This is a genomic window from Pseudomonas sp. Con_6, from assembly GCF_059379395.1.
In genome coordinates, this window is sequence record NZ_CM182011.1 from 5,605,908 (window position 1) to 5,662,628 (window position 56,721).

51 protein-coding genes (2 of these 51 running past the window's edge) are annotated in these 56,721 nt (G+C 63.1%); 17 read left to right on the forward strand and 34 right to left on the reverse strand.

Annotation, left to right across the window (positions count from 1 at the left end; translation table 11 throughout):
* From AC5QPF_RS25250 to AC5QPF_RS25280, 7 genes are all read right to left on the reverse strand, one after another.
* Positions 1-68, reverse strand: the 5' portion of a protein-coding gene (locus AC5QPF_RS25250; protein WP_494960395.1) for a peptidoglycan DD-metalloendopeptidase family protein. 793 nt of this gene lie to the left of the window's left edge; 68 of the gene's 861 nt are visible here — the first part of the coding sequence; its start codon is at positions 66-68; its stop codon lies beyond the left edge, outside the window.
* A gap of 187 nt (positions 69-255) precedes the next feature.
* Entirely contained in the window at positions 256-894 is a 639-nt protein-coding gene (locus tag AC5QPF_RS25255) for a protein-L-isoaspartate(D-aspartate) O-methyltransferase (RefSeq protein ID WP_330076260.1), read from the reverse strand.
* Positions 895-932: 38 nt separating this feature from the next.
* Complete coding sequence (gene surE / locus AC5QPF_RS25260; protein WP_494960396.1) at positions 933-1,682, reverse strand: 5'/3'-nucleotidase SurE; 750 nt, start codon at positions 1,680-1,682, stop codon at positions 933-935.
* On the reverse strand, positions 1,670-2,728 hold the full coding sequence (gene truD, locus AC5QPF_RS25265) for a tRNA pseudouridine(13) synthase TruD (RefSeq protein ID WP_494960397.1): 1,059 nt from the start codon (positions 2,726-2,728) through the stop codon (positions 1,670-1,672). Before truD ends, surE begins: the two co-directional genes overlap by 13 nt.
* The gene (ispF, locus tag AC5QPF_RS25270; protein ID WP_494960398.1) at positions 2,725-3,198 is read right to left on the reverse strand and encodes a 2-C-methyl-D-erythritol 2,4-cyclodiphosphate synthase; all 474 of its coding nucleotides are present in this window, start codon (positions 3,196-3,198) and stop codon (positions 2,725-2,727) included. Before ispF ends, truD begins: the two co-directional genes overlap by 4 nt.
* Before the next feature lie 71 nt (positions 3,199-3,269).
* Complete coding sequence (fghA, locus tag AC5QPF_RS25275) at positions 3,270-4,124, reverse strand: S-formylglutathione hydrolase (protein WP_494960399.1); 855 nt, start codon at positions 4,122-4,124, stop codon at positions 3,270-3,272.
* 8 nt (positions 4,125-4,132) lie between these two features.
* Entirely contained in the window at positions 4,133-5,245 is a 1,113-nt protein-coding gene (locus tag AC5QPF_RS25280; RefSeq protein ID WP_494960400.1) for an S-(hydroxymethyl)glutathione dehydrogenase/class III alcohol dehydrogenase, read from the reverse strand.
* Positions 5,246-5,351: 106 nt separating this feature from the next.
* Between AC5QPF_RS25280 and AC5QPF_RS25285 the strand changes: the two genes are divergently transcribed.
* Positions 5,352-6,248, forward strand: a complete 897-nt coding sequence (locus AC5QPF_RS25285; RefSeq protein ID WP_494960401.1) for a LysR substrate-binding domain-containing protein — start codon at positions 5,352-5,354, stop codon at positions 6,246-6,248.
* Between the two features lie 101 nt (positions 6,249-6,349).
* Here AC5QPF_RS25285 and ispD read toward each other — a convergent pair whose 3' ends face one another.
* From ispD to rpsB, 23 genes are all read right to left on the reverse strand, one after another.
* Entirely contained in the window at positions 6,350-7,054 is a 705-nt protein-coding gene (ispD, locus tag AC5QPF_RS25290) for a 2-C-methyl-D-erythritol 4-phosphate cytidylyltransferase (RefSeq protein ID WP_494960402.1), read from the reverse strand.
* Positions 7,051-7,329 (reverse strand): cell division protein FtsB, encoded by a 279-nt coding sequence (gene ftsB / locus AC5QPF_RS25295; protein ID WP_458978662.1) that lies wholly within the window; start codon positions 7,327-7,329, stop codon positions 7,051-7,053. Before ftsB ends, ispD begins: the two co-directional genes overlap by 4 nt.
* Positions 7,330-7,485: 156 nt before the next feature.
* Complete coding sequence (gene eno / locus AC5QPF_RS25300) at positions 7,486-8,775, reverse strand: phosphopyruvate hydratase (protein ID WP_494960403.1); 1,290 nt, start codon at positions 8,773-8,775, stop codon at positions 7,486-7,488.
* A 153-nt stretch (positions 8,776-8,928) separates the two neighbouring features.
* The gene (kdsA, locus tag AC5QPF_RS25305) at positions 8,929-9,774 is read right to left on the reverse strand and encodes a 3-deoxy-8-phosphooctulonate synthase (protein ID WP_458978664.1); all 846 of its coding nucleotides are present in this window, start codon (positions 9,772-9,774) and stop codon (positions 8,929-8,931) included.
* A 3-nt stretch (positions 9,775-9,777) separates the two neighbouring features.
* A complete protein-coding gene (pyrG, locus tag AC5QPF_RS25310) occupies positions 9,778-11,406 on the reverse strand; it encodes a CTP synthase (protein WP_494960404.1) in 1,629 nt (542 codons plus the stop codon).
* A gap of 272 nt (positions 11,407-11,678) precedes the next feature.
* On the reverse strand, positions 11,679-12,977 hold the full coding sequence (gene tilS / locus AC5QPF_RS25315; protein WP_494960405.1) for a tRNA lysidine(34) synthetase TilS: 1,299 nt from the start codon (positions 12,975-12,977) through the stop codon (positions 11,679-11,681).
* Positions 12,978-13,132: 155 nt separating this feature from the next.
* A complete protein-coding gene (accA, locus tag AC5QPF_RS25320) occupies positions 13,133-14,080 on the reverse strand; it encodes an acetyl-CoA carboxylase carboxyl transferase subunit alpha (RefSeq protein WP_494960406.1) in 948 nt (315 codons plus the stop codon).
* 98 nt (positions 14,081-14,178) lie between these two features.
* The gene (gene dnaE, locus AC5QPF_RS25325; protein ID WP_494960407.1) at positions 14,179-17,703 is read right to left on the reverse strand and encodes a DNA polymerase III subunit alpha; all 3,525 of its coding nucleotides are present in this window, start codon (positions 17,701-17,703) and stop codon (positions 14,179-14,181) included.
* 105 nt (positions 17,704-17,808) lie between these two features.
* On the reverse strand, positions 17,809-18,438 hold the full coding sequence (gene rnhB / locus AC5QPF_RS25330; protein WP_494960408.1) for a ribonuclease HII: 630 nt from the start codon (positions 18,436-18,438) through the stop codon (positions 17,809-17,811).
* Positions 18,439-19,566 carry a lipid-A-disaccharide synthase gene (gene lpxB / locus AC5QPF_RS25335; RefSeq protein ID WP_494960409.1) on the reverse strand — a complete coding sequence of 376 codons (1,128 nt, stop codon included), beginning with the start codon at positions 19,564-19,566 and terminating at the stop codon, positions 18,439-18,441.
* A 1-nt stretch (position 19,567) separates the two neighbouring features.
* Positions 19,568-20,344 (reverse strand): acyl-ACP--UDP-N-acetylglucosamine O-acyltransferase, encoded by a 777-nt coding sequence (gene lpxA, locus AC5QPF_RS25340; RefSeq protein ID WP_458978670.1) that lies wholly within the window; start codon positions 20,342-20,344, stop codon positions 19,568-19,570.
* The gene (gene fabZ / locus AC5QPF_RS25345; RefSeq protein WP_009395253.1) at positions 20,341-20,781 is read right to left on the reverse strand and encodes a 3-hydroxyacyl-ACP dehydratase FabZ; all 441 of its coding nucleotides are present in this window, start codon (positions 20,779-20,781) and stop codon (positions 20,341-20,343) included. The genes lpxA and fabZ overlap by 4 nt, the downstream gene beginning before the upstream one ends.
* A 112-nt stretch (positions 20,782-20,893) precedes the next feature.
* A complete protein-coding gene (gene lpxD / locus AC5QPF_RS25350) occupies positions 20,894-21,949 on the reverse strand; it encodes a UDP-3-O-(3-hydroxymyristoyl)glucosamine N-acyltransferase (protein WP_494960410.1) in 1,056 nt (351 codons plus the stop codon).
* A gap of 1 nt (position 21,950) precedes the next feature.
* On the reverse strand, positions 21,951-22,454 hold the full coding sequence (locus tag AC5QPF_RS25355) for an OmpH family outer membrane protein (protein ID WP_009395255.1): 504 nt from the start codon (positions 22,452-22,454) through the stop codon (positions 21,951-21,953).
* Between the two features lie 45 nt (positions 22,455-22,499).
* Positions 22,500-24,851 (reverse strand): outer membrane protein assembly factor BamA, encoded by a 2,352-nt coding sequence (bamA, locus tag AC5QPF_RS25360; RefSeq protein ID WP_494960411.1) that lies wholly within the window; start codon positions 24,849-24,851, stop codon positions 22,500-22,502.
* A gap of 75 nt (positions 24,852-24,926) precedes the next feature.
* On the reverse strand, positions 24,927-26,279 hold the full coding sequence (gene rseP, locus AC5QPF_RS25365) for a sigma E protease regulator RseP (protein ID WP_494960412.1): 1,353 nt from the start codon (positions 26,277-26,279) through the stop codon (positions 24,927-24,929).
* Between the two features lie 34 nt (positions 26,280-26,313).
* Entirely contained in the window at positions 26,314-27,504 is a 1,191-nt protein-coding gene (gene ispC / locus AC5QPF_RS25370; RefSeq protein WP_494960413.1) for a 1-deoxy-D-xylulose-5-phosphate reductoisomerase, read from the reverse strand.
* On the reverse strand, positions 27,501-28,319 hold the full coding sequence (locus AC5QPF_RS25375) for a phosphatidate cytidylyltransferase (RefSeq protein ID WP_494960414.1): 819 nt from the start codon (positions 28,317-28,319) through the stop codon (positions 27,501-27,503). Before AC5QPF_RS25375 ends, ispC begins: the two co-directional genes overlap by 4 nt.
* Positions 28,319-29,074 carry a polyprenyl diphosphate synthase gene (gene uppS / locus AC5QPF_RS25380; protein ID WP_494960415.1) on the reverse strand — a complete coding sequence of 252 codons (756 nt, stop codon included), beginning with the start codon at positions 29,072-29,074 and terminating at the stop codon, positions 28,319-28,321. Before uppS ends, AC5QPF_RS25375 begins: the two co-directional genes overlap by 1 nt.
* A 16-nt stretch (positions 29,075-29,090) precedes the next feature.
* Positions 29,091-29,654 (reverse strand): ribosome recycling factor, encoded by a 564-nt coding sequence (gene frr, locus AC5QPF_RS25385; RefSeq protein WP_494960416.1) that lies wholly within the window; start codon positions 29,652-29,654, stop codon positions 29,091-29,093.
* Entirely contained in the window at positions 29,651-30,394 is a 744-nt protein-coding gene (gene pyrH, locus AC5QPF_RS25390) for a UMP kinase (RefSeq protein ID WP_330076239.1), read from the reverse strand. The genes frr and pyrH overlap by 4 nt, the downstream gene beginning before the upstream one ends.
* A gap of 194 nt (positions 30,395-30,588) precedes the next feature.
* Positions 30,589-31,455: a translation elongation factor Ts gene (tsf, locus tag AC5QPF_RS25395; protein WP_494960417.1), complete on the reverse strand. Its 867-nt coding sequence runs from the start codon at positions 31,453-31,455 to the stop codon at positions 30,589-30,591.
* 188 nt (positions 31,456-31,643) lie between these two features.
* The gene (gene rpsB / locus AC5QPF_RS25400; RefSeq protein ID WP_494960418.1) at positions 31,644-32,375 is read right to left on the reverse strand and encodes a 30S ribosomal protein S2; all 732 of its coding nucleotides are present in this window, start codon (positions 32,373-32,375) and stop codon (positions 31,644-31,646) included.
* 358 nt (positions 32,376-32,733) lie between these two features.
* Here rpsB and map point away from each other — a divergent pair, with 358 nt between their 5' ends.
* The 4 genes from map (at position 32,734) to AC5QPF_RS25420 (ending at position 38,287) form a co-directional block, all read left to right on the forward strand.
* Entirely contained in the window at positions 32,734-33,516 is a 783-nt protein-coding gene (gene map, locus AC5QPF_RS25405; protein ID WP_494960419.1) for a type I methionyl aminopeptidase, read from the forward strand.
* A 17-nt stretch (positions 33,517-33,533) separates the two neighbouring features.
* Complete coding sequence (locus AC5QPF_RS25410; protein WP_494960420.1) at positions 33,534-36,236, forward strand: [protein-PII] uridylyltransferase; 2,703 nt, start codon at positions 33,534-33,536, stop codon at positions 36,234-36,236.
* 23 nt (positions 36,237-36,259) lie between these two features.
* On the forward strand, positions 36,260-37,456 hold the full coding sequence (dapC, locus tag AC5QPF_RS25415) for a succinyldiaminopimelate transaminase (RefSeq protein ID WP_494960421.1): 1,197 nt from the start codon (positions 36,260-36,262) through the stop codon (positions 37,454-37,456).
* A gap of 177 nt (positions 37,457-37,633) precedes the next feature.
* A complete protein-coding gene (locus AC5QPF_RS25420; protein ID WP_494960422.1) occupies positions 37,634-38,287 on the forward strand; it encodes an EF-hand domain-containing protein in 654 nt (217 codons plus the stop codon).
* A 57-nt stretch (positions 38,288-38,344) separates the two neighbouring features.
* Here AC5QPF_RS25420 and AC5QPF_RS25425 read toward each other — a convergent pair whose 3' ends face one another.
* The gene (locus AC5QPF_RS25425; RefSeq protein ID WP_494960423.1) at positions 38,345-39,991 is read right to left on the reverse strand and encodes a Na+/H+ antiporter; all 1,647 of its coding nucleotides are present in this window, start codon (positions 39,989-39,991) and stop codon (positions 38,345-38,347) included.
* Positions 39,992-40,213: 222 nt separating this feature from the next.
* Between AC5QPF_RS25425 and pncA the strand changes: the two genes are divergently transcribed.
* From pncA to AC5QPF_RS25450, 5 genes are all read left to right on the forward strand, one after another.
* Entirely contained in the window at positions 40,214-40,864 is a 651-nt protein-coding gene (gene pncA / locus AC5QPF_RS25430; RefSeq protein WP_494960424.1) for a bifunctional nicotinamidase/pyrazinamidase, read from the forward strand.
* 130 nt (positions 40,865-40,994) lie between these two features.
* On the forward strand, positions 40,995-41,342 hold the full coding sequence (locus tag AC5QPF_RS25435; RefSeq protein ID WP_330076248.1) for an ArsC family reductase: 348 nt from the start codon (positions 40,995-40,997) through the stop codon (positions 41,340-41,342).
* A 39-nt stretch (positions 41,343-41,381) separates the two neighbouring features.
* Positions 41,382-42,416, forward strand: coding sequence for a 2,3,4,5-tetrahydropyridine-2,6-dicarboxylate N-succinyltransferase (dapD, locus tag AC5QPF_RS25440; RefSeq protein WP_494960425.1), 1,035 nt, complete (start codon positions 41,382-41,384; stop codon positions 42,414-42,416).
* Between the two features lie 55 nt (positions 42,417-42,471).
* On the forward strand, positions 42,472-43,677 hold the full coding sequence (locus AC5QPF_RS25445; RefSeq protein WP_494960426.1) for an aminotransferase class V-fold PLP-dependent enzyme: 1,206 nt from the start codon (positions 42,472-42,474) through the stop codon (positions 43,675-43,677).
* Positions 43,674-44,084, forward strand: coding sequence for a SufE family protein (locus AC5QPF_RS25450; RefSeq protein ID WP_494960427.1), 411 nt, complete (start codon positions 43,674-43,676; stop codon positions 44,082-44,084). Before AC5QPF_RS25445 ends, AC5QPF_RS25450 begins: the two co-directional genes overlap by 4 nt.
* Here the strand turns inward: AC5QPF_RS25450 and tcdA are convergent.
* Positions 44,063-44,887 (reverse strand): tRNA cyclic N6-threonylcarbamoyladenosine(37) synthase TcdA, encoded by an 825-nt coding sequence (tcdA, locus tag AC5QPF_RS25455; protein WP_494960428.1) that lies wholly within the window; start codon positions 44,885-44,887, stop codon positions 44,063-44,065. The two genes, AC5QPF_RS25450 and tcdA, sit on opposite strands and share 22 nt — an antisense overlap.
* Positions 44,888-45,191: 304 nt before the next feature.
* On the opposite strand from tcdA, the gene AC5QPF_RS25460 reads away from it, so the two are divergent.
* The 4 genes from AC5QPF_RS25460 to AC5QPF_RS25475 all read left to right on the forward strand — a co-directional run bounded on the left by AC5QPF_RS25460 (position 45,192) and on the right by AC5QPF_RS25475 (position 50,370).
* A complete protein-coding gene (locus AC5QPF_RS25460) occupies positions 45,192-47,783 on the forward strand; it encodes a glycosyltransferase (RefSeq protein WP_494960429.1) in 2,592 nt (863 codons plus the stop codon).
* A 226-nt stretch (positions 47,784-48,009) separates the two neighbouring features.
* Positions 48,010-49,161 (forward strand): succinyl-diaminopimelate desuccinylase, encoded by a 1,152-nt coding sequence (gene dapE, locus AC5QPF_RS25465; RefSeq protein ID WP_494960430.1) that lies wholly within the window; start codon positions 48,010-48,012, stop codon positions 49,159-49,161.
* The gene (locus AC5QPF_RS25470; RefSeq protein WP_494960431.1) at positions 49,161-49,973 is read left to right on the forward strand and encodes a putative RNA methyltransferase; all 813 of its coding nucleotides are present in this window, start codon (positions 49,161-49,163) and stop codon (positions 49,971-49,973) included. The genes dapE and AC5QPF_RS25470 overlap by 1 nt, the downstream gene beginning before the upstream one ends.
* Before the next feature lie 19 nt (positions 49,974-49,992).
* On the forward strand, positions 49,993-50,370 hold the full coding sequence (locus AC5QPF_RS25475) for a hypothetical protein (protein ID WP_458978692.1): 378 nt from the start codon (positions 49,993-49,995) through the stop codon (positions 50,368-50,370).
* A 75-nt stretch (positions 50,371-50,445) separates the two neighbouring features.
* Here AC5QPF_RS25475 and AC5QPF_RS25480 read toward each other — a convergent pair whose 3' ends face one another.
* Entirely contained in the window at positions 50,446-50,655 is a 210-nt protein-coding gene (locus AC5QPF_RS25480; RefSeq protein ID WP_009395290.1) for a cold-shock protein, read from the reverse strand.
* Between the two features lie 218 nt (positions 50,656-50,873).
* Between AC5QPF_RS25480 and plsB the strand changes: the two genes are divergently transcribed.
* From plsB to AC5QPF_RS25495, 3 genes are all read left to right on the forward strand, one after another.
* The gene (gene plsB, locus AC5QPF_RS25485) at positions 50,874-53,354 is read left to right on the forward strand and encodes a glycerol-3-phosphate 1-O-acyltransferase PlsB (RefSeq protein ID WP_494960432.1); all 2,481 of its coding nucleotides are present in this window, start codon (positions 50,874-50,876) and stop codon (positions 53,352-53,354) included.
* A gap of 89 nt (positions 53,355-53,443) precedes the next feature.
* Positions 53,444-53,842, forward strand: coding sequence for a YbaY family lipoprotein (locus AC5QPF_RS25490; protein ID WP_494960433.1), 399 nt, complete (start codon positions 53,444-53,446; stop codon positions 53,840-53,842).
* A gap of 30 nt (positions 53,843-53,872) precedes the next feature.
* Positions 53,873-54,562, forward strand: coding sequence for a DUF4197 family protein (locus AC5QPF_RS25495; RefSeq protein ID WP_494960434.1), 690 nt, complete (start codon positions 53,873-53,875; stop codon positions 54,560-54,562).
* Between the two features lie 85 nt (positions 54,563-54,647).
* On the opposite strand, the gene AC5QPF_RS25500 is transcribed toward AC5QPF_RS25495, so the two are convergent.
* On the reverse strand, positions 54,648-56,721 hold the 3' portion of the coding sequence (locus tag AC5QPF_RS25500) for an efflux RND transporter permease subunit (protein ID WP_494960435.1). 998 nt of this gene lie beyond the right edge of the window; 2,074 of the gene's 3,072 nt are visible here — the last part of the coding sequence; its start codon lies off the right edge, out of view; the stop codon is at positions 54,648-54,650.

A 56,721-nucleotide genomic window follows, 5' to 3' on the forward strand; every position in this document is an offset into this window, starting at 1 on the left:
GCAAGTGCAACCACCAGGAGCCTGATGCTTGATAGACCCATACGCTGCCGAATGACTGTTTGACTCACCCGCCGCTCCCTTGAAAGTTCTTGAATATTGAAAATGCAATAACGTTGCAATTATAACCAGGGGTCGCCAACTTGCGCTCGTCGAAGACATGCAAAACGTGAACGGTTGCCGACCCGGGTATGAAACGCCCGCCAGATAGACCCGGCGGGGCACCGAGAATTCGCTGCTGTCAAAAATAAACAGCGATCAGGACAAAGTCCCGTTGAGCAGTGGAACGAAGCGTACCGCACCCAGCACCCGACGAGAAAAACCATGCTCCTCGCGAACGATCAACAGCAACTGTTGGGTTTCACCGACAGCGCCCACCGGGATCACCATGCGCCCGCCCGGAGCCAGTTGGTCTAGCAAGGCCTGGGGCACTTCCGGGGCGACTGCGGTAACGATGATGCCGTTGTAGGGTGCCAGTGCCGGCCAGCCTTCACTGCCATCGCCCCAGCGGAAAACCACGTTGCGCAGGTTCAGCTCGGTCAGGCGCTCCTTGGCCCGGTCCTGCAGGACCTTTATTCGCTCCACGGAGAACACACGTTCCACCAGTTGCGCCAGCACGGCGGTCTGGTAGCCGGAACCGGTGCCAATCTCCATGACCTTGTCCAGCGGACCGGCCTCCAGCAGCACTTCGCTCATGTGAGCCACCATGAACGGCTGGGAGATGGTCTGGTTGTGACCAATCGGCAGTGCGGTGTCCTCGTAGGCCCGGTGCGCCAGCGCTTCGTCGACGAACAGATGCCGCGGCGTGCGACGAAGTACCTCCAGTACTCGCGGATTGGTCACCCCTTCCTCGCACAGGCGCTGGATCAGGCGCTCCCGCGTGCGCTGGGAAGTCATGCCGATACCACGACGCATCATATCGTCCTGATCACGCATCAGAGCACACCCTCCAGCCAGCCACCCAAGTGTTCGAAGGCATCGTTGAAGGTGCGGTCCAGTTGCAGCGGAGTGACGGACACATAGCCTTGCATGACCGCATGGAAGTCGGTACCCGGGCCGCCGTCCTCGACGTCACCGGCCACGGCGATCCAGTAGCCTTCCTTGCCACGCGGGTTGACGTCCTTGACCGGCGCAGCAGCCCGGGCCCGATGGCCGAGTCGGGTGAGCTGGATACCGCGGATGTGGTCCAGCGGCAGGTTCGGGATATTCACGTTGAGCACGGTACGCGGTGGCAGTTCCAGCCGCGTGTGAGCCTCGACCAGCTTGCGTGCGATATGGGCGGCCGTCGGCAGGTTGTCGGGCAGGCGCGAGAGCAACGAGAAGGCAAACGAGGTGTTGCCGAGGAAACGCCCTTCCAGCGCGGCAGCGACCGTGCCGGAATACAGCACGTCGTCTCCCAAGTTGGCACCGAGGTTGATCCCCGAGACCACCATGTCAGGCGTCTGTTTCAACAGGCCGTTGAGCCCGAGGTGAACGCAATCGGTGGGCGTGCCGTTGATGCTGATATAGCCATTGGGCAAGGTTTGCGGATGCAGTGGACGATCGAGCGTCAGCGAACTGCTGGCACCGCTCTTGTCCTGGTCCGGGGCGATCACCACACACTCGGCATAGTCCGCCAGCGCACCATGGAGCGCGGCGAGTCCGGGCGCAATAACGCCATCGTCATTGGAAATCAGAATACGCATGGGCTGTCCGTCTGCCCTGCCGGGACCAGATCGACGAGTTCGCGCACCACAACGGTGGCGAAGCATCCGGCCGGAAGGACGAATTCCAGTTGCAGGATATCAGGCTCGGGATAATGCCACGTCAGCCGGCCAATGGGCAGTCGCAGAATACGTCGCTCCTGCTTCATGGCAGCATGGCCAAGCCACTCGCAGAGTGCCATCTCCTCGCGGCCGACACGCTGTTCAAGCACGCTTGCCACGCCCTGAGTAGCTGGGAAGCCTTCGCCCCACAATGGGCCTGTAGGATGCAGGTCGAGAATGGCCAGACGCGGATCGCTGCATTCCGACTCACCTGCCGGAAAGAAGCTACGGCTGTCCGTGAAGGCCAGCAGGTCACCCACCTGGGCGTGCTGCCAACTCCCGTCGTTGACACGCTCGGCCAGAACCCGATTGAACAGGTAGCTACGTGCACTGGACAGCAGACGCGAACGCAGGTTGCGCTGCTCCGGCAGAGCCTTGCGCCCGGCCCAATGGCGCGCTTCCTCGACATTGCCGCCGGCATGACCGAAACGCTGGGTGCCGAAGTAGTTCGGTACGCCTTGCTCGCGCAGGTGTTCGAGGCGGGAATCGAGCGCCGCGTGATCGGCCTGGAGCCGGGTCAGGCGCAAGGTGAAGCCGTTGGCCGAATGGGCGCCGCGTTGCAACTTGCGCGAATGACGGGTCCGCTGACAGATACGCAGGTTTTCGTTTTCTGCAGCGGACAGGTCAGGGTCGGCCTTGCCCGGCAGATGCAGGCTGAACCACTGCCGGGTCAACGCCTGGCGGTCCTTGAGTCCGGCGTAGCTGACGGTCTTCAGCGGTACGCCAGCGGCACGGGCCAGGCGACGAGCCGCTTCTTCGGTGTTCAGGTCGCGTTTCTCGACCCACAGCCACAGGTGCTCGCCCTGTCCCGACAGCGGGATATCGAGCACCTCGTCGACCTGGAAGTCCTCCGCGACCGCCTTCAACACTGCACTGCCCAAGGCCGGCCCGCTGGCGCGCGGGCCAAGAAGCTCAAGTTCGGTCATGCTGGCAGCAACAAGGCGACGGCGTGCACAGCGATACCTTCCTCACGCCCGGTGAAGCCGAGCTTCTCGGTGGTGGTGGCCTTGACGTTGACCTGATCGAGTTCGACCAGCAGGTCTTGGGCAATCAGCGCGCGCATGGTTTCGATATGCGGAGCCATCTTCGGCGCCTGGGCGACGATGGTGGCGTCGACATTGCCGACCTTCCAGCCCTTGGCCTGAACGATGCCGACGACATGACGTAGCAGCACACGGCTGTCGGCGCCCTTGAACTGCGGGTCGGTGTCGGGAAAATGGCGACCGATGTCACCCAGCGCGGCAGCGCCGAGCAGGGCATCGCTCAGGGCGTGCAGCAGCACGTCGCCGTCGGAGTGGGCCAGCAGCCCGTATTTGTGCGGGATACGCACGCCACCCAAGGTGATGAAATCGCCTTCGGCGAAGCGGTGCACATCGTAGCCGTGGCCAATACGCATAGAAAAACGCCCTGATTGAGTCAGGGCGTGATTCTACCCGCTTTACCGGGGCTTGGGCTCGAATTGTCGCCTCAGCCGAGGTCGATCCCGAGGGCCGCGGCATGATGCCGCAAGTGGTCATCGATGAAGCTGGCGATGAAGTAATAGCTATGGTCGTAACCCGGCTGCAGGCGCAGTTGCAACGGATAGCCCGCGGCTTGCGCCGCCTGTTGCAGCACTTGCGGCTTGAGCTGGTTTTCCAGGAAATCGTCGCGATCGCCCTGGTCCACCAACAGTGGCAAGCGCTCCTCGGCCTGGGCGATCAGCACACTGGCATCCCACTCGCGCCAGCGCGAACGGTCCTCGCCCAGGTAACGGCCGAGCGCCTTCTGCCCCCACGGGCAATCCATCGGGTTGCTGATCGGCGCGAACGCCGATACCGACTGATAGCGTCCCGGGTTGCGCAAGGCACACACCAGCGCACCGTGGCCGCCCATGGAATGACCGCTGATGGCGCGCTGCTGCGAAGCCGGGAAATGCGCTTCGATCAGTGTCGGCAGTTCGCTCACCACATAGTCATACATGCGGTAGTTGGCAGCCCACGGCTGCTGGGTCGCGTTGACGTAGAAGCCGGCACCCAGGCCGAAATCCCACGCGCCGTCCGGATCGCCCGGGACCTGGGCGCCACGCGGACTGGTGTCCGGTGCGACGATGATCAGCCCCAGTTCGGCGGCAAGCTTGTGCGCGCCGGCCTTCTGCATGAAGTTCTCGTCGGTGCAGGTCAGCCCGCTCAGCCAGTACAGCACCGGCAGCGTGCCGCCCTGCTCGGCCTGCGGTGGCAGGTACACGGCGAAGACCATGTCACAACCGAGCACCTCGGAGCGGTGACGGTAGCGCTTGTGCCAGCCACCGAAGCTCTTCTGGCAGGAAATGTTTTCCAGGCTCATGGGCAACCTCAGAAGTGGATGACGCTACGGATGCTCTTGCCTTCGTGCATCAGGTCGAAGGCCTTGTTGATGTCCTCCAGGCCCATGGTGTGAGTGATGAAGGTATCCAGCGGGATCTCGCCCTTTTCCGCCATATCGACATAGCTCGGCAGCTCGCTGCGACCACGCACGCCACCGAAGGCGGAACCGCGCCAGACGCGTCCGGTGACCAGCTGGAACGGACGGGTAGCGATTTCCTGGCCAGCGCCGGCGACACCGATGATCACCGATTCGCCCCAGCCCTTGTGGCAGCACTCCAGCGCCGCACGCATCAGTTGCACGTTGCCTACGCACTCGAAGGAGAAGTCCACGCCGCCGTCGGTGAGGTCGACGATCACATCCTGGATCGGACGGTCGTAGTCCTTTGGATTGACGCAATCGGTAGCGCCGAGCTGACGGGCGATCTCGAACTTGCCCGGGTTGATGTCCACGGCAATGATGCGCGAGGCTTTCGCTTTGACCGCACCGATGATCGCCGACAGGCCGATACCGCCGAGGCCGAAGATGGCCACGGTGTCACCGGGTTTGACCTTGGCAGTGTTCAACACCGCGCCGATACCGGTAGTCACGCCGCAACCGAGCAGACAGACCTTCTCCAGCGGCGCTTCCTTCTGGATCTTGGCCACGGAGATTTCTGGCAGCACGGTGTACTCGGAGAAGGTCGAAGTGCCCATGTAGTGGAACAGCTGCTGGCCCTTGTAGGAGAAACGGGTGGTGCCGTCCGGCATCAGGCCCTTGCCCTGGGTGGCGCGGATGGCCTGACAGAGGTTGGTCTTGCCCGAGCGGCAGAATTTGCACTGGCCGCATTCCGGGGTGTACAGCGGGATCACATGGTCGCCCACTGCCACCGAGGTCACGCCCTCGCCCACCGCTTCGACGATCGCCCCGCCCTCGTGCCCGAGGATAGACGGGAAGATGCCTTCCGGATCGGCGCCGGAAAGGGTGTAGGCGTCGGTGTGGCAAACACCGCTGGCGACCACGCGCAGCAACACTTCACCGGCTTTCGGCATCGCCACGTCGACTTCGACGATTTCCAGCGGTTTCTTGGCCTCGAAGGCAACGGCGGCACGGGACTTGATCATCAATCTTCTCCAACGAAGGGACAGTTCAGACTCGCAGTGTAATTCAAGCCTTTTTGATGAATAATCCGGCCAAAGACAAAACATTATTGCTGTACAGGGATAATCAATGAGCAGTCGCTGGGAAGGGATCGACGAGTTCGTCGCCGTGGCCGAATCCGGTCAGTTCACCGCTGCCGCCGACCGTTTGGGTGTGTCTTCCTCGCATATCAGCCGCCAGGTGGCGCGCCTGGAGGAACGCCTGCAGACCCGCCTGCTGTATCGCAGCACCCGCCGCGTTACCCTCAGCGAAGCAGGGCAGACCTTTCTCCAGCATTGCCAGCGCCTGCAGGACGGCCGCGAGGAAGCCCTGCGCGCCATGGGCGACCTGACGAGCGAGCCCAAGGGCCTGTTGCGCATGACCTGCGCAGTCGCGTACGGCGAGCGCTTCATTGCGCCGCTGGTCGCCAGCTTCATGAGCCAGTATCCGCAACTGCGGGTGGATATCGAGCTGACCAACAACACCCTGGACCTGGTTCACGAAGGCATGGACCTGGCGATCCGTCTGGGCCGCCTGCAGGAATCGCGTTTGGTGGCTGCACGTCTGGCGCCACGGCGCATGTACCTGTGTGCTTCGCCGGACTACCTCAGCCGTTATGGCCGTCCCCACAGCCTGTCGGAACTGGCGCGGCACAACTGCCTGGTCGGCAGCTCGGATATCTGGGCGCTGCAACAGGACGGCCGCGAGATAGCCCAGCGCGTACAGGGCAACTGGCGCTGCAACAGCGGCCAGGCGGTGCTCGATGCGGCGTTGCAGGGCATGGGGTTATGCCAGTTGCCGGACTACTACGTGCTGGAGCACCTGGGGAGCGGCGCGCTGGTGTCGCTGCTGGAAACCCACCAACCGCCCAATACTGCGGTGTGGGCGCTGTATCCGCAGCAGCGGCATCTGTCGCCGAAGGTGCGCAAGCTGGTGGATCACCTGCGCGAAGGGTTGGCGCTAAGGCCGGAGTACCAGGTCGGCTAGCCCTTTGGGGCTGCTTCGCAGCCCTTCGCGAGCAAACTCGCTCCCACAGGATTGCGCAGATCTTGCTCGCGAAGGGGCGCAAAGCGCCCCCAACAGGATTATCAGCGCAGGGACCAGCGCTGGCGCAGCCATTCCAGGTCCTCGGGGCGGGTGACCTTGATGTTGTCGCTGCGCCCTTCGATCAAGCGCGGCGCATGGCCGGCCCATTCCAGGGCCGAGGCTTCATCGGTGATCGCCACGCCCGCTACCAGGCTGTCGGCCAGGGCCTGGTGCAACGCACCCAGACGGAACATCTGCGGGGTATAGGCCTGCCAGATAGTGCTGCGGTCGACCGTGGCAGCGACCCGGCCATTAGCATCGGCGCGCTTGAGGGTATCCCGGGCCGGCACGGCGAGCAGGCCACCCACTGGGTCATCGGCCAGTTCAGCGAGCAGATGATCGAGGTCGGAGCGAGCCAGGTTTGGCCGCGCCGCATCGTGCACCAGCACCCAGTCGCTGTCCGCCGCACCCTGGGCATGCAGCAAGAGCAAGGCATTGAGTACCGAATCGGCACGTTCGCGACCACCAGCGGCACGCTGGATACGCAGGTCGCTGGCACTGGCGAGGCCCGGCCAGTAGGGATCGTCAGCGGCAAGGCTGACCACCACCCCTTTCAACGAGGGATGGTCGAGAAAACAGTTGAGGCTGTGTTCGAGAATCGTGCGTCCGCCCAGTTGCAGGTACTGCTTGGGCCGGTCGGCGGCCATGCGCGCACCCACGCCGGCGGCGGGGATCACTGCCCAGAAGGCAGGCAGCGAGGTATTCATTGGGCCAATTGGTAGAGGGTTTCCCCCTCCTTCACCATTCCCAGTTCATGGCGGGCCCGCTCTTCGACGGTTTCCATACCTTTCTTCAATTCCAGCACCTCGGCATCGAGGACACGGTTGCGCTCCAGCAGACGCTCGTTCTCGGCGTGCTGGTCGGCAATCTGCTGCTTGAGTTCGGCCACCTGGGCCAGGCTGCCATTACCCACCCACAAGCGGTACTGCAAGGCACCGAGCAGTGCGAGAAGGACGAGGAACAACCAATAAGGACTACGCATCAGGGCATCCACAGGCAAAAGACCGCAACCGCGAAGGGCTGATGGCACGAAGCCTGACCGAAGCCAGGCTTTGTGAGTGCAGCGCTCGCAGCGCCCGCGCCAGCCAAGTCATATAACCATGGCACAACGCGGTGCTGTCTTTTTACCACCTATCGCTTAGCCGCGAAACTCGGCGCGACCACGGTAAACCGCCTTGGCGCCCAGTTGCTCTTCGATGCGCAGCAGCTGGTTGTACTTGGAAACGCGGTCGGAACGGCACAGCGAGCCAGTCTTGATCTGGCCGGCAGCAGTACCCACGGCCAGGTCGGCGATGGTGGAGTCTTCGGTTTCGCCCGAACGGTGCGAGATCACCGCGGTGTAGCCGGCGGCCTTGGCCATCTGGATGGCCTCCAGGGTCTCGGTCAGCGAGCCGATCTGGTTGAACTTGATCAGGATGGAGTTGGCGATCTTCTTGTCGATGCCTTCCTTCAGGATCTTGGTGTTGGTCACGAACAGGTCGTCGCCGACCAGTTGCACCTTCTCACCGATCTTGTCGGTGAGGATCTTCCAGCCAGCCCAGTCGGACTCGTCCAGGCCGTCTTCGATCGAGATGATCGGGAAGCGCTCGGTCAGGCCTTTCAGGTAGTCGGCGAAACCTTCGGCGTCGAATGACTTGCCTTCGCCGGACAGGTTGTACTTGCCGTCTTCGAAGAATTCGCTGGCCGCACAGTCCAGAGCCAGGGTCACGTCGGTACCCAGCTTGTAGCCAGCGTTGGCCACGGCTTCGGCGATGGCGCCCAGGGCGTCTTCGTTGGAGGACAGGTTAGGAGCGAAACCACCTTCGTCACCGACCGCAGTGTTCAGGCCACGGGCCTTCAGCACGGCTTTGAGGTGGTGGAAGATCTCGGTGCCCATGCGCAGGCCGTCGGAGAAGGTCTTGGCGCCAACCGGCTGGACCATGAACTCCTGGATGTCGACGTTGTTATCGGCGTGCTCGCCACCGTTGATGATGTTCATCATCGGAACCGGCATGGAGTACTGGCCTGGGGTGCCATTGAGGTTGGCGATGTGCGCATACAGCGGCAGGTCCTGGTCCTGGGCGGCAGCCTTGGCAGCAGCCAGGGACACGGCGAGGATGGCGTTGGCGCCCAGCTTGGCCTTGTTCTCGGTACCGTCCAGTTCGATCATGGCGCGGTCCAGGGCTTTCTGGTCCAGCGGATCCTTGCCCAGCAGCAGGTCGCGGATCGGGCCGTTGATGTTGGCGACGGCCTTCAGCACGCCCTTGCCCAGGTAACGGCTCTTGTCGCCATCACGCAGTTCCAGTGCCTCGCGGGAACCGGTGGAAGCACCCGACGGCGCACAAGCGCTGCCGATGATGCCGTTGTCGAGCAGTACGTCCGCTTCCACAGTAGGGTTGCCCCGGGAATCGAGAACTTCACGACCTTTGATGTCGACGATTTTTGCCATTGTTGTAAGCACTCCAGAATTGACGAAAACAACGCAGCTTGAAGAATTCCGCTCGATTCCAGGCACGGGGCACGGGCAGGCCTGGGGCGGAGAAAACCCCTGACCTTGCGGTCAGGGGTTGAACGGGGGGTTACTTTACCGGAGAAACGCGACTTATGCGGTTTCTACTGTCGGAAAACTCTTCACCAGATCATCCAGTTGCTTGAGCTGGGCCAGGAACGGCTCCAGCTTGTCCAGGCGCAGGGCGCAAGGACCGTCGCACTTGGCGTTGTCCGGATCAGGGTGGGCTTCCAGGAACAGACCGGCCAGCCCCTGGCTGAGGCCGGCGCGAGCCAGCTCGGTGACCTGGGCACGGCGACCGCCGGCAGAGTCGGCGCGACCGCCCGGCATCTGCAGGGCGTGGGTCACGTCGAAGAACACCGGGTACTGGAACTGCTTCATGATGCCGAAGCCGAGCATATCCACCACCAGGTTGTTGTAGCCGAAGCTGGAACCGCGCTCGCAGAGGATCAACTGGTCGTTGCCCGCTTCCTCGCACTTGGTCAGGATGTGTTTCATTTCCTGGGGCGCGAGGAACTGGGCTTTCTTGATGTTGATCACCGCGCCGGTCTTGGCCATCGCCACGACCAGGTCGGTCTGGCGCGACAGGAAGGCCGGCAGTTGGATGATGTCGCAGACCTTGGCCACGGCCTCGGCCTGGAACGGCTCGTGGACGTCGGTGATGACCGGGACGCCGAAGGTCTTCTTCACTTCCTCGAAGATGCGCAGGCCTTCCTCCAGGCCAGGACCGCGGTACGAGTTGATCGACGAGCGGTTGGCCTTGTCGAAGCTGGCTTTGAATACGTAGGGGATACCGAGCTTCTCGGTAACCCGCACGTACTCTTCGCAGACCTTCAGGGCCAGGTCACGGGACTCCAGGACGTTCATGCCGCCGAACAGGACGAACGGCTTGTCGTTGGCGATCTCGATGTTGCCGACGCGAATGATCTTCTGGGTCATGGATCAGGCCTTGTTCTTCTGCACCAGGGCCGCCTTGACAAAGCCACTGAACAGCGGGTGGCCGTCACGCGGGGTCGAGGTGAACTCTGGGTGGAACTGGCAGGCGACGAACCATGGGTGGTCCTTGGACTCGACCACTTCCACCAACGCGCCGTCGCCGGAACGACCGGAAACCTTGAGGCCGGCCTCGATCAGTTGCGGCAGCAGGTTGTTGTTCACTTCGTAGCGGTGACGGTGACGCTCGACGATCACATCCTTGGCATAGCAGTCGTGAACCTTGGAGCCGCTCTCCAGCTGACATTCCTGAGCACCCAGGCGCATGGTGCCGCCCAGGTCCGAAGCTTCGGTACGGGTCTCGACCGCGCCGGTGGCATCGGCCCACTCGGTGATCAGGCCGACCACCGGGTGACCGCTGCTGCGGTCGAACTCGGTGGAGTTGGCGTCCTTCCAGCCCATGACGTTACGGGCGAACTCGATGACCGCCACCTGCATGCCGAGGCAGATGCCCAGGTACGGGACCTTGTTCTCGCGAGCGTACTGGACCGCGGTGATCTTGCCTTCCACGCCGCGCAGACCGAAACCGCCCGGAACCAGAATGGCGTCGACGCCTTCCAGCAGGCCGGTGCCCTGATTCTCGATGTCTTCGGAATCGATGTAGCGCAGGTTGACCTTGGTGCGGTTCTGGATGCCGGCGTGGCTCATCGCTTCGATCAGCGACTTGTACGCGTCCAGCAGTTCCATGTACTTGCCGACCATGGCGATGGTGACTTCGTGCTCAGGATTGAGCTTGGCATCGACGACCTTTTCCCACTCGGACAGGTCGGCGCCGTTGCATTGCAGGCCGAAGCGCTCGACGACGAAGTCGTCCAGGCCCTGGGCGTGCAGCACGGCCGGGATCTTGTAGATGGTGTCGACGTCTTCCAGCGAGATGACCGCGCGCTCTTCGACGTTGGTGAACAGGGCGATCTTGCGACGGGACGAGACGTCGACCGGATGGTCGGAACGGCAGATCAGCACGTCAGGCTGCAGGCCGATGGAGCGCAGCTCCTTGACCGAATGCTGGGTCGGCTTGGTCTTGGTCTCGCCGGCGGTGGCGATGTACGGGACCAGGGTCAGGTGCATCAGCATCGCGCGCTTGGAACCGACTTCGACGCGCAGTTGGCGGATGGCCTCGAGGAACGGTTGCGACTCGATGTCGCCCACGGTACCGCCGATTTCCACCAGCGCCACGTCGGCATCGCCGGCACCCTTGATGATGCGACGCTTGATCTCGTCGGTGATGTGCGGGATGACCTGGATGGTCGCACCCAGGTAGTCACCACGACGCTCCTTGCGCAGCACGTGCTCGTAGATGCGGCCGGTGGTGAAGTTGTTGTTCTGGGTCATGGTCGTGCGGATGAACCGCTCGTAGTGGCCCAGGTCCAGGTCGGTCTCGGCGCCGTCGTGGGTGACGAACACTTCACCGTGCTGGAACGGGCTCATGGTGCCCGGGTCGACGTTGATGTACGGGTCCAGCTTGAGCATGGTGACCTTGAGCCCCCGCGCCTCCAGGATGGCCGCCAATGAAGCCGAGGCAATGCCTTTCCCCAATGAAGAAACAACACCGCCCGTGACGAATATGTAGCGCGTCATGAAAAACCCTAGAAGTCTGCGTTAAAGCGGTCTGCGCCGCCGGGGAAAGCGAAGGAAGGCCGAAGCCCCCGATCACCTGCGTCTATCACAGTGCATCCGAAAATACTGCCGCGTCTGTACAGACCGGGGGTTGAAATCCCGGTACGGAGCTCGCTACACATTTTGAGAATCGCCCAGCAAAAAACTGCTTGGTAATCGGCAACTGCCGTGGCTCGAAAGGAGCTCACAGAAGCTGTATCAAGAAGGGAGCGTAGTCTACCCGAAGATGCCCATCACCTCAAACCTTGCTCACTCGTCGGTACATTCCACACGAGTTGCAAATCGCCATCAGTGAGGTCCGGAAGGTTGGCCACGGCGACCAATCGCTCGCCGGCGAACAGCAATGGCAGGCGGCCGCGGACGAAGGACGGAACCTGACGCTCGTTGAGCAGGCGCTTGAGGTCGCGGCGACCACGACAGGGAAGCGTCATGCTTTCACCGCCCTGGCGGTAGGCGATTCGCAGCGCCTCCCCGGACAGCGTGCCGCTAAGCGTGACGCAACCATTACCGGGCAATTCCAGCGTTTGCCGGGGATCGTGCCAGCACGGTACCTCGCCGGAAGAACGCAGCCAGTCGCCACCCAGCCAGTAGACCCGCTCACCGCCCCGGTGCAGCTCGCCATCGGTGAGTCGCCAGATCGGCGCGGCGTCGGTGCGGGCATCCCGCAGATCATTCCAGCCTGCCCAATGATCGGTGTCCGGCAAGCGGGTGAACTGGCTCAGCCAGAACTGCAACGCGTTGCGCTGCCGTGCCGGAGACAGGCGGGTCAGCCCCGGTAAATGCAGGGAGGGCAACCCGAGCCAGGGAAAGTCTCCCGGCACCTGGGCCTGCGCCAGATCCTCCCGCGCCAACTCGTCCAACAACTCGCCCGCCTCGGCCAGATGGCCGGCGGTGCGCGCCAGACTGCGACTCGCCTGAGGCCAGTGCAAAGTGAGTGCGGGGATCACCTGATGGCGAAGGTAGTTGCGACTGAAGCGAGTGTCCTCGTTCGAGGGATCGTCGATCCAGCTCAGACCATGTTCCCGCGCATATGCCAGCAGCTCGGCACGGGAAACATCGAGCAACGATCGAACCAGCAGGCCAGCGCCCAATGATCGCTGTTGCCGCATCGCCGCCAGACCGCGCAGGCCGGAACCCCGCAACAGACGCAACAGCAGGGTCTCGGACTGGTCTTCACGATGCTGGCCAGTCAGAAGGATCTCGCCCGCCTGCAGGATTTCAGCGAATGCATCGTAGCGGGCAGTCCGTGCCGCCTGCTCCAGACTGGCGCCCTGCCCCACCTGTACGTGTCGTACCAGCAGGTCGACGCCGAGTGATTCGCAGAAGCGCCGACAGTGTTCGGGCCAGGTATCCGCAGCGGATTGCAGACCGTGATGGATGTGGACGGCGCGCAAGGCGGGGCGGTGTTTCAGGGTCGCGAGCAGATGCAGCAACACACTGGAATCCAGCCCGCCCGACAGTGCAATACACCAGCCCGGCGCGTCTTGCCAGGAAGTCAGCTTGCCCTGCAAACGAGCGGCGAGATCAGTCATGGTCAGGGTTCCTGGCTTAAAAACAATTGGGGCCGCTTTGGGCCCTTCGCGAGCAAGCTCGCTCCCACAATGCCAATGTAATCCTGCCTGTGGGAGCGAGCTTGCTCGCGAAGGGCTGCAAAGCAGCCCCAATTAGCTTACCGAATGGCTTCAGGTCAGAGACCGTAGCTCATCAGGCGATCGTAACGGCGCTTTAGCAGCGCGTCATTGTCGAACTTCTTCAGCATGTCCAACTGCTGCACCAGTTCCTCGCGAACCGAGGCCGACATCACGGCCGGGTCACGGTGGGCGCCGCCCAGCGGCTCCTGGATGACCTTGTCGACGATGCCCAAGCCTTTCAGGCGCTCGGCGGTGATGCCCATGGCCTCGGCGGCGTCGGCCGCCTTCTCGGCGGTCTTCCACAGGATCGAGGCGCAACCTTCCGGCGAGATTACCGAGTAGGTGGAGTATTGCAGCATGTTCAACTGGTCGCAGACGCCAATGGCCAGCGCACCGCCGGAACCACCTTCACCGATGACGGTGGCGATGATCGGGGTCTTCAGGCGGGCCATGACACGCAGGTTCCAGGCGATCGCCTCGCTCTGGTTGCGCTCTTCGGCATCGATGCCCGGGTAGGCGCCCGGAGTGTCGATGAAGGTCAGGATCGGCATCTTGAAGCGTTCGGCCATTTCCATCAGGCGGCAGGCCTTGCGATAGCCTTCCGGACGCGGCATGCCGAAGTTGCGGCGAACCTTCTCGCGTACTTCACGGCCCTTCTGGTGGCCGATGACCATCACCGGACGGTCCTCCAGACGGGCGATGCCGCCCACGATGGCAGCGTCGTCGGCGAAGTGACGGTCGCCGTGGAGTTCGTCGAACTCGGTGAAGATGTGCTCGATGTAGTCCAGGGTGTACGGCCGGCGCGGGTGGCGCGCCAGGCGAGCGATCTGCCAGCTGGTCAGGTTGCTGAAGATGCTCTTGGTCAGCTCGCTGCTCTTGTCTTGCAGCCGACCGATCTCGTCGCCGATGTTCAGCGAGTTGTCATTGCCCACCAGGCGCAGCTCTTCGATCTTGGCTTGCAGGTCAGCGATCGGCTGTTCGAAATCCAGAAAATTCGGGTTCATAGGCTTCCGTCTTGGGTCGACGGCCAGGCGGCCGGCCGGTTGATCCGTTTGGCGCCCTACCTTAAGGGATCAGGCGCATTCAGGTCGAGATTAAAAATTCATCGATAGTGCAAAAAGACGTTCTCTCGGCCGAACTGGTCACGCAGGGCCTGAATCAGGCCATCGGCCGGGTCGATCCGCCAGTCTTCGCCGAACTGCAGCTGGGCCTTGGCGTCGCTGCCGGTGTATTCCATGCTCACCGGGCAGGCGCCGCGGTGACGCTTGAGCAGGTCGCCGAGCCAGGCCAGGCGGTCACCCTTGAGGGCGTCGGCGTGGATCTTCAGGCGCAGGCTGTCGGCCAGGTTGGTGCGCGCATCCTCCATGCTCATCACCCGTTTGACCCGCAGGCGCAGGCCGCCGGAGAAGTCGTCGTTGCTGACTTCTCCCTCGATCACCACCATGGCGTCGGTCTGCAGCAACGACTGCGCGGCCATGAAGGCATCGGCGAACAGCGAGGCCTCGATGCGTCCGGAACGGTCGTCGAGGGTGACGAAGCCCATCTTGTCGCCCTTCTTGTTCTTCATTACCCGCAGGGCAATGATCATCCCGGCCACGGTCTGGGTGTCGCGGGCCGGCTTCAGGTCGATGATGCGCTGGCGGGCGAAGCGGCGGATCTCGCCTTCGTATTCATCGATCGGGTGGCCGGTCAGGTACAGGCCGAGGGTATCCTTCTCGCCGCGCAGGCGTTCCTTGAGGGTCAGCTCACGCGCAGTGCGGTGCTTGGCATAGACATCGGCATCGGCATCGTCGAACAAGCCGCCGAACAGATCGGCATGACCACTGTCATGGGTGCGTGCAGTCTGCTCGGCGGACTTGATCGCCTCTTCCATGGCCGACAGCAGCACCGCGCGGTTCTGGTCCACGTTGGCCTGGTAGGCCTTGATCTCGTCATGGAAGAACGGCCCGAGACGGTCCAGCGCACCGCTGCGCACCAAAGCGTCGAGGGTGCGCTTGTTGATGCGCTTGAGATCGACGCGGGCACAGAAGTCGAACAGGTCCTTGAACGGACCGCCTTCGGCCCGGGCCTCCATGATCGCTTCCACCGGGCCTTCGCCGACGCCCTTGATCGCGCCGAGGCCGTAGACGATGCGACCGTCGTCGTTGACGGTGAACTTGAAGTCGGAGAAGTTCACATCCGGCGCATCGAGGCGCAGCTTCATGCTGCGCACTTCCTCGATGAGGATCACCACCTTGTCGGTGTTGTGCATATCCGCCGACAGCACCGCGGCCATGAACGGCGCCGGGTGGTGGGTTTTCAGCCAGGCGGTCTGGTAGGACACCAGGCCATAGGCCGCGGAGTGGGATTTGTTGAAGCCGTAACCGGCGAATTTTTCCACCAGGTCGAAGATGTTGCCCGCGAGGTCGCCATCGATGCCGTTATTGGCGCAACCCTCGATGAAGCCACCGCGTTGCTTGGCCATCTCCTCGGGCTTCTTCTTACCCATGGCCCGACGCAGCATGTCCGCGCCACCCAGGGTATAGCCGGCCATGACCTGGGCGATCTGCATCACCTGTTCCTGGTACAGGATGATGCCGTAGGTCGGTGCCAGCACCGGCTGCAGGCCGTCGTACTGGTAGTCCGGGTGCGGATAGGCCAGCTCGGCGCGGCCGTGCTTGCGGTTGATGAAGTCGTCCACCATGCCTGATTGCAACGGGCCCGGACGGAACAGCGCCACCAGTGCGATCAGGTCTTCCAGGCAGTCGGGCTTGAGCTTCTTGATCAGTTCCTTCATGCCGCGGGATTCGAGCTGGAAGACTGCGGTGGTCTCGGCCCGCTGCAGCAGGTCGTAGGTGCGCTTGTCATCCAGCGGAATGAAGTCGATGTTGAGGTCCGGCAGGCCGGCCTTCGCCTGCTCGCGGTTGATGATCTCCATGGCCCACTTGATGATGGTCAGGGTCCGCAGGCCGAGGAAGTCGAACTTCACCAGGCCCGCTGCCTCGACGTCATCCTTGTCGAACTGGGTGATCAGGCCGCCACCCTCTTCGTCACAGGCGATAGGCGAGAAATCGGTGAGCTTGGTCGGCGCGATCACCACGCCACCGGCGTGCTTGCCGGTACCCCGGGTGACCCCCTCCAACTTGAGGGCCATGTCCCAGATTTCCTTGGCGTCCTCGTCAGTCTTGAGGAAGTCGCGGAGCATCTCTTCCTGCTCGAAGGCCTTGTCCAGGGTCATGCCGACCTCGAACGGGATCATCTTCGACAGGCGGTCCGCCAGGCCGTAGGACTTGCCTTGCACCCGCGCCACGTCGCGCACCACCGCCTTGGCCGCCATGGTGCCGAAGGTGATGATCTGGCTCACTGCGTTGCGGCCGTAGGCCTCGGCCACGTACTCGATCACCCGGTCGCGGCCGTCCATGCAGAAGTCGACGTCGAAGTCGGGCATGGAAATCCGTTCCGGGTTGAGGAAACGTTCGAACAGCAGGTCATAGGCCAGCGGGTCGAGGTCGGTGATCTTCAGCACGTAGGCGACCAGCGAGCCGGCACCCGAACCCCGGCCCGGACCAACCGGCACGCCGTTGTTCTTGGCCCACTTGATGAAGTCCATAACGATCAGGAAGTAACCGGGGAAGCCCATCTGGATGATGATATCCAGCTCGAACTTCAGGCGGTCCAGGTAAACCTGACGCTTCTCTTCGTAATTCGGCGTGGTTTCCTTCGGCCAGAGCACCGCCAGGCGCTCTTCCAGGCCTTCGTGGGAAACGTGGCGCAGGTAGTCGTCGATGCCCATGCCATTGGGCGTAGGGAAGTCTGGCAGGAAATACTTGCCCAACTGCACGGTGATGTTGCAGCGCTTGGCGATCTCGACAGTGTTTTCGAGGGCCTCGGGCAGGTCGCTGAACAGCTCGGCCATTTCCTCCGGGCTCTTCAGGTACTGCTGGTCGCTGTAGTTGCGCGAACGGCGCGGGTCGTCCAGAGCGCGGCCTTCGCCGATGCACACGCGGGTCTCGTGGGCGTCGAAGTCGGACTGCTTGATGAAGCGCACGTCGTTGGTCGCCACCAGCGGCGCGCCAAGACGGTCAGCCAGGGCCACGGCCGCGTGCAGATACTCTTCGTCGCCGGCGCGGTTGGTGCGTTGCACTTCGACATAGAAACGATCGGGGAACATGCCCATCCAGTCGCGCAGCAGGGCCTCGGCCTCGACTTCGTTGCCGGACAGCAGAGCCATGCCAATATCGCCTTCCTTGGCCGCGGACAGGGCAATCAGGCCCTCGGCGGCTTCTGCGATCCACTCACGCTGAATGATCACCAGGCCATTGCGCTGGCCCTCGACCCAACCACGGGAAATCAACTCGGTGAGGTTGCGGTAGCCCTTGGCGTCCATCGCCAGGAAGCAGATACGCGCCAGGGGCGCATCCGGATCGTCGCTGGCCAGCCACAGGTCGGCACCACAGATCGGCTTGATCCCGGCGCCCATGGCGGTCTTGTAGAACTTGACCAGCGAGCACATGTTGCTCTGGTCGGTCACCGCCACGGCCGGCATGTTCATCCCGGTCAGGGCCTTGGCGAGCGGCTTGATCCGCACCAGTCCGTCGACCAGCGAGAATTCGGTATGCAGGCGAAGATGAACGAAGGAAGCCGACATGATGATCCTATAGCAACGCAAAACGACAAGGCCCGGATTGTACCGGGCCCCGATCAAAACAACAGCCGGACCATGACGATCCGGACTGAAGGTGAATGCCTGGGGTCAGACCAGGCTCGACTGACTGCCCAGCAACTCCCGGGCCTCGTAGGCCGCCCGCACCGGCGCGAAGGAGCGCCGGTGGATGGGGGTCGGCCCCAGGCGGGCCAGCGCTTCGAGATGGACGGGCGTCGGGTAGCCTTTGTGGCCGCCGATACCGTAGCCCGGATAGATCAGCTCGAAAGCGGACATTTCCCGATCCCGCGTGACCTTGGCCAGGATCGACGCCGCCGCAATCGCCGGTACCTGGCTATCGCCCTTCACCACGGGCGAAGCCGGCACCTGGAGCTTCGGGCAGCGGTTGCCGTCGATCAGCGCCAGTTTCGGAGTGATGTGCAGTCCCTCGACCGCGCGCTGCATAGCCAGCATGGTGGCGTGGAGGATGTTCAGCTCGTCGATCTCCTCGACTTCGGCCCGGGCGATGCAGAAGCTCAGGGCTTTTTCGCAAATCTCGTCGAAGAGCTTCTCGCGGCGAGCCTCGGTGAGCTTCTTCGAGTCGTTGAGGCCGAGGATCGGCCGGGCCGGATCGAGAATCACCGCGGCAGTCACCACCGCGCCACACAGCGGGCCGCGGCCGACTTCATCGACGCCGGCGACCAGGTCTTCGACCAGGTTGAAGTCCAGTCCCATTTGCATTTATCGATCTTCCAGCAGGGCCAGCACCGCCTCGGCCGCCTGATTGGAGGCGTCGCGACGCAGGGTACGGTGAATCTGGTCGAAGCCTTCGGTCTGTTGCGAACCATCCCGGACCAGCGGGGCCAGGGTCTGCGCCAGGGCCTCACTGGTGGCGGCCGCCTGCAGCAGCTCCGGGACCAGTAGGCGCTGGGCCAGCAGGTTAGGCAAGGACACGTAGGGGCTTTTCACCAGACGCTTGAGAATCCAGTAGCTCAGCGGAGCCAGGCGGTAGGCCACCACCATTGGGCGCTTGAACAGCAGGGCTTCGAGGGTCGCGGTGCCTGAGGCGATCAACACCGCATCGCAGGCGGCCAGGGCCTTGTGGGACTGGCCGTCGAGCAAGGTCAGCGGCAGGTCACGACCTGCGAGCATCTGCTCCAGCTGCACGCGGCGCGTGGGATTGGCGCACGGCGAGACGAAGCGCACCCCGGGCACCAACTCCCGCAGGCGCTGCGCAGTATCGAGGAACAGCGCACCAAGACGCCCCACCTCGCCACCGCGACTGCCAGGCATCAGCGCCACCAGCGGCCCCTCGGGCAGGCCGAGGGCCTGGCGCGCGGCCTGGCGATCGGCGTCGAGGGGGATGGTATCGGCCAGCGGATGACCGACAAAACGCACCGGCACGCCCTGCTCTTCGTAGAATTTCGCCTCGAAGGGGAACAGGGTAAGCATCAGGTCGCAGCCTTCGCGGATCTTCAGCACCCGCTTCTGCCGCCAGGCCCAGACCGACGGGCTGACGTAATGCACGGTCTTGATCCCGGCCTGACGCAGCTTCAGTTCGATATTGAGGGTGAAATCAGGGGCGTCGATGCCGATGAAGACATCCGGCTTTTCCGCGATCAGCGCCTGGATCAACAGCTTGCGCCGCTTGAGCAGCTCGGGCAGACGACCGAGCACCTCGACCAGCCCCATGACCGCCAGGCGCTCCATCGGGAAGTAGGAGTCCAGGCCCTCGGCCTCCATCAGGGGGCCACCGACGCCGATGAAACGAATCTCAGGGTGGCGGACCTTGAGAGCACGCATCAGGCCGGAACCGAGAATGTCGCCACTGGCCTCACCGGCCACCAGCGCTATGCATAGAGCCGGCATATCAGCGGGTGATGCCGCGAGCGGAGTTCTGGATGGTTTGACGGAACAGTTCGACTTCCGGGAACTGCTTCGCGGCCTCTTCCAGCTCGGCAATCGCCTGCTCGACGGTCAGCCCCTGGCGGTAGACCACCTTGTAGGCACGGCGCAGGGCATGGATTGCATCCTCGCTGAAACCGCGGCGACGCATGCCCTCGAAGTTCATGCTGCGAGCTTCGGCTGGGTTGCCGAACACGGTGACAAACGCTGGGACGTCCTTGCCGATGGCCGTGCCCATACCGGAAAAGCTGTGGGCGCCGATATGGCAGAACTGATGAACCAGCGTGAAGCCGGAGAGGATCGCCCAGTCATCGACGTGCACATGACCGGCCAGTGCGGTGTTGTTGACCAGGATGCAGTGATTGCCGATGACGCTGTCATGACCGATATGGGCATAAGCCATGATCAGGTTGTGATCGCCGATGGTGGTTTCAGAGCGGTCCTGGACGGTACCGCGATGGATGGTCACACCTTCGCGAATGACATTGTTGTCACCGATCACCAGGCGAGTGGGCTCGCCCTTGTACTTCAGGTCCGGGGTGTCTTCGCCGACCGAGGAAAACTGGTAGATGCGATTGTTACGGCCGATACGGGTCGGCCCCTTGAGCACCACATGCGGACCGATGACGGTCCCTTCCCCGATCTCGACATCCGGGCCGACGATCGACCAAGGACCGACCTCGACGCCGTCGGCCAACCTGGCCGAGGGATCGATGATTGCCCGAGGGTCAATCAAACTCATAGTTTGCGTTCCGCGCAGATGATCTCGGCCGAGCAGACAGGCTTGCCGTCGACCGAGGCCTGGCAGTCGAACTTCCAGATCTGGCGCTTGCAACTGATGAACTTGGCTTCCAGGATCAGTTGGTCACCCGGCAACACCGGCTGGCGGAAGCGCAGCTTGTCGGAACCGACGAAGTAGTAGAGGGTGCCGTCCGTCGGCTTGGCATCGAGCATCTTGAAACCGAGGATGCCGGCCGCCTGGGCCATGGCCTCGATGATCAGTACGCCAGGCATGATCGGATGCGCCGGGAAGTGACCATTGAAGAAGGGCTCGTTGATGCTGACATTCTTGTAAGCACGAATGCGCTGGCCCTCGACGTCCAGTTCCACTACCCGGTCCACGAGCAGGAACGGGTAACGGTGGGGCAGGTATTCGCGAATCTCGTTGATGTCCATCATTTCTGGGGGAAGCCTGTAGTAAAGATAGGGAGCATGCGCCGTGCGCCATGCGCCTTTTGCAAATCAAGAAAGCCAACCGGCAATCGCGCTGCTGCCTTGATCAGGAAAGGTATCAGCCATCAGATGATGGCTGGTCGCCTGAGGTCACGGTTTCGACACGCTTTTCCAGTTGTTGCAGGCGCTTGGCCATGTCATCCAGCTGGCGAATCCGCGCAGCGCTCTTGCGCCAGTCGCCCAGAGTCTGCATCGCCGTTCCGGAGGAATACCCACCAGGTTCGGTAATGGAACGCGTGACCATGGTCATGCCGGACACGAAAACGTTGTCGCAGACATCGATGTGACCCACCATGCCGACACCGCCAGCGATGGTGCAATGCTTGCCGATCCTGGTGCTTCCCGAGATGCCGACACAGGCCGCCATGGCCGTGTGGTCACCGACCTGCACGTTATGGGCGATCTGGATCTGGTTGTCGAGTTTCACACCATCACCGATACGAGTATCAGCCAGCGCGCCGCGGTCGATCGCGGTGTTCACGCCAATCTCTACGTCATCGCCGATGCTGACGCCCCCGATCTGGGCGATTTTCTGCCAGACGCCCTTCTCGTTGGCGAAGCCGAATCCTTCACCGCCCAACACCGCGCCGGACTGGATGACCACGCGCTTGCCGATGCGTACGTCGTGGTACAGAGTCACCCGCGGGGCCAGCCAGCCACCTTCGCCGATCACGCTACGCGCGCCGACGAAGCAGTGGGCACCCACGGTCACGTTGGCCGCGATCACCGCGCCGCTTTCGATCACAGCGAACGGACCAATGCTGGCGCTCGCATCGACCTGCGCATCCACCGCCACCACGGCGCTGGGATGAATTCCCGCAACAGCCTTGGGTTTGGGGTCGAACAGGTGGGAGATGCGAGCGTAGGCCAGGTACGGGTCCGGCACGATCAGGGCGTTGCCGGCGAAACCTTCGGCGTCTGAAGTGCGCAGCAACACCGCAGCCGCCTGGGTGTCGACCAGGTATTTGCGGTATTGGGGATTGGCGAGGAAGCTCAACTGGCCGGAGCCAGCTTCCTGCAAGGTTGCGAGACCAGTGATTTCGAGTTCTTCAGGGCCCTGCAAGGTTGCCCCGAGGAACTCGGCCAACTGGCCGAGTTTCATGATCGCCGTCATATCAACGGGACTGGTTCATGCGCTCGATGACCTGGCGGGTGATGTCATACTGAGGCTTGACATCGATGACCGCACCACGCTCGAGAACCAGGTCAAAACCGCCTTTCTTGATGACTTCCTCAACGGCGCCATCCAGTTTCGGCTTGAGCTGCTTGAGCATGTCACGGTCGGCCACGGCTTTGGCTTCATTCAGTTCCTTCGACTGGAACTGGAAGTCACGGGCTTTCTGCTTGAATTCCAGCTCCAGACGCTCACGCTCGCCCTGAGGCATTTTATCGCCGCCCTTGACCAGACGATCCTGGATGCCCTTGGCGCTGCTTTCCAGGTTCTTCAGCTTGGTCAGTTGCGGACCGAACTTCTTCTCCGCGTCGACCGCGTAAGCCTTGGCCGCGTCAGATTCCAGCAGGGCCATCTGATAGTTCAGAACGGCAACTTTCATTTCGGCAAACGCCGGGGTGGCGACCAGGGCCGCGGCCAGTACTGCCAGTTGAGTCAACTTACGCACGATGCACTCCTACAGAATCCGTTGTCGTTTACGTGAACCAGACCCTTAGAAGGTCTGGCCCAGAGAGAATTGGAACACCTGGGTATCGGCATCGTCCGGTTTCTTCACCGGCATCGCCAGGCTGAAGCTCAACGGACCCAGTGCGGTAATCCAGGTCACGCCCAGGCCGACAGAGCTGGCCAGGCCGGACAGGCCGACTTTCTCGCAGTCAGGCTTGGAGCCGCAGTTGGTGTCGAACACGTTACCCACATCCCAGAAGACCGAGGTCCGCAGGGAGCGCTGATCCTTGACGAATGGCAGCGGGAACAGCAGTTCAACACCACCCTGGACCAGGACGTTGCCGCCGAACGGCAGTGGATCCTGGTCCGGATCCGCGATGGTTCCTGGATTGGTACCCTTGCTCGGGGTACTGCGTGGGCCAAGGCTGCTGTCCTTGAAGCCACGCACCGAGTTGAAACCACCAGCGTAGTAGTTTTCATAGAACGGCAGGCCCGAGGTGGAACCGTAGCCGTCGCCATAACCCAGCTCGGTGTGCAGACGCAGGGTGTAGTCGTTGGTGATCGGCTTGAACAGCTGGCCACGGTAGTCGAGCTTGAAGAACGACAGGTCGCTGCCCGGCGTGGTCGCTTCCAGGGTCAGGCTTTGCGAGTGACCACGGGTCGCCAGCACACCCTTGTTCAGGGTCGACTCGGACCAGCCGGCCGAGGCCTTGAAGTTCAGGAAATTGTCCTGGCCTTCCTTCTGCAGGAAGTTGAAGATTTCGTCGACGGTGTAGCGGCCGGTCTTGATCTTGTCCTGCTGTACGGTCAGGCCGAAGGTCAGACGCGAGGTTTCGCTGATCGGGTAGCCGACGTTGACACCGGCACCCAGGCTATCCACCGCATAGCTCGCCACGTCGACGTCGAGGTCATCGTAGTTGGTGCTGCGGTAGAAGGCGTTGTAGCCGAGGCTGACGCCGTCCGCGGTCCAGTAGGGGTCCACGTAGCCGAAGTTGTAGCGGCTCTGGTATTCGGAACGGGTCAGGCCGATGGAGACCTTGTTACCGGTGCCCAGGAAGTTGTTCTGGCTAATCGAGCCACCGAGGATCAGACCGGCGCTCTGGGCGAAACCAACGCTCGCGGTGATAGAACCGGAGGCCTGCTCTTCCACGGTGTAGTTGACGTCGACCTGGTCGTCGGTACCCGGAACGGCCGGGGTCTCGACGTTGGCTTCCTTGAAGAAGCCCAGGCGCTCCAGACGGGTCTTGGACTGGTCGATCAGGTAGGTCGAAGCCCAGCCACCTTCCATCTGACGCATTTCACGACGCAGCACTTCGTCCTCGGACTTGGTGTTGCCACGGAAGTTGATGCGGTTGACGTAGGCACGCTTGCCCGGATCGACGACGAAGGTGATGTCGACGGTGTGGTCTTCGTCGTGCGGCTGTGGCACGCCGTTGACGTTGGCGAAGGTATAGCCTTCGTTACCCAGACGACGGGTGATCAACTCGGAGGTGGTGGTCATCACCTTGCGCGAGAACACCTGGCCAGGCTGGGCCAGCAGCAGCGCACGGACCTGGTCTTCCGGCACCTTGAGGTCGCCGGAGAGCTTCACGTCGCGAACGGTGTACTTCTCGCCTTCGTTGATGTTGACGGTGATGTAGACGTGTTTCTTGTCCGGGGTGATCGACACCTGGGTGGACGCGATGTCCATGTTGATGTAGCCGCGGTCCAGGTAGTAGGAGCGCAGGCGCTCGAGGTCACCGGAGAGTTTTTCGCGGGCGTACTTGTCGTCGTTCTTGAAGAACGACAGCCAGTTGGTGGTCTTCAGTTCGAACAGGCCCTGCAGATCCTCGTCGGAGAACACAGTGTTGCCCACGACGTTGATGTGCTGGATCGCAGCGACCGTGCCTTCGTTGATCTTGATCTTCAGGCCCACCCGGTTGCGCGGCTGCGGCACAACCTCAGCGTCCACCTCGGCCGAGTAGCGGCCCTGGGCGACGTACTGGCGTTGAAGTTCGTTACGCACGCCTTCGAGGGTCGCGCGCTGGAAGATCTCACCTTCGGCCAGGCCAGACTGTTTCAGGCCCTTCATCAGGTCTTCGGTGCTGATCGCCTTGTTACCCTCGATCTCGATGCTGGAGACCGAAGGACGCTCGACGACGTTGATGATCAGGACGTTGCCATCGCGGCTCAGGTTGATGTCCTGGAAGAACCCGGTCTTGAACAGGGAACGGGTCGACTCCACCAGACGACTGTCATCCGCCTGGTCACCGACGTTCAATGGCAGGGCACCGAAAACGCTGCCCGCGGAAACCCGCTGCAGACCGTTTACACGAATATCGGAGATGGTGAAGGACTCGGCGTGAACTTCAGCGATCATCAGTGCGGCGAGAGCCGCAGTTAGCAGCAGACGTTTCATGAAGTCCTTTTTTATTCCAACTGGCAATAAACGGCCCGCCGCAAGGACGCGGCAAGCTCGCAATTGAGCGAAGCGTTACAGTCGACCCAAATCGTTGATCAGGGCGAGCAACATCACCCCGACTACCAAACTGATACCGATCTGGACCCCCCAACCTTGCACCCGATCCGACAGCGGACGACCACGCACCCACTCGACCAGGTAAAACAGCAAATGCCCCCCGTCCAGAACCGGAATGGGCAGCAAATTGAGAACCCCGAGGCTAATGCTCAGATAGGCAAGGAAATTCAGGAAATCCCCAAGGCCGGACTGGGCTGAAGCGCCCGCCACTTTAGCAATGGTTATCGGTCCACTCAAGTTTTTTACCGAGAGCTCGCCGAAGAGCATTTTCTTCAGCGAATCAAGGGTCAGGACACTCATGTTCCAGGTCCGGGAAAGGCCCTCGCCCACTGCTTCCAGCGGCCCGTAGCTGACTTCGCGGAGCATTTCCTTCGGCCATTCCACCGCGGCCACGCCAGCACCGAGATAACCGCTGGCGGCCTTGCCTTCGCCACGAGTGGCGAGGGTCACCGGCACCTCGATCCGCGCGCCGTCACGTTGCACACCCAGCACGACCTTCGCGCCGGCATGGCCACGAACGGTGTCGACCACCTGCTGCCAGTCGCTCAGCGCCTGGCCATCCAGGGTCAGCAGGCGATCACCGGTCTTCAGCCCGGCGGCCTGGGCCGGGCCCTTCGGATCAAGCTCAGCAAGCACCGGAGCCAAGGCCGGGCGCCACGGACGGATACCCAGCGAACTGATCGGATCCGGCTCGTCGGCCCCCTTGAGCCAGCTGTCCAGGGCCAAACTGTGGCTTTCTACGGCGCTGGCGCCTTCGCCACGTACCTCGATACGCAACGATCCACTCTCACCCAGGCGACGCACCAGTTGCAAATTGACCGCCCCCCAACCGCTGGTCGGTTTGCCGTCGATCGCGACGATTTCCTGGCCGGCACCCAGCCCGGCGACCGCTGCAAGGCTGCCAGGCTCGACATTGCCGATAACCGGGCGCACCTGCTGGCTGCCGAGCATGGCGAGCAGCCAGAAGAACAGGATGGCGAGGAGGAAGTTGGCGATCGGGCCTGCCGCCGTAATAGCGATACGCTGGCCAACGGTCTTGCGATTGAAGGATTGTTCACGCTGCGCCGGATCGACATCGCCTTCGCGCTCGTCGAGCATCTTCACGTAGCCGCCCAGCGGAATGGCAGCCACGACGAACTCCGTACCCTGCCGGTCGTGCCAGCGCAGCAGCGGCGTGCCGAAGCCTACGGAAAAGCGCAAGACCTTGACGCCACAGCGCCGGGCCACCCAGAAGTGGCCGAATTCGTGAAAGGTAACCAGAACACCCAGGGCGACCAGGGTGCCGATAATCATGTAGAGCGCACTCATGTCTTTCTCCGAATAACGTTCAAGCGGGCAGGACCTAGCGCCCGTGGCGCGTCAACCACTCTCCCGCCAGCTCCCGGGCCCGCTGGTCGGCGGCGAACACCGCATCGAGCGAGTCCACGGCAACCACCGGCTCTCGCTCCAGCACCTGTTCGATCATACTCGCGATCTCCGGGAAGCGGATGCGCCGCTGGAGAAACGCTTCCACGGCGATCTCGTTGGCGGCGTTGAGCACGGCCGGAGCACTGTTGCCCGCCTCCGCCGCCTCGCGCGCAAGGCGCAGGCAAGGGAAACGCGTCTCGTCCGGTGCCTCGAAGTCCAGGCGGGCGATGGCGAACAGGTCCAGTGGCGCCACGCCAGAATCGATGCGCTCCGGCCAGGCCAGGGCATTGGCGATCGGGGTACGCATGTCCGGGTTGCCCAACTGGGCCAGTACCGAACCGTCGATATAATCGACGAGGGAGTGAATCACACTTTGCGGATGCACGACCACCTCGACCCGGGATGCTGGCGCATCGAACAGCCAGCAGGCCTCGATCAGCTCTAGCCCCTTGTTCATCATGCTCGCGGAGTCAACGGAAATTTTCCGCCCCATGGACCAGTTCGGATGGGCGCAGGCCTGCTCCGGAGTGACCCGTGCCAGCTCACTGACGGGAGTCTGACGGAATGGGCCGCCCGACGCCGTCAGCAGAATGCGACGAACCCCCACCTGACCCAGGCCGCGTGCGTAGTCGACAGGCAGGCACTGGAAGATCGCGTTGTGCTCACTGTCGATGGGTAGCAACACGGCGTTGTGGCGCCGCACCGCGTCCATGAACAAGGCACCGGACATCACCAGCGCTTCCTTGTTGGCCAACAGGACCTTCTTGCCCGCCTCCACCGCCGCCAGGGTCGGGCGCAGGCCCGCCGCACCAACGATGGCCGCCATTACCGCATCGACCTGCGGGTCCGCGGCAACCGCGCACAAGCCACGTTCCCCCACCAGCACTTCGGTGCGAGAACCCGCCGCGTCAAGACCGGCACGCAGCGTCGCAGCCGAAGCTTCATCCGGGACCACCGCAAACACCGGCACATGCCTCAGGCACAACGCCAGCAACTCGTCCAGCCGGGAATAGCCGGTCAGGGCGAAGGCTTCATAGCGCTCAGGGTGACGGGCAATGACGTCAAGCGTGCTCAGGCCAATGGAACCGGTGGCACCGAGCACGGTAATGCGTTGCGGACGGTTCACAGCATGCTGCCCCAGTCAGCGGCCCAGAGCAGAACGGCGAACAACGGGATCGCCGCCGTAAGGCTGTCGATGCGGTCGAGAACACCACCATGACCCGGCAACAGGTTGCTGCTGTCCTTGATCCCGGAGCGGCGCTTGAACATGCTTTCGGTCAGGTCGCCGACCACCGAACCCATGACGATCACCGCCGCACCGAGCAGGCCAAGCAATAGCTCACCGACGCTCCAGTGCCGGGTCAGACCGACGCCAAGGGTGATGACCAGGCTCAGGGCCAGGCCACCATAGACGCCTTCCCAGCTCTTGCCTGGACTGACCTGCGGCGCCAGCTTGCGCTTGCCGAAGGCCCGGCCGGAGAAATAGGCGCCGATATCCGCCCCCCAGACCAGCACCATGACCGCGAGAATCAACCAGTTGCCCATGGCCCAGTGCTTGAGCAGCACCAGCCCCTGCCAGGCAGGCAGCAGGATCAGCGCGCCAATCAGCAGGCGACAGGCTGCACTGGCCCACAACTCACTGCTGCGCGGGTAGGTCATCACCAGCCAGGTTGCGACGCCCCACCACAGGACCGAGGCCCCCAGCACCCATGGTGCCAGGTCCGGCATCAGGTGCAGCAACATCAGCAAGCCTGCGATGACCGCGGCATAAGCCACGCGCAGCGCTTGCCCCATCAGGCCGGCCAGGCGGGCCCACTCCCAGGCACCCAAGGTGACCACCAGTCCGATGAACAGGGCAAAATCCGCCCCATCGAGCAGGAAGAAGCCGCCCAGGGCGATCGGCAGCAGGATCAGCGCGGTAATGATGCGTTGCTTGAGCATTAAGCACGGGCTCCAGCTTCGACCTGCTCGCTGGTTTTACCGAAGCGGCGCTGGCGCGAAGCGAAATCGGCCAGCGCGCTGCGCATGGCCTCGTGTTTGAAGTCCGGCCAATAGAGGTCGGAGAAGTACAGCTCGGCGTAGGCCAGTTGCCACAGCAGGAAGTTGCTGATTCGATGCTCGCCCCCGGTACGGATGCACAGGTCAGGCAACGGCAGGTCGCCAGTGGCCAGGCAGGTCTGCAGCAGGTCGGGAGTGATGTCTTCCGGCCGCAGGTGACCGGCCTGGACTTCGCGGGCCAGGCGCTGGGCGGCCTGGGCGATATCCCACTGACCGCCGTAGTTGGCGGCGATCTGCAGGATGAAGCGATTGTTGCCAGCGGTCAGCGCCTCAGCCTCGCGCATGGCGGCCTGCAACTCCGGGTGAAAGCGCGAGCGATCCCCGATGATACGCAGACTGATGTTGTTCTCGTTGAGGCGCTTGGCCTCCCGGCGCAATGCCGAGAAGAACAGCTCCATCAACGCCCCGACCTCGTCGGCCGGGCGCTGCCAGTTCTCGCTGGAGAAGGCGAACAGGGTCAGCACCTCGACCTTGGCCTCGGCACAGACCTCGATAACAGCCCGCACCGCGTCCACACCTGCCTTGTGCCCGGCAACGCCGGGCAACAGGCGCTTCTTCGCCCAGCGATTATTTCCGTCCATGATGATCGCGACGTGGCGCGGCACCGAGGACGGCATACCCTGCTTGCTCTTTTCCATTGAAAAAACCCCGACCTTAAACGGCCATCAGGTCCTTTTCTTTTGCTTCCAGAGCCTTGTCGACTTCAGCGATGAACTTGTCGGTGAGCTTCTGCAGCTCATCCGCAGCGCGGCGCTCGGCATCTTCGCTGATACCACTGTCCTTGTCCTTGGCCAGTTTCTTCAGATCGGCAAGGGCATCACGGCGCACGTTACGAACGGCGACCTTGGCTTCTTCGGCAACGCCACGAGCCTGCTTGGTGTAACCCTTGCGGGTTTCCTCGGTCAGGGCTGGCATCGGTACGCGGATGGTGGTGCCGGCACTGCTCGGGTTCAGGCCCAGGTCAGAGGTCAGGATGGCCTTCTCGATGGCGGCGCTCAGGTTCTTGTCGTGCGCTACAATCTTCAGGGTCCGGGCGTCTTCGACGGAAATCGCCGCGACCTGGTTCAGCGGCATCTCGCTACCCCAGGCGGTGACCTTGACGCTATCGAGGATGCTCGGGTGAGCACGACCCGTGCGGATCGCAGCCAGGTTGCGACCCAGGGCCTCGATGGACTTGCTCATGCGGTCCTGAGCGTCTTTCTTGATTTCGTTGATCATTCTTCGCCTTCCTCGATCAGAGTTCCTTCAGCGCCGCCCACTACGATGTTCAGCAAGGCGCCAGGCTTGTTCATGTTGAATACCCGCAACGGCATCTTGTGGTCACGACACAGGCAGATTGCGGTCAGATCCATGACGCCGAGCTTGCGGTCGAGCACTTCGTCGTACGTCAGACGGTCGAATTTCTCGGCATGCGGATCCTTGAATGGATCGGCAGTGTACACGCCATCGACCTTGGTTGCCTTCAACACGACATCGGCATCGATTTCGATCGCGCGCAGGCAGGCGGCCGAGTCGGTGGTGAAGAACGGGTTGCCGGTACCGGCGGAGAAGATCACCACGTCGCCGGAGTTGAGGTGGCGGATACCCTTGCGGCGGTCATAGTGGTCGGTGACGCCGACCATGGAAATCGCCGACATGACGATGGCGGGAATGTTCGAGCGCTCCAGCGCGTCGCGCATGGCCAGAGCGTTCATCACGGTCGCCAGCATGCCCATGTGGTCACCGGTGACACGATCCATGCCGGCCGCGCTCAGGGCCGCACCACGGAACAGGTTGCCGCCACCGATCACCAGGCCGACCTGGACGCCGATGCCGACCAGTTGACCGACTTCCAGGGCCATGCGATCCAGCACCTTCGGGTCGATCCCGAAGTCTTCCGAGCCCATCAGGGCCTCGCCGCTAAGTTTGAGCAAAATGCGTTTATAGCGAGGTTGACGACCACTCACCTGCTGAGCCATTGCGAATCTCTCCTGCGGCGTTTGTATAAATTCCGGGCGGACTGTTTTCAGTCTGCGCCAACTGTAGCTTGGCACCCGAGAGGTGCCAGCGCGCAAACGCATCCGGCTTTTGGCACGAAAAGCGCCTGCGCTTTGACAAAGAGGCTGCGCGCGTGAGCGGGCAGCCTCTTTGGGGCGACAGATGTGAATCCGTCTTATTGCTTCTGGGCAGCAGCCACTTGAGCGGCAACTTCGTCAGCGAAGTTGTCGACTGGCTTCTCGATACCCTCACCGACCGCGAAGCGGGTGAAGGAAACGATTTCAGCGCCGGCTTTCTTGGCCAGGGCACCTACAGTGACGTCCGGATCCTTGACGAAGGCTTGTTCGACCAGGCTGGCTTCAGCCAGGAACTTGGTGATACGGCCGCTGATCATCTTCTCGACGATTTCAGCAGGCTTGCCTTTCATCTTGTCTTCGTTCAGCGACAGGAAGACGCCTTTTTCGCGCTCGATGGCCTCGGCCGAAACTTCCGACGGCAGCAGGAACTCAGGGTTGCTGGCCGCTACGTGCATGGCGATGTCTTTCGCCAGCTCGACGGTGCCGCCCTTCAGGGAGACCACGACGCCGATCTTGTTGCCGTGCAGGTAGGCACCCAGAACATCACCCTCAACACGCGCCAGACGGCGGATGTTGACGTTTTCGCCGGTCTTGGCAACCAGGGCCAGACGGGCTTCTTCCTGAGCTTCGATCAGCGGAGCGACGTCGGTCAGCTTGTCGTTGAAGGCTTTTTCGACGCTGGCAGCGACGAAGGCTTTGAAGTCTTCCTGCAGAGCCAGGAAGTCGGTCTGCGAGTTGACTTCGATCAGAACGGCGCTCTTGCCGTCTTCCTTGATGGCGATGGCGCCTTCGGCGGCAATGTTGCCAGCCTTCTTGGCAGCCTTGATGGCGCCCGAAGCGCGCATATCGTCGATGGCCTTCTCGATGTCACCGCCGGCTTTGGTGAGGGCTTTCTTGCAGTCCATCATGCCTTCGCCAGTGCGCTCACGCAGTTCCTTGACCAACGCTGCAGTAATTTCTGCCATTTCAAAATCCTCTTGGATAGGTTTTCAACCATTCCACCCGCTGTTCACGGGGGTTCAATTCTGGAAATCAACAGCCTGTCTCATAGGCGGCGCGTCGATAATGCGGACACTTGGCGACAGGAGGATTTCAAGGTGGCAAAAAGGGGGCCGAGCCCCCTTTTTGCGTGCCAGATCGACGCTAACGTCGATTACTCGGCAGCTGGCGCTTCTTCAGCGTAAACTTCGGTGCCGCCGGCAACGTTGTTGCGACCACGGATGACGGCGTCAGCCATCGAACCCATGTACAGCTGGATGGCGCGGATGGCGTCATCGTTGCCTGGGATGATGTAGTCAACACCTTCAGGGCTGCTGTTGGTATCGACAACGCCGATGACCGGAATGCCCAGTTTGTTGGCTTCGGTGATGGCGATGCGCTCGTGGTCGACGTCGATCACGAACAGGGCATCAGGCAGGCCGCCCATGTCCTTGATACCGCCCAGGCTGCGATCCAGTTTTTCCAGATCACGGGAGCGCATCAGGGCTTCTTTCTTGGTCAGCTTGGCGAAGGTACCGTCTTCAGCCTGGGTTTCCAGCTCGCGCAGACGCTTGATCGAAGCGCGGATGGTCTTGTAGTTGGTCAGCATGCCGCCCAACCAGCGGTGGTCGACGTACGGCGAGCCGCAACGTGCTGCTTCTTCAGCAACGATCTTGCCAGCGGAACGCTTGGTGCCGACGAACAGGATCTTGTTCTTGCCCTGGGCCAGACGCTCGACGAAGGTCAGAGCCTCGTTGAACATTGGCAGGGTTTTTTCCAGGTTGATGATGTGAATCTTGTTGCGCGCGCCGAAAATGAACTTGCCCATTTTCGGGTTCCAGTAACGGGTCTGGTGGCCGAAGTGCACACCGGCCTTCAGCATATCGCGCATGTTGACTTGGGACATGATAGTTCCTTGATAAGTCGGGTTGGGCCTCCACGCATCCCAATGACCAACCCGCGAATCCAGTGGATCGGGGCACCCAGGTCACCGTGTCGATACGTGTGTGGGTTTGAGCTTTGGGGGCCATCCCCGCAAAGCGGCGCACTTTATACCACACTCGGATGACCAACGAAACCGGAATTGCCAATCAGCTTCCGGCCTTTGCCACGCGGGCGCAATCACACCAGAATGCCATCATCTATATGGATAGCTGCCATATGAACAGCCGCGCGCCGCGTGACGCCCAGAACCCCCGCGTGCTCTGTTAGAATCGCTCCTTTCCTGTTCGCCCGCGCCGCCAAGGCGCCGTAGAGAGCCTGCAATGACCGTTACCATCAAAACCGCCGAAGACATCGAGAAGATGCGCATCGCCGGCCGCCTTGCCGCCGAAGTCCTGGAAATGATCGAGGAGCACGTCAAGCCCGGCGTGACCACCGAAGAACTGGACCGCCTGTGCCACGACTACATCGTCAACGTCCAGCAGGCCATCCCGGCGCCACTCAACTACAAGGGCTTCCCCAAGTCGATCTGCACCTCGATCAACCATGTGGTGTGCCACGGCATCCCCAACGAGAAGCCGCTCAAGGCCGGTGACACCCTGAACATCGACGTCACCGTGATCAAGGACGGCTACCACGGCGACACCAGCCGCATGTTCCACGTCGGCGCCGTGCCGGTCTGGGCCGAGCGCCTGTCCCAGGTCACCCAGGAATGCCTGTACAAGGCGATCGAACTGGTCAAGCCGGGCTGCCGCCTGGGCGACATCGGCGAAGTGATCCAGAAACACGCGGAAAAGAACGGTTTCTCGGTAGTCCGTGAATTCTGCGGCCATGGCATCGGCAAGGTGTTCCATGAAGAGCCGCAGATCCTCCACTACGGCCGCGCAGGAACCGGCATGGAACTGAAGGAAGGCATGACCTTCACCATCGAGCCGATGATCAACCAGGGCAAGGCCGACACCAAGGTCCTGGGCGATGGCTGGACCGCCATCACCAAGGACCGCAAGCTGTCCGCCCAGTGGGAACACACCCTGGTGGTGACCGCTACCGGCTATGAGATCTTCACCCTGCGCAAAGACGACACCATCCCCCGTACTTCAGCCTGACCAGACAGGACGATTCGATGCCCCAGGTGGATCCCGAGCTGTTCGATCGCGGCCAGTTCCAGGCGGAACTGGCCCTCAAGTCAAGCCCCATCGCGGCGTTCAAGAAGGCCATCCGCCTTGCCGGCGAGGTGCTTGACCAGCGTTTCCGCGAAGGCCGCGACATCCGTCGGCTTATCGAGGATCGCGCCTGGTTCGTCGACAATGTCCTGCAACAGGCCTGGAAGCAGTTCGACTGGAGCGACGAGGCCGATATCGCCCTGGTCGCAGTGGGCGGCTACGGGCGCGGCGAGTTGCACCCCTACTCGGACATCGACCTGCTGATCCTGCTGGACAGCGCCGACCACGAAGTCTTCCGCGATTCGATCGAGCGTTTTCTCACCCTGCTGTGGGACATCGGCCTGGAAGTGGGTCAGAGCGTGCGCTCGGTAGACGAGTGCGCGGAACAGGCCCGTGCCGACCTGACGGTGATCACCAACCTGATGGAAAGCCGCACCATTGCCGGCCCCGAGCGCCTGCGCCAGCGCATGCTGGACGTCACCAGCACCGAGTACATGTGGCCAAGCAAGGAGTTCTTCCTGGCCAAGCGTGCCGAGCAGAAGGCCCGCCACCACAAGTACAACGACACCGAATACAACCTCGAGCCCAACGTCAAGGGATCGCCCGGCGGCCTGCGTGACATCCAGACAGTGCTCTGGGTGGCCCGCCGCCAGTACGGCACCCTGAACCTTCACGCCCTGGCGGGTGAAGGTTTCCTGCTGGAAGACGAGAACAAACTGCTCGCCGCTTCCCAGGAGTTCCTGTGGAAGGTCCGCTACGCCCTGCACATGCTCGCCGGGCGCGCCGAGGACCGCCTGCTGTTCGACCATCAGCGCAGCATCGCCGCCCTGCTCGGCTTCAGCGATGACAACCCCAAGCGCGCCATCGAGCAGTTCATGCAGCAGTACTACCGGGTCGTGCTGAGCATCGCCGAGCTGAGCGACCTGATCGTCCAGCACTTCGAGGAAGTCATCCTTACCGATGACAGCAGCACCACCACCCAGCCGTTGAACGCCCGCTTCCAGCTGCACGACGGCTATATCGAAGCGGTGCGCCCGAACGTGTTCAAACGCACCCCGTTCGCCATGCTGGAAATCTTCGTGCTGATGGCTCAGCACCCCGAAATCAAAGGCGTGCGCGCCGACACCATCCGCCTGCTGCGCGAATACCGCCACCTGATCGATGACGATTTCCGTAACGATATCCGTAACACCAGCTTGTTCATCGAGCTGTTCAAGTGCGAGATCGGCATCCACCGCAACCTGCGCCGGATGAACCGCTACGGCATCCTCGGCCGCTACCTGCCGGAGTTCGGCCTGATCGTCGGGCAGATGCAGCACGACCTGTTCCACATCTACACGGTAGACGCGCACACCCTGAACCTGATCAAGCACCTGCGCAAACTGCAGTACACGCCGGTGTCGGAGAAGTTTCCGCTGGCCAGCAAGCTCATGGGCCGTCTACCCAAGCCCGAACTCATCTACCTCGCCGGGCTCTATCACGACATCGGCAAGGGCCGCCAGGGCGACCATTCGGAGATCGGCGCGGTCGACGCCGAAGCCTTCTGCGCACGCCATCAGCTCCCGGCCTGGGACAGCCGCCTGATCGTCTGGCTGGTGCAGAACCACCTGGTGATGTCCACCACTGCGCAACGCAAGGACCTGTCCGACCCACAGGTGATCCACGACTTCGCCCAACTGGTCGGCGATCAAGTACACCTGGACTACCTCTACGTGCTGACCGTGGCCGACATCAACGCCACCAACCCCAGCCTGTGGAACTCCTGGCGCGCCAGCCTGCTGCGCCAGCTCTACACCGAAACCAAGCGCGCCATCCGCCGCGGCCTGGAAAACCCGCTGGACCGCGAGGAGCAGATCCGCCAGACACAGAGCGCGGCCCTGGACATCCTGGTCCGCGAAGGCAACGACCAGGACGATGTCGAACAGCTCTGGTCGCAACTGGGCGACGACTATTTCCTGCGCCACACCGCCGCGGACGTTGCCTGGCATTCCGACGCCATCCTGCAACAGCCGGCCAACAGCGGCCCGCTGGTACTGATCAAGGAAACCACCCAGCGCGAATTCGAGGGCGGCACGCAGATCTTCATCTACGCTCCCGACCAGCACGACTTCTTCGCCGTGACCGTGGCGGCCATGGACCAGCTCAACCTGAACATCCATGACGCGCGGATCATCACCTCCAGCAGCCAGTTCACCCTCGACACCTATATCGTGCTGGACAACGACGGTGGCGCCATCGGCGACAACCCGCAGCGGGTCAAGCAGATCCGCGAAGGCCTGACCGAGGCGCTGCGCAACCCGGACGATTACCCGAACATCATCCACCGTCGGGTACCGCGACAACTGAAGCACTTCAACTTCGCGCCACAGGTGACCATCCTCAACGACGCCCAGCGCCCGGTGACCATCCTCGAAATCATCGCCCCCGACCGCCCCGGCCTGCTGGCGCGGATCGGCAAGATCTTCCTGGACTTCGACCTGTCGCTGCAGAACGCCAAGATCGCCACCCTCGGCGAGCGTGTGGAGGACGTGTTCTTCATCACCGACGCCGACAACCAGCCACTTTCCGACCCCCAACTGTGCAGCCGCCTGCAGGACGCGATCGTCGAGCAGTTGCGGGTCGACCAGGCCAGCGGAACCGGATCCTTTCGCCTGACCATTTAATGCATTGACGAGACCTTGCGCCGATGAACAACGCTTTGAACCAGCTTCAGCCCTACCCGTTCGAGAAACTCCGTGCCCTCCTCGGCGGCGTCACGCCGGCGGCGGACAAGCGCGCGATCGCGCTGTCGATCGGTGAGCCGAAGCACACCTCGCCGGCTTTCGTGGCCAAGGCACTGGCCGACAACCTCGACCAGATGGCGGTGTACCCGACCACCCTGGGTCTGCCGGCCCTGCGCGAATCGATTGCCCACTGGTGCGAGCGCCGCTTCGGCGTGCCGGCCGGCTGGCTCGATGCCGCCCGACACGTGCTGCCGGTCAACGGCACCCGCGAAGCGCTGTTCTCCTTCACCCAGGCGGTGGTCAATCGCAGCGACGACGGCCTGATCGTCAGCCCCAACCCGTTCTACCAGATCTACGAGGGCGCGGCCCTGCTGGCCGGGGCCAAGCCGCATTACCTGGCGTGCCTGGACAGCAACGGCTTCAACCCGGACTTCGACGCGGTTCCGGTGGACGTCTGGCAGCGTTGCCAGATCCTCTTCCTGTGCTCGCCGGGCAATCCCACTGGCGCCCTGGTACCGCTGGAAACCCTGAAGAAACTGATCTCCCTGGCCGACCAGTACGATTTCGTCATTGCCGCCGACGAGTGCTACAGCGAGCTGTACTTCGACGAGCAAAGCCCGCCGCCGGGCCTGCTGAGCGCCTGCGCCGAGCTCGGCCGCAGCGATTTCAAGCGCTGCGTGGTATTCCACAGCCTGTCCAAGCGTTCCAACCTGCCGGGCCTGCGTTCCGGCTTCGTCGCCGGTGATGCCGAGATCCTCAAGGCCTTCCTGCTTTATCGCACCTACCACGGCTGCGCCATGCCGGTTCAGACTCAACTGGCCAGCATCGCCGCGTGGAACGACGAAGCCCATGTACGCGACAACCGCGACCTGTACCGCGAGAAGTTCGACGCCGTGCTGGACATCCTCGCCCCGGTCCTCGACGTGCAGAAGCCGGACGGTGGCTTCTATCTCTGGGCCAAGGTCCCGGGCAATGATGACGCGGCGTTCTGCCGAAATCTGTTCGAGCAGCAGCACGTGACCGTGGTGCCAGGCTCATACCTGTCCCGCGATGTCGACGGCGTCAACCCAGGTGCCGGCCGCGTACGCATGGCGCTGGTCGCGCCGCTGGCCGAGTGCGTTGAAGCGGCGAAACGGATTCGGGCCTTCATCGAAGGCTGACGAGCATCGGATTGCCGCGGCATCTGCGCCGCGGCGACCGCCTTCCAGAGTTCGCGCTAGCCCAACCCTCACTCTCTCGCAACTGATATTTCTGTCAGTTGCGCGCTTGGTATTCCCGCCGAAAACTGTCTTCGCGACAGCCTTTCCCGAGGCTGGCATAACTTCGAAGGTGGAGATATGGAAGCAACCCTGCAGGCCGTCATGGAAATCATGGGTGCGGACACCAAAAACCCGTTGCTGGGTGGCGTAGAGAAACTGAGCACCTACATGCTGAACAACATGCTGGTTTCAAAAGGCTACAGCGAAAGTTCCGTCAGCCAGTTGCTCTACGCAATGGACAAAAACAACAACAGCTTCATCGAGCGCTCGGAATTGCCTGACCTGGTCGCCATCCAGAAAAAACTGGATAGCTGGGATACCAACAAGAACGGCAAGGTCACTTGCGCCGAGTTCATCGCAGCCCTCAGCAAGGACCTGCAACTGAGCGCATCGCAACGCAAGATGTACGAGCTTGCTTTTCAGGAACTCGATATCGACGGTGACGGGAATCTGTCCAACTTTGAAGCCTTCACCGGGCTGGAGGTCGGACGGGCCGGATCGAAAGCGCTCAGCGACGAGCAACTGCAACGGATTCTCGGCGAACTGATGCAAAAGGATACGAACAACGACGGAAAAGTGAGCGTCAACGAGTTCAGCGATGCGATCGGCCCCTACCTGACCGAGGAAGATCTGAAGGGCGTGATCAAAAAGATCAACCTCGATGGCAATTCGCAGATTTCCTTCGTCGAGTACCTCAGGGACTATTACCTGGACTGGATCTCCGGTCGGTGAACCAGATGCATCGCCAGCCTCAGCCGCGCAGCGGGCATTGATTGCCGCTGCGCGGCTTCACTTCACCGCCCCCAGGTTCGCCTCGCTCAGGTCCAGTTCCCCCAGCACCCTGCGCACCACATCGTCACCGACCTCATGATGCCGATGCAGACGATACAGCTCCAGGCGCTGCGCCCGCAGCGCGCGCAGGCGCAGACGCCGCTCCAACTGGTCCATCTGCGCCGCCAGGGCACGGGCTTCGGCGCTGTCGTTGTAGGCGTCGAGCTGCTGACGGTATTCAGCCATCAACCGTGCCTTGAGCTCGGCAGCGAGGGCGGCCTGGGCTGCGTCCTGGGCGGCACCGGGCTCGGCGGTCTCCTCAGCCTCCAGGGCGTGGATCGCCGCCTCGGCGGTGCGCCGCCAGGCTTCGTCGGCCTCCTGCTGCAGCGCGTCGTCGGGACTCTTCTGGATCCCGCGCAACAACAACGGCAAAGATACGCAGGCCGCCACCAGCGACAGCAGGATCACCCCGGCCGCGATGAAAATCAGCAGGTCGCGCTCGGGGAAGCCGGTGCCCGCGCTGATCAGCAGCGGCACCGACATCACGCCCGCCAGGGTCACGGCTCCACGTACCCCGCCAAGAGTCAACAGCCAGCAGGAGCGCGCATCGGGCAACAGCACCAGTTCCGACTTGCCGCGCCAGCGCCGTACCTGACCGATCAGGCGCCATATGCTCTGCACCCAGACGAAGCGCAACAGCACCAGCACGCCAAAGATCGCCACCACGTCCAGGCAGCGCCAAGCCAGGGTCGGCCACAGCGAGGCTTCGTGACTGGTCACTGCCTTGATGATGTCCGGCAGTTGCAAACCCAACAGGAGGAAAATCAGGCCATTGAAAGCGAATTCCAGCAACGACCATACACTGCGGTTGAGCAGGCGCGTGCTGGTCTGGCGCGGCAGCAGGTCGAGCCAGCTCTGCATCATCCCCGCCGCCACCGCCGAGAGAATGCCGGAAGCACCGAGGCGTTCGGCCAGCACATAGGCGGCGAATGGCAACAGCAGCATGAACACCACGTGGGTGGCGGGATCGTCCCAACCGCGGGCGATCATCCAGGCGCGCAGGCGTCCCACCAGCCAGCTCAGGGCCACGCCGATGGCCAGGCCACCCAGCGCCACCAGGACAAAGGTCAAGCTGGCCTCGGCCAGGGAGAACACCCCGGTAATGGCTGCAGCCAGAGCGAATTTGAAGGTCACCAGGCCGGACGCGTCATTCATCAACGCCTCGCCCTGGAGCATGTGCATCAACGGCGTCGGCAGGCGGTCCTGGGTGATCGCCGAGACCGCCACGGCGTCGGTGGGAGACAGCACGGCCGCCAGAGCGAAGGCCACCGGCAACGGGATGGTCGGGATGATCCAGTGGATGAAGTAGCCGGCGCCGACCACGGTGAACAGCACCAGTCCCACGGCGAGTGTCAGGATCGGACCGCGCAAGCGCCAGAACTCGCGCTTGGGCATGCGCCAGCCATCGGAGAACAGCAGGGGCGGCAGAAACAGGAAGAGAAACAGTTCCGGATCGAGCGCCACATGCAGACCGAGGGTCGGCCAGGCCAGCAAGGCCCCCGCAGCGATCTGTACCAGCGGCAACGGCAGCGGGATCATCCGCCCCACCAGCTTGGAGACACTGACCAGCATCAGCAGGATGAGGACGGTATAGGCTGATTGCATGCGTGCGTGTTTCCTGTTCGATTCGAAAGCGCTGCCAGCGCGCTGGACATGGGCGCGGCATTGGACACATATAGTAACGAGCGGTACCCCCGGTGGGCCGCTGCACAAAAGTCGCAGGTGGCCGGGGAATATGTAACACCATGCTACACATCAAGAATACATAATGAGTCAGATGCCAAATTGGGGCTGCTTTGCAGCCCCAGAAACAAGGAAGGCCACGCCATGCCCAACGCCCTGAACAACGATAGCCCCGATCGCGCCTTGCTCGTGATCGATATCCAGAACGACTTCACTCGCGGCGGCGCCCTGGAAGTGCCCCACGGCGACGAGATCGTGCCGTTGGTGAATCGCCTCGCCACGGATTTCCGTAACGTGGTCCAGGCCCAGGACTGGCACCCCGCCGGGCATATTTCTTTCGCCTCCAGCCACCCTGGGAAACAACCCTTCGAGGTCATCGAGTTGCCCTACGGCCCGCAGGTGCTCTGGCCGGACCACTGCATCCAGGGCAGCCACGGCGCGCAGTTCCACCCCGGCCTGGACATTCCCCACACCCAACTGATCGTGCGCAAAGGCGGCAATCCGGCGGTCGACAGCTACTCAGCCTTCTACGAAGCCGACCAGCAGACCACCACCGGCCTGGCCGGCTACCTGCGGGAAAAAGGCGTGAACACCGTCTATCTCGTGGGCCTGGCCCTGGATTTCTGCGTGGCCTGGAGCGCCCTCCACGCCCGCCGCGAAGGCTTCGTCACCTACGTGGTACTGGATGCCTGCCGGGCCATCGACAGCGACGACTCGCTGGAGCAGGCTCTGTCCGCCATGCAGGATGCCGGCGTGATCTTCATCCAGTCCCGGCAGTTGCTCGGCGACGCCTGAGAACGCATCGGTCAGAAGGCGGCGCCACAGCCGTGGCGCCTTGCCGATTGATGCCGCATAATCCCGCCCACCCCAATTTTCGAGGAGTTGCGGGGACGCCCGGGGAATGTCCGGCGCCCCTTGAAGTTCAATGGCTTACATTCTCTACGGCATCAAAGCTTGCGACACGATGAAAAAAGCGCGTACCTGGCTTGAGGAAAAAGCCATCGGCTACGACTTCCACGACTACAAAACCCAAGGCATCGACCGCGACAGCCTGAACCGCTGGTGCGACGAGCACGGTTGGGAAAAGATCCTCAACCGCGCCGGCACCACCTTCCGCAAGCTCGATGACGCGCAGAAGGCCGACCTCGACCAGGCACGGGCCGTGGAGCTGATGCTCGCCCAGCCGTCGATGATCAAGCGCCCGGTGCTCGACCTGGGCGGCAAGACCCTGGTGGGTTTCAAACCGGACCTGTACGCGGCCGCCCTGCAGTGAGCCGCCCGCTTTCACCCTATTTCAGTACGAGGTAACCGCATGTCCCAATCCCTGTTCAGCCTGGCCTTCGGTGTCGGCACCCAGAACCGCCAGGGCGCCTGGCTGGAAGTCTTCTACGCACTGCCGCTGCTCAACCCGAGCGCCGATCTGGTCGCTGCCATCACCCCGGTACTGGGTTATGAAGGTGGCAATCAGGCCATCGCGTTCAGCAACGCCCAGGCCGCGCAACTGGCCGACGCCGTGAAGGCCGGCGATCCGGCCCAGGCCGCCCTGCTGACTCGCCTGGCAGAAAGCAGCAAGCCGCTGGTCGCCACCCTGCTGGCCGAAGACGCCACCCTGAGCTCGACCCCGGAAGCCTACCTGAAGCTGCACCTGCTCTCGCACCGTCTGGTCAAGCCGCACGGCCTGAGCCTGGCCGGCATCTTCCCGTTGCTGCCAAACGTCGCCTGGACCAGCCAGGGCGCCATCGACCTGGCCGAACTTGCCGAAGCGCAACTGGAAGCACGCCTGAAAGGCGAGCTGCTGGAAGTGTTCTCGGTGGACAAGTTCCCGAAGATGACCGACTACGTCGTGCCAAGCGGCGTACGAATCGCCGACAGCGCCCGCGTACGCCTGGGTGCCTACATCGGCGAAGGCACCACCATCATGCACGAAGGTTTCGTCAACTTTAACGCCGGTACCGAAGGCCCGGGCATGATCGAAGGCCGCGTTTCCGCGGGCGTTTTCGTCGGCAAGGGTTCGGACCTGGGCGGCGGCTGCTCGACCATGGGCACCCTGTCCGGCGGCGGCAACATCGTCATCAAGGTCGGCGAAGGCTGCCTGATCGGCGCCAACGCCGGTATCGGCATCCCGCTGGGCGACCGCAACACTGTGGAAGCCGGCCTGTACATCACCGCCGGCACCAAGGTGCAACTGCTCGACGAGCAGAACCAGTTGGTGAAAGTGGTCAAGGCCCGCGACCTGGCCGGCCAGGCCGACCTGCTGTTCCGCCGCAACTCGGTATCCGGCGCAGTGGAGTGCAAGACCCACAAGTCGGCGATCGAGCTGAACGAAGCGCTGCACGCCCACAACTAAGTGGTACGATTCGGGTCTGGCCCTTCGCCAGACCCGATTCCCAGGCGCGAAGATCATGTTCCAACCCTCCCCCTGGCGTGCGGACTTTCCCGCCATCGCCGCCCTGCAACGCCAGCACCAGACTTATCTGGACAGCGCGGCAACCACCCAGAAACCCCAGGCATTGCTGGACGCCCTGAGCCATTACTACGGCCATGGCGCGGCCAACGTGCACCGTGCCCAGCACCTGCCCGGCGCCCTCGCCACCCAGGCTTTCGAGGCCAGCCGCGACAAGGTCGCCGCCTGGCTGAATGCCGGTGCCAACGGCAATATCGTCTTCACCCACGGCGCCACCTCGGCTCTGAACCTGCTTGCCTACGGCCTTGAACACCGTTTCGAGGCCGGCGAGGAAATCGCCGTCAGCGCCCTCGAACACCACGCCAACCTGCTGCCCTGGCAGCAACTGGCCCAGCGCCGCGGCCTGAAGCTGGTGATCCTGCCCCTGGCGGAAAACGGCCAGCTCGACCTCGACGCCGCGTTGCAACTGATCGGCCCCCGTACCCGGGTGCTGGCGGTCAGCCAGTTGTCCAACGTGCTCGGCAGCTGGCAGCCGTTGCAACCGCTGATCAACCATGCCCGTGCCCAAGGTGCGCTGACCGTGGTCGACGGCGCCCAGGGCATCGTCCATGGCCGCCATGACGTCAGCCAGCTGGGTTGCGACTTCTACGTCTTCTCCAGCCACAAGCTGTACGGACCGGACGGCCTCGGCGTGCTCTACGGACGTACCCAGGCCCTGGCCATGCTGCGCCACTGGCAGTTCGGCGGCGAGATGGTGCAACTGGCCGGCTACCAGGAGTCCAGCTTCCGCCCGGCACCGCTGGGCTTCGAAGCCGGTACACCGCCGATCGCCAGCGTGATCGGCCTCGGTGCAACCCTGGACTACCTGGCCAGCCTCGACGCTGCCGCCGTAGCCGAGCATGAGTCGGCTCTGCATCGCCACCTGCTGCGCGGCCTCAACGACCGCGAAGGCGTGCGCATCCTTGGTGCTCCCGAGGCGGCCCTGGCCAGCTTCGTGGTGGAAGGCGTGCACAACGCCGACCTTTCGCACCTGCTGACCGAACAGGGCGTCGCCGTGCGCGCCGGGCATCACTGCGCCATGCCACTGATCAACCGCCTCGGCCTGGACGGAGCGATCCGCGTGTCGCTGGCGCTGTACAACGACTCGGACGATCTGCAGCACTTCTTCTCGGCGCTGGACCAGGCCCTGGAGTTGCTGCGATGAGTCTGCCGAAAGAAGCACAAGACGCGCTCGCTACCTTTACCGCCGCCTCGGGCTGGGAACAGCGCGCACGCCTGCTGATGCAATGGGGCGAGCGTCTGGCACCGCTGACGGATGAGGAAAGGTCGGAAGACAACCGCGTCCACGGCTGCGAAAGCAAAGTCTGGCTGGTGGCACAACAGCAGGACGGTCGCTGGCGCTTCGCTGCGGCCAGTGATGCACGGTTGATCCGCGGCTTGCTGGCCTTGCTGCTGGTACGGGTCGACGGCCTGTCCAGCGCCGAGCTGCAGCAACTGGACCTGCCCGGCTGGTTCGATCAGTTGGGCCTGAGCCGCCAGCTTTCCCCTTCGCGCAGCAACGGCCTGAACGCCGTGCTGCAGCGCATGGCTCAGCTCGCTGCGGGCGGCTGAGCAGCCTTGCGCTCGGCCGGGCGTCGCGCTCCGGCCACCAACTTGTCCACCGCCTTGCTAGCGGCGACCATGCCGAAGGTCGCCGTGACCATCATCACCGCGCCGAAACCGCCGGCGCAGTCCAGCTTCACGCCTTCCCCGACGAAACTCTTGCTCAGGCAGATGCCGCCATCCTCGCCCGGATAACGCAGTTGCTCAGTGGAGAACACCACCGGCACGCCATAGCTGCGGCTGGTGTTGCGCGAGAAGTTGTAGTCGCGGCGCAGGGTCGAACGCACCCGCGAGGCCAGCGGGTCGTTGTAGGTGCGGTTGAGGTCGGCGACCTGGATCTGCGTCGGGTCGATCTGCCCACCGGCACCACCCGTGCTGATGATGGTGATCTTGCGCCGCTTGCACCAGGCAATCAGCGCGGCCTTGGCCATCACGCTGTCGATGCAGTCGATCACGCAGTCGAGTTGCTCGGTGATGTATTCGGCCATGGTGTCGCGGGTGACGAAGTCCGCCACTGTGTGCACGGTGCAGGCCGGGTTGATGGCGCGCAGGCGCTCAGCCATGGCCTCGACCTTGGCTCGCCCGACGTTGCCCTCCAGGGCATGGGCCTGGCGGTTGGTGTTGCTCACGCAAACGTCGTCCAGGTCGAACAGCGAAATCTCGCCGACGCCACTGCGCGCCAGCGCTTCCGCCGCCCACGAGCCGACGCCGCCGATGCCGACCACCGCCACATGGGCAGCGCCCAGGCGCTTCAGGCCGTCGACGCCGTACAGCCGGGCAATGCCGGCAAACCGTGGATCCTCAGTACTCATGCCGCACACCCCGCAAAAAACCGGCGCGCATTATAGGCCCCCGCGCGGGCAATGACAGCCCGCCCCCACACCCTTCGGACAGCCCGCACATTGGTCAGGATGATGGCAAAGCTGCTTTAATGTCCGACGAAGTGTCCTACGCTGCAAAAAGTCTTGGACGACATATAGCGGGCTTCAGAACTTCATCGACTGAAGAAAATCCAATGGCCGTCAGGTTGGCTTTCCTCCAGGAACAAACCCGACTTCTCGCTGGATCCGCGCGCTCGACGCGGGCCCGTTCCACTCTCCGGAACTCGAACAACTTATGTCATCGCGTAAATTTGGTCTCAACCTGGTGATCGTCATGGCGATCGCCGCGCTTTTCACCGGGTTCTGGGCGCTGATCAACCGCCCGGTTTCTGCCCCCAACTGGCCGGAGCAGATTTCCGGTTTCTCCTATTCACCGTTCCGCCTCGGCGAAAGTCCGCAAAAGGGCCAGTACCCCACCGAAGCGGAAATCCGTGAAGACCTCGAACAGCTGAGCAAGCTGACCGACAGCATCCGTATCTACACGGTCGAGGGCACCCAGGCGGAAATCCCGCGGCTGGCCGAGGAATTCGGCCTGCGGGTGACCCTGGGCGTGTGGATCAGCCCCGACCAGGAGCGCAACGAACGGGAAATCCAGAAGGCCATCGAATTGGCCAACACCTCGCGCAGCGTGGTGCGGGTGATGGTCGGCAACGAAGCGCTGTTCCGCAAGGAAATCACCCCCGAGGACCTGATCAAGTACCTCGATCGGGTCCGCGCCGCCGTCAAGGTGCCGGTGACCACCTCCGAGCAGTGGCACATCTGGAAGGAGCACCCGGAACTGGCCAAGCACGTCGATCTGATCGCCGCGCACATCCTGCCCTACTGGGAATTCATCCCGATGAAGGATGCCGGCCAGTTCGTCCTCGACCGTGCCCGCGACATGAAACACCTGTTCCCACGCAAGCCGCTGCTGCTTTCCGAGGTTGGCTGGCCGAGCAACGGGCGCATGCGCGGCGGTGCCGACGCGACCCAGGCCGACCAGGCCATCTACCTGCGGACCCTGGTCAACAAGCTCAACCGCCAGGGCTACAACTACTTCGTCATCGAAGCCTACGACCAACCGTGGAAAGCCAGTGACGAAGGCTCGGTGGGAGCCTACTGGGGCGTGTTCAACGCTGCCCGCCAGCAGAAATTCAACTTCGAAGGGCCGGTAGTGGCGATCCCGCAGTGGCGCGTGCTGGCGGTGGGCTCCGTGGTCCTCGCCCTGCTCTCGCTGACCATGCTGCTGATCGACGGCTCGGCTCTGCGCCAACGTGGCCGCACCTTCCTGACCTTCATCGCGTTCCTCTGCGGTTCGGTGCTGGTGTGGATCGGCTACGACTACAGCCAGCAGTACAGCACCTGGTTCAGCCTGACCGTGGGCTTCCTCCTGGCCCTTGGCGCGCTGGGGGTGTTCATCGTCCTGCTCACCGAAGCCCATGAACTGGCCGAAGCGGTCTGGATTCACAAGCGTCGCCGCGAATTCCTGCCGGTGCAAGCGGATGAAGCCTACCGGCCAAAGGTCTCGGTGCATGTGCCGTGCTACAACGAGCCGCCGGAGATGGTCAAGCAGACCCTTAACGCGTTGGCGGCCCTGGATTATCCGGACTACGAAGTCCTGATCATCGACAACAACACCAAGGACCCGGCGGTATGGGAGCCGATCAAGGCGCACTGCGAACTGCTCGGCGAACGCTTCAAGTTCTTCCACGTCTCACCGCTGGCCGGCTTCAAGGGCGGCGCGTTGAATTATCTGATCCCGCATACCGCCAAGGATGCCGAGGTCATTGCGGTGATCGACTCGGACTACTGCGTCGACCGCAACTGGCTCAAGCACATGGTGCCGCACTTCGCCGATCCGAAGATCGCCGTGGTGCAGTCGCCACAGGACTATCGCGACCAGAACGAAAGCACCTTCAAGAAGCTCTGCTACTCGGAGTACAAGGGCTTCTTCCATATTGGCATGGTCACCCGCAATGACCGTGACGCGATCATCCAGCACGGCACCATGACCATGACCCGCCGTTCGGTCCTGGAAGAACTGGGCTGGGCCGACTGGTGCATCTGCGAGGATGCCGAGCTGGGCCTGCGGGTGTTCGAGAAAGGTTATTCCGCCGCCTATGCCCACAACAGTTACGGCAAGGGCCTGATGCCGGACACCTTCATCGACTTCAAGAAGCAGCGCTTCCGCTGGGCCTATGGCGCGATCCAGATCATCAAGCGCCATACCGCCAGCCTGCTGCGGGGCAAGGACACTGAGCTGACCCGTGGCCAGCGCTATCACTTCCTCGCCGGCTGGCTGCCGTGGATCGCCGATGGCATGAACATCTTCTTCACCGTCGGCGCGCTGTTGTGGTCGGCGGCGATGATCATCGTGCCGCAGCGGGTCGACCCGCCGCTGCTGATCTTCGCCATCCCGCCGCTGGCGCTGTTCGTGTTCAAGGTGGGCAAGATCGTCTTCCTCTACCGCCGTGCGGTAGGGGTCAACCTGAAGGACGCCTTCGCCGCGGCGCTGGCCGGGCTGGCCTTGTCGCATACCATCGCCAAGGCGGTGCTGTACGGGTTCTTCACCAGCAGCATCCCGTTCTTCCGCACGCCAAAGAACGCCGACAGCCATGGCCTGCTGGTGGCGCTGTCCGAGGCGCGGGAAGAGCTGTTCATCATGCTCCTGCTGTGGGGCGCGGCGGCCGGGATCTATCTGGTCCAGGGACTGCCGAGCAATGACATGCGCTTCTGGGTGGCGATGCTGCTGGTGCAGTCGCTGCCGTATGTGGCAGCGCTGGTGATGGCATTGCTGTCGTCGCTGCCCAAGCCTGCCGAGGCCGTGGAGCAGGCTCCCGCCGCCTGACTCAAGCACCTGTGGAAGCTGGCTTGCCAGCGATAGGGCCAGATCTGACAACATCATCGTCAGTGCCGGCCTCATCGCTGGCAAGCCAGCTCCCACAGGGGCCGTGCAGTCCCGGCCATTATCTTCCCTTCCCAGACAAACAGCAGCGATCCGGCGTCCTGCCTTCGTGCTTTTGCTATAAGATAACGCCCCAAAACGTACCCCCGCCTTGCTCCCGGAGTCCTTCATGACGGCCCCCGCCGAACTCTCGCCTACCCTCGAACTGGCCTGCGACCTGATCCGCCGTCCGTCGGTGACCCCGCTCGACTTCGATTGCCAGAAACAGATGATGCAACGCCTGGGCGATGCCGGCTTCATGCTCGAACCGATGCGCTTCGAGGACGTCGACAACTTCTGGGCCACCCACGGCACCCAGGACGGTCCGGTGCTGTGCTTCGCCGGCCACACCGACGTGGTCCCCACCGGCCCCGTGCAGGCCTGGCAGAACGATCCGTTCGAGGCGCTGATCGATGCCGACGGCATGCTCTGCGGCCGCGGCGCCGCCGACATGAAGGGCAGCCTGGCGTCTATGATCATTGCTACCGAGCGCTTCGTCGCCGATTACCCGAACCACCGCGGCAAGATCGCCTACCTGATCACCAGCGACGAGGAAGGCCCGGCCCACCACGGCACCAAGGCCGTGGTCGAGCGCCTGCGCGAGCGTGGCGAGCGCCTGGACTGGTGCATCGTCGGCGAACCGTCGAGCACCACCCTGGTGGGTGACGTGGTCAAGAACGGCCGCCGCGGCTCCCTCGGCGCCAAGCTGACCGTGCGCGGCAAGCAGGGCCACGTGGCCTACCCGCACCTGGCGAAGAACCCGATCCACCTGGCCGCCCCGGCCCTGGCGGAACTTGCCGCCGAGCACTGGGACGAAGGCAATGCGTTCTTCCCGCCGACCAGTTTCCAGATCTCCAACCTGAACTCCGGCACCGGCGCCACCAACGTGGTCCCGGGTGAGCTGACCGCGCTGTTCAACTTCCGCTTCTCCACCGAGTCCACCGTCGAAGGCCTGCAGCAGCGCGTCGCGGCGATCCTCGACAAGCACCAGCTGGACTGGGACGTGGAGTGGGCGCTGTCCGGCCTGCCGTTCCTCACCGAGCCGGGCGAGCTGCTCGACGCCGTCTCCGCCAGCATCAAGGCGGTGACCGGTCGCGAAACCCGCGCCTCCACCAGCGGCGGCACCTCCGACGGCCGCTTCATCGCCACCCTGGGCACCCAGGTGGTCGAGCTGGGCCCGGTCAACGCCACCATCCACCAGGTCAACGAACGCATCCTGGCCAGCGACCTCGACGTGCTGACCGAGATCTACTACCAGACCCTGACCCGGTTGCTCGCCTGATGCTCACCTGCCCCATCTGCCGGGAACCCCTGCGCGCCCTCGACAACGGTGTCGGCTGCCCCGCCAACCACCGTTTCGACCGCGCCCGCCAAGGCTACCTGAACCTGTTGCCGGTACAGCACAAGAACAGCCGTGACCCCGGCGACAACCAGGCCATGGTCGAAGCCCGTCGTGACTTCCTCAACGCCGGCCACTACGCCCCGGTGGCCGCGCGCCTGGCCGCCCTGGCCGCCGAGCGCGCGCCGGCACGCTGGGTGGACATCGGCTGCGGCGAGGGTTACTACACCGCGCAGCTCGCCGAGGCCCTGCCGGATGCCGACGGCTATGCCCTGGACATCTCCCGCGAGGCGGTCAAGCGCGCCTGCAAGCGCAGCCCGCAACTGACCTGGCTGGTAGCGAGCATGGCCCGCGTGCCGCTGGCCGATGCCAGTTGCCAGTTCATCGCCAGCGTGTTCAGCCCTCTGGACTGGCAGGAGGCCCGCCGCCTGCTCAGCCCCGGCGGCGGCCTGATGCGCGTCGGTCCCACCAGCGGCCACCTGATGGAACTGCGCGAAAAGCTCTACGACGAGGTCCGCGACTACAGCGACGACAAGCACCTGGCCCTGGTCCCGGCGGACATGGCCCACGCCCACAGCGAAATCCTCGAATTCCGCCTGAGCCTGGCAGCGCCCGCCGACCGTGCCAACCTGCTGGCGATGACGCCCCATGGCTGGCGCGCCAGCGCCGAACGCCGCGCTGCAGTGATCGACCAGGCGGCGCCGTTCGAGGTGACGGTGTCGATGCGTTACGACTATTTTGTCCTGCAGGACTGAGCCTTCCCGGAGAATCCCCATGCGCCAACCCGATATCGAGATCTACCTGAAGGACGCCGACGTCGACCACAAGCAGATCGCCGCCTGGCTGGAGGCCGCCCTCGGTCCTTGCAGCGAGTGGAAGCAGAAAGGCCAGACCTTCAAATGTACCGCCGGTGACATTCCTGTTACCTGGCTGCCCAAGGCCGTAGGAAAATGGAACAGTCTTTACCTGGAAAGTGACAAGACCCCGTGGGAAGACGACATCGCCTGTGCCCGCGCCGCCCATGCCGCGCTGAACGTCGAAGTGCGTTGCGCACCGGGTAGCTGGGTCGAGGAAGAAGGGGAAGAAGACGCCGACCGCTGGATCCGCATCAGCGCCGACGGCGAAGAGGAAATCACCTGGCGCACCAGCTGAACCGCTGGCGTTTTCAAGCTGCAAGCTGCAAGACGGGCACGATCAGCTTGCAGCTTGTGGCTTGTAGCTGACCGCTTAAAGTCCCACTACATCCTCGGCCTGAAGGCCTTTCTGGCCTTGGGTCAGGCTGTATTCAACCTGTTGCCCTTCGAGCAGGGTACGGTGACCCTCGCCACGAATCGCACGGTAGTGAACGAAAACGTCCGCCCCGCCTTCACGTTGAATGAAGCCATAGCCCTTGGCGTCATTGAACCATTTCACACTTCCAGTCTCACGAGACGACATCTGTAACACTCCGGATTTTTATTTTGGACTCGCCTTGTCTGCGGGAGATTTCGCTCCTGCGTACGCCGCTTGCTGAAAAACCCTGCAAGGGGCGGACCGAGTATAAGACAGACATAAATTAATTTTCATGACCTGGCCGGTTTTTGCTGAACTTGCGCGGATACGGCACACTTGCCTGCTGTCTGTACTTGCGTCCCATTTTTCAGAGCACACACCGTATGACCCGTTCTCCCCTGCGCCGCCTGATCTTCGGCGCCTTGCGCCGACTGTTGTACCTGTGGGTTCGCTCCGAGACCATCAACCAGTCCTCTTTTACCCTCAACCTGGACCGCAGTCGTCCGGTGTTCTACGCGATCCAGTCGCCGTCGCTGACCGACCTGGCCGTGCTCGACCGCGAATGCACCAAAGCGGGGCTGCCGCGTCCGGTACTGCCCGTGGCCGTGGGCGACCTGATGGAGCCCGCCGCCTTCTTCTACCTGACTCCGGAACCGGATTGGCTCGGCCGCCAGTACAAGCGCGGCGCGCCACCGACTCTGGGCCGCCTGGTCAGCGCGGTGAGCCAGCAGCCGGAGCAGGATGCGCAGATCATTCCGGTCAGTGTGTTCTGGGGCCAGTCACCCGCCAGTGAGTCCAGCCCGTGGAAACTGCTGTTCGCCGACAGCTGGGCAGTGACCGGGCGCCTGCGCCGGTTGCTGACCATCCTCATCCTCGGTCGCAAGACCCGGGTGCAGTTCTCCGCGCCGATCCATCTGCGCGAACTGGTGGAGCACAACAAGGGTCACGAGCGCACCGTGCGCATGGCCCAGCGCCTGCTGCGCGTGCATTTCCGCAACCTCAAGGCTGCGGTGATCGGCCCGGACATTTCCCACCGGCGCAACCTGGTCAAAGGCCTGGTGCACGACCCGCTGGTGCGCCAGGCAATCCTCGACGAGGCCGAGCGCGAGAAGATCCCGCTGGCCAAGGCCGAGGCCACGGCGCTGAAGTACGGCAACGAGATCGCCTCGGACTACACCTACACCGCCATCCGCTTCCTCGAAGTGGTGCTGAGCTGGTTCTGGAACAAGATCTACGACGGTATCAAGGTCAACCATATCGAACAGGTCCAAGGCATCGCCCCGGGCCATGAAGTGATCTACGTGCCGTGCCACCGCAGCCATATCGACTACCTGCTGCTCTCCTACCTGCTGTTTCGCAACGGCCTGACCCCGCCGCACATTGCCGCCGGGATCAACCTCAACATGCCGGTGATCGGCGGCCTGCTGCGTCGTGGCGGGGCCTTCTTCATGCGCCGCACGTTCAAGGGCAACCCGCTCTACACCGCAGTGTTCAACGAGTACCTGCACACCTTGTTCACCAAGGGCTTCCCGGTGGAGTACTTCGTCGAGGGCGGGCGCTCGCGCACCGGGCGCATGCTGCAACCCAAGACCGGCATGCTGGCCATCACCCTGCGCAGCTTCCTGCGTTCGTCGCGCACGCCGATCGTCTTCGTGCCGGTGTACATCGGCTACGAGCGGGTGCTGGAAGGCCGCACCTACCTCGGCGAGCTGCGCGGGGCGAGCAAGAAGAAGGAGTCGATCTTCGACATCTTCAAGGTGCTTGGCGCGCTCAAGCAGCGCTTCGGCCAGGTCTCGGTGAACTTCGGCGAGCCGATCCGCCTCAACCAGTTCCTCGACCAGCAGCAACCCGGCTGGCGCGAACAACAGCTCGCGCCGCAGTTCCGCCCGGCCTGGCTCAACGAAACCACCTCGCGCCTGGGCGAAAAAGTCGCCCGCCACCTCAACGAAGCGGCGGCGATCAACCCGGTCAACCTGGTGGCCCTGGCGCTGCTCTCCACCAGCCGCCTGGCCCTGGACGAACGCGCCCTGGCCCGCGTGCTCGACCTGTACCTGGCCCTGCTGCGCCAGGTGCCCTACTCGCCCCACACCACCCTGCCGGAAGGCGACGGCCTGGCGCTGATCAGCCATGTCCGCGGTATGGACCTGCTGGCCGAACAACGCGATGCCCTCGGTCGCATTCTCTACCTGGACGAGCAGAATGCCGTCCTGATGACCTACTACCGCAACAACGTCCTACACATCTTCGCCCTGCCGGCACTGCTCGCAAGCTTCTTCCAGAGCAGTTCGCGGATGAGCCGCGAGCTGATCCTGCAGTACGCCCGCGCCCTGTACCCGTACCTGCAATCAGAGCTGTTCATTCGTTGGGAACTGGACGAGCTCGATGCAGTGATCGACCAGTGGCTGGCGGCCTTCGTCGAACAGGGCCTGCTGCGCATGGAGAACGGCGTGTACCTGCGCCCGGCGCCGAGCTCGCGGCAATTCGTCCTGCTGACCCTGCTGGCCCGGGCCATCACCCAGACCCTGCAGCGCTTCTACATGGCCACCTCGCTGCTGCTCAACAGCGGCCAGCACAGCCTCAGTGCCGAAGAGCTCGAAGACCTGTGCGTGGTCATGGCCCAGCGCCTGTCGATCCTGCACGGCCTCAATGCCCCGGAGTTCTTCGACAAGAGCCTGTTCCGTCATTTCATCCAGACCCTGGTGGAGCAGGGCGTGCTGCGCCCTGACGAAGCCGGCAAGCTGGGCTTCCATGACAAGCTCGGCGAACTGGCCGAAGGTGCGGCGAAGCGCGTGCTGTCGGCGGAAGTGCGCCTGTCGATCCGTCAAGTGGCGCTGCACCGCGACGAAGCGGCTATCGGCGAATAATCCTACAAAACAGCGAGAAGTCGATTACCGAAAAATCCGCTAAAGTCCTCGATATCGGCCAAAAGCCGGTATCAAGGATCGGAGACCCCATGAAAAAACTCTTTATGCTGTTCTGCGCCTCGCTGCTTGTGGCCTGTTCCAGCCATTCCCCTGCCGACAAGGCCTCGCTGAACGGCGAAGTCTTCTACCTGCAACGCATCGCCCTGCCCCCGACGGCAACCCTGAACGTCGCCCTGCAGGACATTTCCCTGGCCGACGCCCCCGCCGTGACCCTCGCCAGCCAGAACGGCCCGGTCAAGGGCCAGGTGCCGCTGCCGTTCCAGCTGTCCTACGACCGCGCCCAGCTCAAGCCCGGCCACCGCTACGCGGTGAGCGCGCGGATCGAACTGGACGGCAAGCTGCTGTTCATCAACACCGAGCAACACAGCGTGCAACTGGACGGCAGCGACCCGCAGCCGCTGCGCATCAAGGTCGATGCGGTTCGTTGATTTTTCGTTTTCATCATTAAGGATGTCGTCATGATTCGCCGTACCCTCACCGTCACCGGCCTGTGTGCCGGCCTGCTGCTGTCCGCCAGTGCCCTGGCGCTTTCCCTTGGTGACCTGTCGCAGAAAGACGCCTCCGGCGGCCTCAAGGACGCCCTGAGCCAGGGCGCGCAGATTGCCGTCAAGCAACTCGGTACCCCGGGCGGTTTCAGCAACAACCCGGACGTGCGCATCGAGCTGCCGGGCAATCTGGGTAAGGTCGCGAAGAAAATGAAGCAGTTCGGCATGGGCGCCCAGGTCGATGAGCTGGAAACCAGCATGAACAAGGCCGCCGAGGCAGCCGTGCCACAGGCCCAGGCGATCCTGCTGGACGCGGTGAAGAAAATGACCGTGGATGATGCCAAGGGCATTCTCAGCGGCGGCAAGGACTCGGCGACCCAGTACCTGAGCAAGACCAGCCGCGAGCAGATCCGCGAGAAGTTCCTGCCGATCGTGAAAAGCGCCACCGACAAGGTGGGCGTGGCGCAGAAATACAACCAGTTCGCCGGCCAGGCCGCGAGCTTTGGTGTGGTGGATCAAAAGAGCGCCAATATCGAGGGTTACGTGACCGAGCAGGCGCTCAACGGGTTGTTCGAGATGATCGGCAAGCAGGAAGCCAGCATTCGCGAGAACCCGGCGGCTGCGGCGACCAGCCTGGCCAAGAAGGTCTTCGGCGCTCTCTGATCTTTCTTTGAGCTACAAACTTCAAGCTGCAAGTCAGAGCACCACGCTTTTTCTTGCAGCTTGAAGCTTGAAGCCCTCCCCCCGCCTATTCTTCTTTCCTGACCCTGAACCACGCCGCATACAACGCTGGCAGGAACAGCAAGGTCAAGGCCGTCGCCACGATCAACCCGCCCATGATTGCCACCGCCATCGGCCCGAAGAACACACTGCGCGACAACGGGATCATCGCCAGCACCGCCGCCAGCGCGGTCAGCACGATCGGCCGGAAGCGCCGCACCGTCGCCTCGATGATCGCCTGCCAGCGCCCCAGCCCCGCCGCGATGTCCTGCTCGATCTGGTCCACCAGGATCACCGAGTTGCGCATGATCATCCCCGACAGGGCAATGGTCCCGAGCATGGCGACGAAACCAAACGGCTGACGGAACAACATCAGGAACAACACCACCCCGATCAGGCCCAGCGGCGCAGTGAGGAACACCATGGTCATGCGCGAGAAGCTGCGCAGTTGCAGCATCAGCAGGGTCAGCACCACCACGATGAACAGCGGCACGCCGGCGTTCACCGAGTTTTGCCCGCGGGTCGAGTCTTCAACGGTACCGCCGACTTCCAGCAGGTAACCGTCCGGCAGTTCCGCACGCACCGGCTCCAGGGTCGGCAGGATCTGCTTGACCAGGGTCGCTGGCTGGTCCTTGCCGTAGATGTCGGCGCGCACGGTGACGGTGGGCAGGCGGTTACGGTGCCAGATGATGCCTTCCTCGAAGCCGTACTCCAGGGTCGCCACCTGCGACAGGGCGATGCTGCGGCCGTTGTCAGTGGGCACCGAGAGACTGGCCAGGCGGTCCAGTTCGGTGCGTTCCTGCACGGTGCCGCGCAGCAGGATCTCGATCAGTTCGTTGTCCTCACGGTACTGGCTGACGCTACTGCCCGTCAGCGAGCTCTGCAGGAACTTCGACAGCGCGGCGGTACTGACGCCCAAAGCACGAGCACGGTCCTGATCGATGTTCAGGTAGACCACCTTGCTCGGCTCTTCCCAGTCCAGGTGGACGTTGGCCACATGGGGGTTCTCACGGACCTTGGCCGCCACCTTGCGTGCCAGGGCGCGGACTTCCTCGATATGCTCACCGGTCACCCGGAACTGCACCGGATAGCCCACAGGCGGGCCGTTTTCCAAGCGTGTGACCCGGGAGCGCAGGTCGGGGAACTGCTCGTTCAGGGTGTCGATCAGCCAGGTACGCAGGACCTCGCGGTCCTCGATGGTCTTCGCCAGTACGACAAACTGCGCGAAGCTGGCCGCCGGCAGTTGCTGGTCCAGCGGCAGGTAGAAGCGCGGCGAACCGGTGCCAACGTAGGCCACGTAGTTGTCGATGCCTTCCTTCTGCTTGAGCATCTCTTCCAGGCGCTTGACCTGTACCGCGGTGTTGCTCAGCGAGGCGCCTTCGGCCAGCTTGAGGTCGACCATCAGTTCCAGCCGCCCCGAAGCCGGGAAGAACTGCTGCTCGACGAAGCGGAAACTCATGACGCTGGCGACGAACAAGGCCACGGTGGCCACGATCACCGTCTTGCGCCGACGTACGCACCAGCCCACCAGGCGCCGCACGCGCTGGTAGAACGGCGTGCCGTAGGGGTCAGTCTCACCGTCGTCGGTGGTGCCATGCTTCTTCGCATGCAGCTTGGCCAGGTCTGGCAGCAGGCGCTCGCCGAGGTACGGCACGAACACCACCGCCGCGACCCAGGACGCCAGCAAGGCGATGGTCACCACCTGGAAGATCGAGCGGGTGTATTCGCCGGTGCCGGACTGCGCGGTGGCAATAGGCAGGAAGCCTGCCGCAGTGATCAGAGTGCCGGTGAGCATGGGGAATGCCGTGCTGGTCCAGGCATAACTGGCCGCTTTGAGGCGGTCGAAGCCCTGCTCCATCTTGATCGCCATCATCTCCACGGCAATGATCGCGTCGTCCACCAGCAAGCCCAGGGCCAGTACCAGCGCGCCGAGGGAAATCTTGTGCAGGCCGATGCCCAGGTAGTACATGGTGGCGAAGGTCATCGCCAGCACCAGCGGAATGGCCAGCGCCACCACCAGGCCGGTGCGCATGCCGAGGGAGAAGAAGCTCACCAGCAGGACGATGGCCAAGGCTTCCACCAGCACGCGGACGAACTCGCCG

What these genes read in the sequence shown, in the direction of transcription:
- AC5QPF_RS25255 (WP_330076260.1), bottom strand. Translation starts at nt 894, where the DNA reads ATGACTTCCCAGCGCACGCGGGAGCGCCTGATCCAGCGCCTGTGCGAG.
- surE (WP_494960396.1), bottom strand. Translation starts at nt 1,682, where the DNA reads ATGCGTATTCTGATTTCCAATGACGATGGCGTTATTGCGCCCGGACTC.
- truD (WP_494960397.1), bottom strand. Translation starts at nt 2,728, where the DNA reads ATGACCGAACTTGAGCTTCTTGGCCCGCGCGCCAGCGGGCCGGCCTTG.
- ispF (WP_494960398.1), bottom strand. Translation starts at nt 3,198, where the DNA reads ATGCGTATTGGCCACGGCTACGATGTGCACCGCTTCGCCGAAGGCGAT.
- fghA (WP_494960399.1), bottom strand. Translation starts at nt 4,124, where the DNA reads ATGAGCCTGGAAAACATTTCCTGCCAGAAGAGCTTCGGTGGCTGGCAC.
- AC5QPF_RS25280 (WP_494960400.1), bottom strand. Translation starts at nt 5,245, where the DNA reads ATGATCAAGTCCCGTGCCGCCGTTGCCTTCGAGGCCAAGAAACCGCTG.
- AC5QPF_RS25285 (WP_494960401.1), top strand. Translation starts at nt 5,352, where the DNA reads ATGAGCAGTCGCTGGGAAGGGATCGACGAGTTCGTCGCCGTGGCCGAA.
- ispD (WP_494960402.1), bottom strand. Translation starts at nt 7,054, where the DNA reads ATGAATACCTCGCTGCCTGCCTTCTGGGCAGTGATCCCCGCCGCCGGC.
- ftsB (WP_458978662.1), bottom strand. Translation starts at nt 7,329, where the DNA reads ATGCGTAGTCCTTATTGGTTGTTCCTCGTCCTTCTCGCACTGCTCGGT.
- eno (WP_494960403.1), bottom strand. Translation starts at nt 8,775, where the DNA reads ATGGCAAAAATCGTCGACATCAAAGGTCGTGAAGTTCTCGATTCCCGG.
- kdsA (WP_458978664.1), bottom strand. Translation starts at nt 9,774, where the DNA reads ATGACCCAGAAGATCATTCGCGTCGGCAACATCGAGATCGCCAACGAC.
- pyrG (WP_494960404.1), bottom strand. Translation starts at nt 11,406, where the DNA reads ATGACGCGCTACATATTCGTCACGGGCGGTGTTGTTTCTTCATTGGGG.
- tilS (WP_494960405.1), bottom strand. Translation starts at nt 12,977, where the DNA reads ATGACTGATCTCGCCGCTCGTTTGCAGGGCAAGCTGACTTCCTGGCAA.
- accA (WP_494960406.1), bottom strand. Translation starts at nt 14,080, where the DNA reads ATGAACCCGAATTTTCTGGATTTCGAACAGCCGATCGCTGACCTGCAA.
- dnaE (WP_494960407.1), bottom strand. Translation starts at nt 17,703, where the DNA reads ATGTCGGCTTCCTTCGTTCATCTTCGCCTGCATACCGAATTCTCGCTG.
- rnhB (WP_494960408.1), bottom strand. Translation starts at nt 18,438, where the DNA reads ATGCAAATGGGACTGGACTTCAACCTGGTCGAAGACCTGGTCGCCGGC.
- lpxB (WP_494960409.1), bottom strand. Translation starts at nt 19,566, where the DNA reads ATGCCGGCTCTATGCATAGCGCTGGTGGCCGGTGAGGCCAGTGGCGAC.
- lpxA (WP_458978670.1), bottom strand. Translation starts at nt 20,344, where the DNA reads ATGAGTTTGATTGACCCTCGGGCAATCATCGATCCCTCGGCCAGGTTG.
- fabZ (WP_009395253.1), bottom strand. Translation starts at nt 20,781, where the DNA reads ATGATGGACATCAACGAGATTCGCGAATACCTGCCCCACCGTTACCCG.
- lpxD (WP_494960410.1), bottom strand. Translation starts at nt 21,949, where the DNA reads ATGACGGCGATCATGAAACTCGGCCAGTTGGCCGAGTTCCTCGGGGCA.
- bamA (WP_494960411.1), bottom strand. Translation starts at nt 24,851, where the DNA reads ATGAAACGTCTGCTGCTAACTGCGGCTCTCGCCGCACTGATGATCGCT.
- rseP (WP_494960412.1), bottom strand. Translation starts at nt 26,279, where the DNA reads ATGAGTGCGCTCTACATGATTATCGGCACCCTGGTCGCCCTGGGTGTT.
- AC5QPF_RS25375 (WP_494960414.1), bottom strand. Translation starts at nt 28,319, where the DNA reads ATGCTCAAGCAACGCATCATTACCGCGCTGATCCTGCTGCCGATCGCC.
- uppS (WP_494960415.1), bottom strand. Translation starts at nt 29,074, where the DNA reads ATGGAAAAGAGCAAGCAGGGTATGCCGTCCTCGGTGCCGCGCCACGTC.
- frr (WP_494960416.1), bottom strand. Translation starts at nt 29,654, where the DNA reads ATGATCAACGAAATCAAGAAAGACGCTCAGGACCGCATGAGCAAGTCC.
- pyrH (WP_330076239.1), bottom strand. Translation starts at nt 30,394, where the DNA reads ATGGCTCAGCAGGTGAGTGGTCGTCAACCTCGCTATAAACGCATTTTG.
- tsf (WP_494960417.1), bottom strand. Translation starts at nt 31,455, where the DNA reads ATGGCAGAAATTACTGCAGCGTTGGTCAAGGAACTGCGTGAGCGCACT.
- rpsB (WP_494960418.1), bottom strand. Translation starts at nt 32,375, where the DNA reads ATGTCCCAAGTCAACATGCGCGATATGCTGAAGGCCGGTGTGCACTTC.
- map (WP_494960419.1), top strand. Translation starts at nt 32,734, where the DNA reads ATGACCGTTACCATCAAAACCGCCGAAGACATCGAGAAGATGCGCATC.
- AC5QPF_RS25410 (WP_494960420.1), top strand. Translation starts at nt 33,534, where the DNA reads ATGCCCCAGGTGGATCCCGAGCTGTTCGATCGCGGCCAGTTCCAGGCG.
- dapC (WP_494960421.1), top strand. Translation starts at nt 36,260, where the DNA reads ATGAACAACGCTTTGAACCAGCTTCAGCCCTACCCGTTCGAGAAACTC.
- AC5QPF_RS25420 (WP_494960422.1), top strand. Translation starts at nt 37,634, where the DNA reads ATGGAAGCAACCCTGCAGGCCGTCATGGAAATCATGGGTGCGGACACC.
- AC5QPF_RS25425 (WP_494960423.1), bottom strand. Translation starts at nt 39,991, where the DNA reads ATGCAATCAGCCTATACCGTCCTCATCCTGCTGATGCTGGTCAGTGTC.
- pncA (WP_494960424.1), top strand. Translation starts at nt 40,214, where the DNA reads ATGCCCAACGCCCTGAACAACGATAGCCCCGATCGCGCCTTGCTCGTG.
- AC5QPF_RS25435 (WP_330076248.1), top strand. Translation starts at nt 40,995, where the DNA reads ATGGCTTACATTCTCTACGGCATCAAAGCTTGCGACACGATGAAAAAA.
- dapD (WP_494960425.1), top strand. Translation starts at nt 41,382, where the DNA reads ATGTCCCAATCCCTGTTCAGCCTGGCCTTCGGTGTCGGCACCCAGAAC.
- AC5QPF_RS25445 (WP_494960426.1), top strand. Translation starts at nt 42,472, where the DNA reads ATGTTCCAACCCTCCCCCTGGCGTGCGGACTTTCCCGCCATCGCCGCC.
- AC5QPF_RS25450 (WP_494960427.1), top strand. Translation starts at nt 43,674, where the DNA reads ATGAGTCTGCCGAAAGAAGCACAAGACGCGCTCGCTACCTTTACCGCC.
- tcdA (WP_494960428.1), bottom strand. Translation starts at nt 44,887, where the DNA reads ATGAGTACTGAGGATCCACGGTTTGCCGGCATTGCCCGGCTGTACGGC.
- AC5QPF_RS25460 (WP_494960429.1), top strand. Translation starts at nt 45,192, where the DNA reads ATGTCATCGCGTAAATTTGGTCTCAACCTGGTGATCGTCATGGCGATC.
- dapE (WP_494960430.1), top strand. Translation starts at nt 48,010, where the DNA reads ATGACGGCCCCCGCCGAACTCTCGCCTACCCTCGAACTGGCCTGCGAC.
- AC5QPF_RS25470 (WP_494960431.1), top strand. Translation starts at nt 49,161, where the DNA reads ATGCTCACCTGCCCCATCTGCCGGGAACCCCTGCGCGCCCTCGACAAC.
- AC5QPF_RS25475 (WP_458978692.1), top strand. Translation starts at nt 49,993, where the DNA reads ATGCGCCAACCCGATATCGAGATCTACCTGAAGGACGCCGACGTCGAC.
- AC5QPF_RS25480 (WP_009395290.1), bottom strand. Translation starts at nt 50,655, where the DNA reads ATGTCGTCTCGTGAGACTGGAAGTGTGAAATGGTTCAATGACGCCAAG.
- plsB (WP_494960432.1), top strand. Translation starts at nt 50,874, where the DNA reads ATGACCCGTTCTCCCCTGCGCCGCCTGATCTTCGGCGCCTTGCGCCGA.
- AC5QPF_RS25490 (WP_494960433.1), top strand. Translation starts at nt 53,444, where the DNA reads ATGAAAAAACTCTTTATGCTGTTCTGCGCCTCGCTGCTTGTGGCCTGT.
- AC5QPF_RS25495 (WP_494960434.1), top strand. Translation starts at nt 53,873, where the DNA reads ATGATTCGCCGTACCCTCACCGTCACCGGCCTGTGTGCCGGCCTGCTG.